This window comes from Nocardia sp. PE-7, assembly GCF_030486425.1.
Lineage (GTDB): Bacteria > Actinomycetota > Actinomycetes > Mycobacteriales > Mycobacteriaceae > Nocardia > Nocardia salmonicida_A.
In genome coordinates this window covers 2,522,053-2,577,916 of record NZ_CP129614.1, presented here as the reverse complement: position 1 = coordinate 2,577,916, position 55,864 = coordinate 2,522,053, and the positions used below count along the sequence as shown (strand labels likewise).

53 protein-coding genes and 2 pseudogenes (2 of these 55 running past the window's edge) are annotated in these 55,864 nt (G+C 68.4%); 25 read left to right on the top strand and 30 right to left on the bottom strand.

What is annotated here, in order from left to right; translation table 11 throughout:
- On the bottom strand, positions 1-1,715 hold the 5' portion of the coding sequence (locus tag QX204_RS12120) for a 2-isopropylmalate synthase (RefSeq protein WP_301906802.1). The gene continues 31 nt to the left of window position 1, outside the view; the window shows 1,715 of its 1,746 coding nt (coding positions 1-1,715); its start codon is at positions 1,713-1,715; the stop codon falls past the left edge of the window.
- A 180-nt stretch (positions 1,716-1,895) separates the two neighbouring features.
- Here QX204_RS12120 and QX204_RS12115 point away from each other — a divergent pair, with 180 nt between their 5' ends.
- Together QX204_RS12115 and QX204_RS12110 are read left to right on the top strand one after the other, a co-directional pair.
- Positions 1,896-2,567 carry a FadR/GntR family transcriptional regulator gene (locus QX204_RS12115; protein ID WP_301906801.1) on the top strand — a complete coding sequence of 224 codons (672 nt, stop codon included), beginning with the start codon at positions 1,896-1,898 and terminating at the stop codon, positions 2,565-2,567.
- Entirely contained in the window at positions 2,564-3,346 is a 783-nt protein-coding gene (locus tag QX204_RS12110; RefSeq protein WP_301906800.1) for an ABC transporter ATP-binding protein, read from the top strand. Before QX204_RS12115 ends, QX204_RS12110 begins: the two co-directional genes overlap by 4 nt.
- Here QX204_RS12110 and QX204_RS12105 read toward each other — a convergent pair.
- The 4 genes and pseudogenes from QX204_RS12105 to QX204_RS12095 all read right to left on the bottom strand — a co-directional run bounded on the left by QX204_RS12105 (position 3,313) and on the right by QX204_RS12095 (position 5,502).
- Entirely contained in the window at positions 3,313-4,248 is a 936-nt protein-coding gene (locus tag QX204_RS12105) for an ADP-ribosylglycohydrolase family protein (protein WP_301906799.1), read from the bottom strand. The two genes, QX204_RS12110 and QX204_RS12105, sit on opposite strands and share 34 nt — an antisense overlap.
- 56 nt (positions 4,249-4,304) lie before the next feature.
- Positions 4,305-4,514 (bottom strand): hypothetical protein, encoded by a 210-nt coding sequence (locus QX204_RS12100; RefSeq protein WP_301906798.1) that lies wholly within the window; start codon positions 4,512-4,514, stop codon positions 4,305-4,307.
- 19 nt (positions 4,515-4,533) lie between these two features.
- A pseudogene (locus tag QX204_RS34430) lies at positions 4,534-5,039 on the bottom strand (MepB family protein).
- Entirely contained in the window at positions 5,020-5,502 is a 483-nt protein-coding gene (locus QX204_RS12095; protein WP_301906797.1) for a hypothetical protein, read from the bottom strand. Before QX204_RS12095 ends, QX204_RS34430 begins: the two are co-directional and overlap by 20 nt.
- Positions 5,503-5,614: 112 nt before the next feature.
- Between QX204_RS12095 and QX204_RS12090 the strand changes: the two genes are divergently transcribed.
- Complete coding sequence (locus tag QX204_RS12090; protein ID WP_301906796.1) at positions 5,615-6,139, top strand: DinB family protein; 525 nt, start codon at positions 5,615-5,617, stop codon at positions 6,137-6,139.
- Position 6,140: 1 nt separating this feature from the next.
- On the opposite strand, the gene QX204_RS12085 is transcribed toward QX204_RS12090, so the two are convergent.
- Complete coding sequence (locus tag QX204_RS12085; protein WP_301906795.1) at positions 6,141-6,797, bottom strand: HAD family hydrolase; 657 nt, start codon at positions 6,795-6,797, stop codon at positions 6,141-6,143.
- Positions 6,798-6,954: 157 nt separating this feature from the next.
- On the opposite strand from QX204_RS12085, the gene QX204_RS12080 reads away from it, so the two are divergent.
- The 5 genes from QX204_RS12080 to QX204_RS12060 all read left to right on the top strand — a co-directional run bounded on the left by QX204_RS12080 (position 6,955) and on the right by QX204_RS12060 (position 11,134).
- Positions 6,955-7,629, top strand: a complete 675-nt coding sequence (locus tag QX204_RS12080; protein ID WP_301906794.1) for a PaaI family thioesterase — start codon at positions 6,955-6,957, stop codon at positions 7,627-7,629.
- Positions 7,630-7,818: 189 nt separating this feature from the next.
- The gene (locus tag QX204_RS12075; protein WP_301906793.1) at positions 7,819-8,595 is read left to right on the top strand and encodes a GntR family transcriptional regulator; all 777 of its coding nucleotides are present in this window, start codon (positions 7,819-7,821) and stop codon (positions 8,593-8,595) included.
- Positions 8,595-8,822: a 4Fe-4S dicluster domain-containing protein gene (locus tag QX204_RS12070; RefSeq protein WP_019046727.1), complete on the top strand. Its 228-nt coding sequence runs from the start codon at positions 8,595-8,597 to the stop codon at positions 8,820-8,822. The genes QX204_RS12075 and QX204_RS12070 overlap by 1 nt, the downstream gene beginning before the upstream one ends.
- Before the next feature lie 18 nt (positions 8,823-8,840).
- Positions 8,841-10,271, top strand: a complete 1,431-nt coding sequence (locus QX204_RS12065) for an ABC transporter substrate-binding protein (RefSeq protein ID WP_301906791.1) — start codon at positions 8,841-8,843, stop codon at positions 10,269-10,271.
- A complete protein-coding gene (locus tag QX204_RS12060; protein WP_301906790.1) occupies positions 10,268-11,134 on the top strand; it encodes an ABC transporter permease in 867 nt (288 codons plus the stop codon). The genes QX204_RS12065 and QX204_RS12060 overlap by 4 nt, the downstream gene beginning before the upstream one ends.
- Here the strand turns inward: QX204_RS12060 and QX204_RS12055 are convergent.
- Positions 11,131-12,375, bottom strand: a complete 1,245-nt coding sequence (locus QX204_RS12055) for an RNA-guided endonuclease InsQ/TnpB family protein (protein ID WP_301906788.1) — start codon at positions 12,373-12,375, stop codon at positions 11,131-11,133. The genes QX204_RS12060 and QX204_RS12055 overlap by 4 nt on opposite strands.
- On the opposite strand from QX204_RS12055, the pseudogene tnpA reads away from it, so the two are divergent.
- From tnpA to QX204_RS12035, 4 genes and pseudogenes are all read left to right on the top strand, one after another.
- Positions 12,340-12,618: pseudogene (tnpA, locus tag QX204_RS12050) on the top strand (IS200/IS605 family transposase); the annotation flags it as partial. The gene QX204_RS12055 and the pseudogene tnpA sit on opposite strands and share 36 nt — an antisense overlap.
- 57 nt (positions 12,619-12,675) lie before the next feature.
- Positions 12,676-13,419, top strand: a complete 744-nt coding sequence (locus tag QX204_RS12045) for an ABC transporter ATP-binding protein (RefSeq protein WP_301906787.1) — start codon at positions 12,676-12,678, stop codon at positions 13,417-13,419.
- A complete protein-coding gene (locus tag QX204_RS12040) occupies positions 13,416-16,154 on the top strand; it encodes a fumarate reductase/succinate dehydrogenase flavoprotein subunit (RefSeq protein WP_301906786.1) in 2,739 nt (912 codons plus the stop codon). The genes QX204_RS12045 and QX204_RS12040 overlap by 4 nt, the downstream gene beginning before the upstream one ends.
- A 245-nt stretch (positions 16,155-16,399) precedes the next feature.
- Positions 16,400-17,650, top strand: coding sequence for a serine hydrolase (locus tag QX204_RS12035; RefSeq protein ID WP_301906785.1), 1,251 nt, complete (start codon positions 16,400-16,402; stop codon positions 17,648-17,650).
- Between the two features lie 18 nt (positions 17,651-17,668).
- Here QX204_RS12035 and QX204_RS12030 read toward each other — a convergent pair whose 3' ends face one another.
- Genes QX204_RS12030 through QX204_RS12020 form a run of 3 tightly spaced genes read right to left on the bottom strand, consistent with a single transcriptional unit; the run spans position 17,669 to position 19,801 of the window.
- The gene (locus tag QX204_RS12030; protein WP_301906784.1) at positions 17,669-18,865 is read right to left on the bottom strand and encodes a GNAT family N-acetyltransferase; all 1,197 of its coding nucleotides are present in this window, start codon (positions 18,863-18,865) and stop codon (positions 17,669-17,671) included.
- Between the two features lie 33 nt (positions 18,866-18,898).
- On the bottom strand, positions 18,899-19,483 hold the full coding sequence (locus QX204_RS12025) for an NAD-dependent epimerase/dehydratase family protein (RefSeq protein WP_301906783.1): 585 nt from the start codon (positions 19,481-19,483) through the stop codon (positions 18,899-18,901).
- A 27-nt stretch (positions 19,484-19,510) separates the two neighbouring features.
- Entirely contained in the window at positions 19,511-19,801 is a 291-nt protein-coding gene (locus tag QX204_RS12020) for a hypothetical protein (RefSeq protein WP_174555379.1), read from the bottom strand.
- A 280-nt stretch (positions 19,802-20,081) separates the two neighbouring features.
- On the opposite strand from QX204_RS12020, the gene QX204_RS12015 reads away from it, so the two are divergent.
- Positions 20,082-20,228, top strand: coding sequence for a hypothetical protein (locus tag QX204_RS12015; protein ID WP_301906782.1), 147 nt, complete (start codon positions 20,082-20,084; stop codon positions 20,226-20,228).
- A gap of 71 nt (positions 20,229-20,299) precedes the next feature.
- On the opposite strand, the gene QX204_RS12010 is transcribed toward QX204_RS12015, so the two are convergent.
- The gene (locus QX204_RS12010) at positions 20,300-20,944 is read right to left on the bottom strand and encodes a response regulator (protein ID WP_301906781.1); all 645 of its coding nucleotides are present in this window, start codon (positions 20,942-20,944) and stop codon (positions 20,300-20,302) included.
- Positions 20,941-22,089 (bottom strand): sensor histidine kinase, encoded by a 1,149-nt coding sequence (locus tag QX204_RS12005; protein WP_301906780.1) that lies wholly within the window; start codon positions 22,087-22,089, stop codon positions 20,941-20,943. Before QX204_RS12005 ends, QX204_RS12010 begins: the two co-directional genes overlap by 4 nt.
- Before the next feature lie 108 nt (positions 22,090-22,197).
- Here QX204_RS12005 and QX204_RS12000 point away from each other — a divergent pair, with 108 nt between their 5' ends.
- Complete coding sequence (locus QX204_RS12000) at positions 22,198-22,746, top strand: hypothetical protein (protein WP_063003672.1); 549 nt, start codon at positions 22,198-22,200, stop codon at positions 22,744-22,746.
- Between the two features lie 58 nt (positions 22,747-22,804).
- Here the strand turns inward: QX204_RS12000 and QX204_RS11995 are convergent, their stop codons facing one another.
- Genes QX204_RS11995 through QX204_RS11960 form a run of 8 tightly spaced genes read right to left on the bottom strand, consistent with a single transcriptional unit; the run spans position 22,805 to position 30,381 of the window.
- Positions 22,805-23,749, bottom strand: coding sequence for an ABC transporter substrate-binding protein (locus QX204_RS11995; RefSeq protein WP_301906777.1), 945 nt, complete (start codon positions 23,747-23,749; stop codon positions 22,805-22,807).
- Positions 23,746-24,465, bottom strand: coding sequence for a class II aldolase/adducin family protein (locus QX204_RS11990; RefSeq protein ID WP_301906776.1), 720 nt, complete (start codon positions 24,463-24,465; stop codon positions 23,746-23,748). The genes QX204_RS11995 and QX204_RS11990 overlap by 4 nt, the downstream gene beginning before the upstream one ends.
- A 15-nt stretch (positions 24,466-24,480) precedes the next feature.
- Positions 24,481-25,650, bottom strand: coding sequence for an LLM class flavin-dependent oxidoreductase (locus tag QX204_RS11985; RefSeq protein WP_301906775.1), 1,170 nt, complete (start codon positions 25,648-25,650; stop codon positions 24,481-24,483).
- Complete coding sequence (locus QX204_RS11980) at positions 25,647-26,747, bottom strand: LLM class flavin-dependent oxidoreductase (RefSeq protein WP_301906774.1); 1,101 nt, start codon at positions 26,745-26,747, stop codon at positions 25,647-25,649. The genes QX204_RS11985 and QX204_RS11980 overlap by 4 nt, the downstream gene beginning before the upstream one ends.
- A complete protein-coding gene (locus tag QX204_RS11975) occupies positions 26,744-27,769 on the bottom strand; it encodes an ABC transporter substrate-binding protein (protein ID WP_301906773.1) in 1,026 nt (341 codons plus the stop codon). The genes QX204_RS11980 and QX204_RS11975 overlap by 4 nt, the downstream gene beginning before the upstream one ends.
- Positions 27,766-28,530 (bottom strand): ABC transporter ATP-binding protein, encoded by a 765-nt coding sequence (locus tag QX204_RS11970; RefSeq protein ID WP_301906772.1) that lies wholly within the window; start codon positions 28,528-28,530, stop codon positions 27,766-27,768. Before QX204_RS11970 ends, QX204_RS11975 begins: the two co-directional genes overlap by 4 nt.
- On the bottom strand, positions 28,527-29,342 hold the full coding sequence (locus QX204_RS11965; protein WP_301906771.1) for an ABC transporter permease: 816 nt from the start codon (positions 29,340-29,342) through the stop codon (positions 28,527-28,529). The genes QX204_RS11970 and QX204_RS11965 overlap by 4 nt, the downstream gene beginning before the upstream one ends.
- Before the next feature lies 1 nt (position 29,343).
- Positions 29,344-30,381 carry an NrtA/SsuA/CpmA family ABC transporter substrate-binding protein gene (locus QX204_RS11960; protein WP_301906770.1) on the bottom strand — a complete coding sequence of 346 codons (1,038 nt, stop codon included), beginning with the start codon at positions 30,379-30,381 and terminating at the stop codon, positions 29,344-29,346.
- Positions 30,382-30,593: 212 nt separating this feature from the next.
- On the opposite strand from QX204_RS11960, the gene QX204_RS11955 reads away from it, so the two are divergent.
- Complete coding sequence (locus QX204_RS11955) at positions 30,594-31,340, top strand: IclR family transcriptional regulator (RefSeq protein ID WP_301906769.1); 747 nt, start codon at positions 30,594-30,596, stop codon at positions 31,338-31,340.
- 112 nt (positions 31,341-31,452) lie between these two features.
- On the top strand, positions 31,453-32,880 hold the full coding sequence (locus QX204_RS11950; protein ID WP_301906768.1) for an MDR family MFS transporter: 1,428 nt from the start codon (positions 31,453-31,455) through the stop codon (positions 32,878-32,880).
- Positions 32,881-32,909: 29 nt separating this feature from the next.
- On the opposite strand, the gene QX204_RS11945 is transcribed toward QX204_RS11950, so the two are convergent.
- Entirely contained in the window at positions 32,910-33,611 is a 702-nt protein-coding gene (locus QX204_RS11945; protein WP_301906767.1) for a hypothetical protein, read from the bottom strand.
- A 21-nt stretch (positions 33,612-33,632) separates the two neighbouring features.
- Between QX204_RS11945 and QX204_RS11940 the strand changes: the two genes are divergently transcribed.
- Positions 33,633-34,439, top strand: a complete 807-nt coding sequence (locus tag QX204_RS11940; RefSeq protein WP_301906766.1) for a class I SAM-dependent methyltransferase — start codon at positions 33,633-33,635, stop codon at positions 34,437-34,439.
- Between the two features lie 5 nt (positions 34,440-34,444).
- On the opposite strand, the gene QX204_RS11935 is transcribed toward QX204_RS11940, so the two are convergent.
- Positions 34,445-35,449: a hypothetical protein gene (locus QX204_RS11935; protein WP_301906765.1), complete on the bottom strand. Its 1,005-nt coding sequence runs from the start codon at positions 35,447-35,449 to the stop codon at positions 34,445-34,447.
- 125 nt (positions 35,450-35,574) lie between these two features.
- Entirely contained in the window at positions 35,575-36,990 is a 1,416-nt protein-coding gene (locus tag QX204_RS11930; RefSeq protein ID WP_301906764.1) for an amino acid permease, read from the bottom strand.
- A 145-nt stretch (positions 36,991-37,135) separates the two neighbouring features.
- Between QX204_RS11930 and QX204_RS11925 the strand changes: the two genes are divergently transcribed.
- Positions 37,136-38,128 (top strand): LLM class flavin-dependent oxidoreductase, encoded by a 993-nt coding sequence (locus QX204_RS11925; RefSeq protein WP_301906763.1) that lies wholly within the window; start codon positions 37,136-37,138, stop codon positions 38,126-38,128.
- A gap of 13 nt (positions 38,129-38,141) precedes the next feature.
- Here the strand turns inward: QX204_RS11925 and QX204_RS11920 are convergent, their stop codons facing one another.
- Positions 38,142-38,969, bottom strand: a complete 828-nt coding sequence (locus QX204_RS11920; protein WP_301906762.1) for an NADPH-dependent oxidoreductase — start codon at positions 38,967-38,969, stop codon at positions 38,142-38,144.
- Positions 38,970-39,104: 135 nt separating this feature from the next.
- Between QX204_RS11920 and QX204_RS11915 the strand changes: the two genes are divergently transcribed.
- Positions 39,105-39,683: a pyridoxamine 5'-phosphate oxidase family protein gene (locus QX204_RS11915; RefSeq protein ID WP_301906760.1), complete on the top strand. Its 579-nt coding sequence runs from the start codon at positions 39,105-39,107 to the stop codon at positions 39,681-39,683.
- A 2-nt stretch (positions 39,684-39,685) separates the two neighbouring features.
- On the opposite strand, the gene QX204_RS11910 is transcribed toward QX204_RS11915, so the two are convergent.
- Entirely contained in the window at positions 39,686-40,714 is a 1,029-nt protein-coding gene (locus QX204_RS11910) for an SMP-30/gluconolactonase/LRE family protein (RefSeq protein WP_301906758.1), read from the bottom strand.
- Positions 40,715-40,836: 122 nt separating this feature from the next.
- On the opposite strand from QX204_RS11910, the gene QX204_RS11905 reads away from it, so the two are divergent.
- On the top strand, positions 40,837-41,583 hold the full coding sequence (locus QX204_RS11905; RefSeq protein ID WP_301906756.1) for a M50 family metallopeptidase: 747 nt from the start codon (positions 40,837-40,839) through the stop codon (positions 41,581-41,583).
- Here the strand turns inward: QX204_RS11905 and QX204_RS11900 are convergent.
- Both QX204_RS11900 and QX204_RS11895 read right to left on the bottom strand, forming a co-directional pair.
- The gene (locus QX204_RS11900) at positions 41,574-42,056 is read right to left on the bottom strand and encodes a gluconokinase (RefSeq protein WP_301907976.1); all 483 of its coding nucleotides are present in this window, start codon (positions 42,054-42,056) and stop codon (positions 41,574-41,576) included. The genes QX204_RS11905 and QX204_RS11900 overlap by 10 nt on opposite strands.
- Positions 42,057-42,170: 114 nt before the next feature.
- The gene (locus QX204_RS11895; RefSeq protein WP_301906754.1) at positions 42,171-44,168 is read right to left on the bottom strand and encodes a CocE/NonD family hydrolase; all 1,998 of its coding nucleotides are present in this window, start codon (positions 44,166-44,168) and stop codon (positions 42,171-42,173) included.
- A 289-nt stretch (positions 44,169-44,457) separates the two neighbouring features.
- On the opposite strand from QX204_RS11895, the gene QX204_RS11890 reads away from it, so the two are divergent.
- Positions 44,458-45,261, top strand: a complete 804-nt coding sequence (locus tag QX204_RS11890; RefSeq protein WP_301906752.1) for a VOC family protein — start codon at positions 44,458-44,460, stop codon at positions 45,259-45,261.
- 5 nt (positions 45,262-45,266) lie between these two features.
- On the opposite strand, the gene QX204_RS11885 is transcribed toward QX204_RS11890, so the two are convergent.
- Together QX204_RS11885 and QX204_RS11880 are read right to left on the bottom strand one after the other, a co-directional pair.
- On the bottom strand, positions 45,267-47,261 hold the full coding sequence (locus QX204_RS11885; RefSeq protein WP_301907975.1) for an alkyl/aryl-sulfatase: 1,995 nt from the start codon (positions 47,259-47,261) through the stop codon (positions 45,267-45,269).
- Positions 47,262-47,372: 111 nt separating this feature from the next.
- A complete protein-coding gene (locus QX204_RS11880; RefSeq protein ID WP_301906750.1) occupies positions 47,373-49,013 on the bottom strand; it encodes a PucR family transcriptional regulator in 1,641 nt (546 codons plus the stop codon).
- Between the two features lie 130 nt (positions 49,014-49,143).
- Between QX204_RS11880 and pruA the strand changes: the two genes are divergently transcribed.
- The 4 genes from pruA (at position 49,144) to QX204_RS11860 (ending at position 53,964) form a co-directional block, all read left to right on the top strand.
- On the top strand, positions 49,144-50,790 hold the full coding sequence (pruA, locus tag QX204_RS11875; RefSeq protein WP_301906748.1) for an L-glutamate gamma-semialdehyde dehydrogenase: 1,647 nt from the start codon (positions 49,144-49,146) through the stop codon (positions 50,788-50,790).
- Positions 50,790-51,755 carry a proline dehydrogenase family protein gene (locus QX204_RS11870; RefSeq protein ID WP_301906746.1) on the top strand — a complete coding sequence of 322 codons (966 nt, stop codon included), beginning with the start codon at positions 50,790-50,792 and terminating at the stop codon, positions 51,753-51,755. The genes pruA and QX204_RS11870 overlap by 1 nt, the downstream gene beginning before the upstream one ends.
- 127 nt (positions 51,756-51,882) lie before the next feature.
- Complete coding sequence (locus QX204_RS11865) at positions 51,883-53,310, top strand: amino acid permease (protein WP_301906744.1); 1,428 nt, start codon at positions 51,883-51,885, stop codon at positions 53,308-53,310.
- Between the two features lie 30 nt (positions 53,311-53,340).
- The gene (locus QX204_RS11860; protein WP_301906742.1) at positions 53,341-53,964 is read left to right on the top strand and encodes a TetR/AcrR family transcriptional regulator; all 624 of its coding nucleotides are present in this window, start codon (positions 53,341-53,343) and stop codon (positions 53,962-53,964) included.
- Here QX204_RS11860 and QX204_RS11855 read toward each other — a convergent pair.
- Positions 53,947-55,864 carry the 3' portion of an AMP-binding protein gene (locus QX204_RS11855; protein WP_301906741.1) on the bottom strand. It continues 146 nt past the right edge of the window, so only the last 1,918 of its 2,064 coding nucleotides appear in the window; the start codon falls outside the window, past its right edge — the gene reads right to left on this strand; it ends in the stop codon at positions 53,947-53,949. The genes QX204_RS11860 and QX204_RS11855 overlap by 18 nt on opposite strands.

The following is a 55,864-nucleotide window of genomic DNA, read 5'->3' as shown; positions in this document are numbered from 1 at the left end:
GCTTCCAGCGAGGCCGCCACGACCGAGGTGTCACGGCCGAATGCCCACCCGGTGCGGCCCCCCGCACGGTATTCGACGTAGCTCACGGCAGTGCTGTCGGCGCCTTCGTCCACCGAATGCTGGATCAGGCCGAGGATCTCGATGGGGTGGCCCGCCTCGGCGAGGGCGGCGGTCAGTGCCTCGACCGGGCCCACGCTGCGGTGTACCGAGCGCTGTTGGTCGCCGTGCGCGTCGAGGACGATCTCGGTGGTGCCGTCGGCGATCTCCCAGCGCACCAGCGCGATTCGATGTTCGGGGGCGGTGTAGGCCTGCTCGAACAGCGTGAACAGTTCCTTGGCGGTGATCTCCGCACCGGTCTCGTCGGCGTGTTCTTGGACCCGCTTCGCCAGGTCGATCTGCAGACGGCGCGGCAGGTCCAGCCGGTATTCGGTGTGCAGCAGGTAGGCGATGCCGCCCTTGCCGGACTGTGAGTTGACCCGGATCACGGCATCGTAGGAGCGGCCGAGGTCGGCGGGGTCGATCGGCAGATACGGCACCTGCCATTGGGATTCGCGTTCGCCGATGCCCTCGGCCGCTGCCCGCCGGCGATGCTCGGCCATGCCCTTGCCGATCGCGTCCTGGTGGGTGCCGGAGAACGCGGTGTGGACGAGATCGCCTACGTACGGATGTCGGTCGTGGACGGGCAGGCGGGTGCAGTGCTCGACGGTGCGGCGGATCTCGTCGATATCGGAGAAGTCGATCATCGGGTCCACGCCCTGGGCGTGCAGGTTCAGGGCCAGGGTGGCGATGTCGACGTTGCCGGTACGTTCACCGTTGCCGAAGACGCAGCCCTCCACGCGTTGCGCGCCGGCCAGCACGGCCAGTTCGGCGCAGGCGATGCCGGTCCCCCGGTCGTTGTGCGGGTGCACCGACAGGATCACGCCGTCGCGGCGAGCCAGGTTGCGGTGCATGTATTCGATCTGGTCGGCATAGATGTTCGGGGTCGCGACCTCCACTGTCGCAGGCAGATTCAGCGTCACCGGCCGCTGCGGGGTCGCCTGCCACAGCTCGGTGACGGCGTCGCAGATCTCGAGGGCGAAATCCGGTTCGGTCAGGTTGAACACTTCCGGCGAGAACTGGAACCGCACGTTCGCCAGCTCGCCCGCCAGTTCCAGGACGTCGCGAGCACCGGCGAGGATCAACTCGCGCAGTTGCGCGCGATCCTTGCCGAGGACCACCGCACGCCAGACCGGCGCGGTAGCGGTGTACAGGTGGATCACCACCTCGTTGGTGATACCGCGCACCGACTCGACCGTCCGTTCGATCAGGTCACGACGCGCCGGGGTGAACACGACGATGGCCACGTCCGGCGGGGCGATCGGGGTGTCGACCAGCAGTCGCACGAAATCGAAGTCGGTCTGCGAGGCGGACGGGTAGCCGACCTCGATCTCCTTGTAACCCATGGCGATCAGCAGCTCGAAGAACCGGCGCTTGCGAGCCGGGTCCATCGGTTCGGCCAGCGCCTGGTTGCCGTCACGCAGGTCGACGGGAACCCACAGGGGCGCGGTGGTCATTCTCGCGTCGGGCCAGTGACGTTGCCCGACAGGGACATCCACGCGTCGATGGATGTCGCGGTATCGGTACGACGGCATCGCCGAGTGGCGCTGCCGGTTCCACGCGGGCGCGCCGTCGGCGACAGCGCCCGAGGGGGTGGTCAGAGTGGGGAATTCGGTCATGACTTGCTCTGCTTCCTGGCCACGACGGGCCACGAGACGACGGCGACCGGCCATGACTGAGCCCCACGGCGGGGCGGCCGGTCGGTCAGGCCCCGCCGTGGCGGCCGAGAAGAAGCGCGGTGTTGGTCATGATGGGTACACTTCTACCACAACTCCTCAGACAAGTAGAGAGGTTTATCGGTGGTATCGCAGGTACGACGACAGCCGCTGGCCGCCCAAGCGGCTGAACTCCTGCTCGCGCGGATCCGCGCGGGGGAATGGCCGTTGGGCCATCGGTTACCGGGTGAGACGCTGCTCGCCGCCCAGTTGGGTGTGGGCCGCTCGACCCTGCGCGAGGCGATCCGGGAACTCGCGGGCAAAGGCGTGCTCGACAGCAGGCAGGGCTCCGGGGTGTTCGTCACCGCGCTCGACGTCTCCGAGGACTGGGATGTCGTGCTGCGTGGCGCCACCATCGCCACGGTGATCGAGGCGCGCATCGCGATCGAGGCCGAAGCCGCAGCCCTTGCCGCGCACCGGCGAACGCCCGCTGACCTGCGGGCCATCCGCCGTGCCCTGACGGGTCGCCGCGCCGAGGGCCAGAGCGTCGCCGCTCACGTCGATGCCGACATGGCCTACCATCGCGCGGTCATCGTCGCCGCGCACAACGACGTGCTCACCCAGTTGTTCGACAGCTTCCTCCCGCGCCTGCGCCTGGCCATGATCGACATGCTCGAGCTGCGCCCGGTTCGCTCCGAGCAGGCCGATCACTGCGCACACGAGCAGCTGACCCAGGCGATTGCCGACCGAAACCCTACTGCCGCAGCGGAATTCAGCCGCACCCACCTGTCCGCCTTGAAGGAGGCCTTCACATGACCGGCGCTCCCGTGATCGAACTCGACGCGGTGACCTTCCGTCGCGACGGCAAGAAGATCATCAACGGCATCTCGCTGACCGTGCGGGCCGGTGAGCACTGGGCGCTGCTCGGCCCCAACGGTGCGGGCAAGAGCACGCTGCTCGGCTTCTGCGGCGCGGTCACCTTCCCCACCACCGGGGCCGTGCGGGTGCTCGGCGAACAGTTCGGCCGGGTGGAGTTGGCTCGGCTGCGCCGCTCGATCGGCCACGTCAACCCGCGTCATCCTCTGCGCTACGCGCTCACGGTGAGCGAGGTCGTCCTCACCGGCGTCACCGGCACGATCGATACGCCGATGCGCTGGTCGCCGACCGCCGACGACCTCGCCCGTGCCGAGGCGATCATCGACACTCTCGGTTTATCCGGCAAGGCCGACGACGTCTGGCCCACGTTGTCGCAGGGCGAGCGCGGCCGCACGCTCATCGCCCGCGCCCTGATCAGCGACCCCCGGGTCCTGCTCCTGGACGAACCCTCCACCGGCCTCGACCTGGCCGCCCGCGAACAACTGCTCACCACGATCGACACCCTCGATCACACCCATCCCGAGGTCGCCTCGATCCTGGTGACCCATCACCTCGAGGAACTCCCGAGCACCACCACCCACGCCCTGCTCATCGCCGACGGCCACACCGTCGCCGCGGGCCCGGCCACCGAGGTCATCACCACCGACCATGTCTCGACCGCCTTCGCCCACCCGATCGAAGTCCGCTACGACGGCCGCTGGAGCGCTCGCGCTCGCTGAGAACCCAGCGCCCAGGCGGGCAGCGGTTCTCGCGCGGCGAGCCACTCCGCCGGAATTCCCCGGGTGCGACCCCGATTTCCGGTACCGGTATGGGCTGCCACGATGCCGCCGACGATCGCGGCCGTGGTGTCGACGTCGCCGCCCGCCTCGACACAGGCCAACACCGCCGCCGGATAGTCGTGAAGATGGGTGGCGGCCACCCACAGGGTGAAGGGCACGGTGTCGTGAGCGCTGACCCGTGCGCCGTTGCCCAGTTCATAAGCCGCCTCGGCTGCCGTTCGGCCGAGCAACTGCCGGGCTCGGCGCACACCTCGCGCGGTGCGCCCGTCGACGAGATACGGCTCGACGGCCGCCAGCAATTGATCAGGCGTACAGCCTTTTTCGCGAGAGTCGGCAGCGTATGCGGCCGCGACCGCCACCGCCATCGCACCCACGATCGCTTCCGGATGCCGATGGGTCAGCTCCGCCGACATCGCCGCCTGCGCCGCGGCCCGGTCCGGGTCTCCGGCGAAATGCGCACCGAGTGGCGCCACCCGCATCGCGGCGCCGTTTCCCCACGATCCCCGCCCGTCGAACACCGCAGCCGCCGCTTCGGCCCACGGACGCCCGTCTCGAATCTCGTGCAGCACAACGACTGTGCCGGGCCCGTAGCCGCGATACGGTTCGCAACGGTCGGCGAAAGCGGCCGCGAGAGCATCGCGATCCACCCTGCCGCGTTCTCGGATCTCGGCGTACACCGAACACGCCATCTCGGTGTCGTCGGTCCATTGCCAGGGTGCGGCCGGTGGTCGTCCGGCAAGAAGATCGGGGATCGAGCGCCCGGGGACGAAGAATTGCGCGCCCAGCGCATCCCCTACTGATAAGCCTTCGAGGCTGTCGAAAAAGGGATCGGAATTCAGCATGCTGGGCGCAATCATCGCCCACCGCCGGCAGGCGCCGCAAGACGACCTCCGAGTCGCTACACCAACTCGACCTCGTCGAATCCGACTGTCAGCTTGTGCCGCCGCTCCCGCAGGACATTGCCTTCCCGGTGGACGGTGCCCTCGCCGAATTCGATGCGTAGCTGTGCCCGCCGCACGTCGACCTCCCGCACGACACCGCAGATGCCGCTGAACGGGCCCGCCGGAAAATACACGACATCACCCGGGCCGTATTCGGTAATCCCCACGGCGCCACTGTAATTCACCTCAGCGCTTCTCGCCGCTGTGCTCCGAATCAGCGGGAAGGCATACCGGTTCGTACAGATTCCGCGCGGTCGGCGAATCAATCCTTTCGAGGTCGAGGAAGTAGTCACACTGCCACTTCTGTGACTGTCGTGCCTGTGCGTTCGCTGCCGGTGACCACGGTGGGTAGACCCGGAAGCCGCGCTTGCCGCCACGACCGGCGACCGACACGATCCCGTGTTCGACAAGTGCAGATCGACGCCGTCCTCGTCCGCGAAAGGTTCCGTCGAACCGTCCTTCGCACGCCGCCACACGGAAACGAACAACCCGACCTTCGTCGGGGTCTGCTTGCCCACCCGAAACCGGACCGAACCGCGACCAACACTCGATACGGCCGCGCCGTACTCGGCGTTGTCCACTTCGGGGACGGCGGCTGAAACAGGCAGTCCCAGAGCGCTGATCAGACTTCGCGCCTCGGCTACGTCTGGATGCACGACCGTCGCGGGCCCGCTATTCACCGAGGTCGACATCGAAGTCGGCGTCGAGGAGTTCGTCGGCGCGAGCCAGGGCCCGGTCCAGTTCGTCGGTGACCGAGTCCATCAGGGAGATGCCGTCGAGCATGTCGGAGAGTTCGGTGTGCAGAGCGTGGAGTTCGGCGATGGCGGGATCGACGGTGGTCCAGGCGACGGTGTCGGACCACCAGGTATCGCGTTGGACCCAGGACCAGACGATGTCGCGGACCAGGACCGCGTCGCAGGTGAACAGGTGGCGGTGGGTGGGCCCGGTGGTGTGTTCGAGTTCGTAGGTGCCATCGGGCAGGTAACGGGCCTGGATGTGGTCGGTGGGGGTCCGGGTGAGCAAGAGGAAGGGGTGTTCGGGCGCGGGATCGGTAGCGGTGAAACCCGGCCGGGCGGGGTCGACGGGGTGCGGCACATCGGAGCCGTCACCGACGTGGACTACGACTTCGGGCTGGTCGTCGCGTTGGTCACCCATCGGGCCAGTGTGCCGGATCAGCGAGGGCTCCGGGTGGGCGGACCGATGAATCGGTGACGCGACACTCGAAATCGAGCTGCACCGTGATAGGGCGGCGGGTAGCCTCGCCTCGATGACGTGGAAAGCACCCGAACTCCAGCCCACCAGAACCCTGGTCGGCGCTGACGAACGGGCGATGTTGCAGTCCTGGTTGGACTTTCACCGCCAGACGTTGCTCGGCAAATGCGGTGGACTCGATGGCGAACAGCTCGCGGTGCGGTCGGTGGAACCGTCGTCGCTGTCGCTGCTCGGGCTGGTCCGCCATCTCACCGACGTGGAGCGGGGATGGTTCCGACTGTCGGCGGCGGGCCAGGAAGTCGAGCCGGTCTACAGCACCGACGACGAGCCGGACGCCGATTTCGACGACCTCGCGTCCCTGCCCGCCGAGGAGGTATTCGCCGCCTTCCACGCCGAGGTCACCGCCTGTGACGCCGCCGTCGCCGACCTCTCCCTCGACCATGTGTTCCACGTTCCGTGGCGCAGCGACGACTACACCCTGCGGTGGGTGTACCTGCACATGATCGAGGAATACGCCCGCCACAACGGCCACGCCGACCTGTTGCGTGAGCGGATCGACGGCGTCACCGGCAGCTTCTGAGTCAGGCGGTTCCGGTCACGACGTCGGCGGTGAGCGCGTCGAGATCGCCGATGACCGCGTCGGCCAGGGCGAGCACATCGGGCCGCGGCGGGAACTCCGGGCGCGGCGCCGCGATCAGACGCATCCCGGCGCCATGCGCGGAGAGCAGACCGTTGGTCGAATCCTCCACGGCCGTACAGTCTTTCGGATCCACACCGAGCCGCTGCGCGACGGTCAGGTAGACATCGGGTGCGGGCTTGCCGCGGCCGACCTCCTCGGTGGACAGCACCGCGGTGAAAAAGTCGAGCAGGCCGGACTTCGCGAGCACCAGATCGATCACCGTGGCGGGCGAAGAGCTGGCCAGGCCGAGTTTCCAGCTTCCCGCGCACCGCTGGACCGCCTCGACCGCGCCGGGCAACAGCGGGACGTGATGGGCGTACTTGTCGGCCATGAGATCGATGACGTCGGCAGCCACCTTGTGGGCCGGTTCGGCCACACCGAGATCGTCGGCCAGATAAGACGACCACTCGACGGTGTTCATCCCCATCATCTTCTTTTGCGAATCCGGTTGCCACCGGCCACCTTTGAGGACCACATAATCGTGCCTGACCTGTTCCCAGATGGGTTCGGAATCGATCAGCACGCCATCCATGTCGAACACAACCGCCGCGATACCCATGCGCTCAGCCTTTCGCCGCTCACCCGGAGGGGGCACCACCGGTGGTGCGCCGACGCTCCGGTACCTAGGACCTACTCGGTGATCGGGACCCAGCCTAGTTGACCTGACACCGATCCCCGGCGCGAACATCCAGCTCGGCAGCGATAACGTGTTGCATATGGACGATACACAGGTCGGCAACTCGCTCCCGGACGAGAAGCATCACGAAGGTGGATTCCGGCCGGTCGCCGAGCTGATCCAGGCGCGGAAGAACCGCAGCGCCGACAACCCGGTGGGCGGGCCGCACTACGGCGAGCTGATCGAACAGGTCCGCGTGCTGATGGACCGCGCACGGCTGGTGAACCCGTCCGATGAGCTCGCCAAAGAGGCCATCGCGACGCTCGAGCAGCTCAATGCCCGCCTCGACGAGGCAGTGGTGGACGAGTGGTCCTCCCCCAGCTGGACCCGCACCGACCTGCCCGCGCGCGGCAACATCACCCTGCCGCCGTACACGGTGGTCAGCGGTGACAGCGACGGCGTCACCGCGAAGGTCATCTTCCGCAGCTTCCACCTCGGCGGCAACAACGCCGCCCACGGTGGGCACATCGCCCTCGCTTTCGACGACATCATCGGCATGACCGCCGCGCTGTCCACCAAGTCGGTGACCCGCACGGCCTCGCTCACCCTCGATTACCGCTCCATCACCCCGCTCAATCGCGAACTGACGGTGCGCGCGTGGACCGAGCGAGTCGAGGGCCGCAAGGTGTACCTACGGGCGACGATGCACGACGACGACCGGTTATGCGCCGAGGCCAAGGGGCTATTCATCGTGCTCAATCCCGGCCAGCCATGAGCCCCGCGCCGACATTGCGATCGACGTGATCGCAATGTCGGCCGCGCGCCCCGAGGTGGCGCAATAGCGATTTCGCCGCCGATACCCGCAGGTCGCGCGAACCGCTACCCGGCGTAGAAACATCCCCTGAATTCACACCGGAATCGCGACCGGCCGAGTGCCCCGAAATCGCCGCTATCGTCGCTGTTCATGCAGGTCAGCGAGAAAACAGGGGCTTCCGAGCCCACCCCGATTCGCGGTCAGCGCGCCGATCGGGCGCGCCGGGTCGCCGATATCCTGCGCCATCAGATCCTGGCGGGCGCGGTGGTGGGCACCGTGCCCGGCGAGCAGGAACTCGCCGCCGAGCACGGCACCTCCCGCAACACTGTGCGCGAAGCGCTGGCGCTGCTGCGTGACGAGGGGCTCATCGATCGCGCCCCGAAAGTCGGCACCCGGGTCGCCGCCCGCAAGTTCGACCACGGCCTCGACGCCCTGCTCGGCCTGCAGGAGACCCTCAAAGGGCACGGCACCGTCCGCAACGAGGTCCGTGCGGCCACCACGATCACCGCTCCCCCGGCCGTCGCGCGCCGGCTCGAGCTGGCGCCCGGCGACAAAGTCGTCTACATCGAACGCCTGCGGTTTCTCGCCGATCTGCCACTGAGCCTCGATCTCACCTACCTCGCGCCCGATATCGGCACCGAGCTGCTCACCCACGATCTCGAGACCACCGACGTGTTCGTGCTGCTCGAACAGATCACCGGCCAGTCGCTGGGCGCCGCCGATCTCGCACTGGAAGCCGTCGCGGCCGATCCGCACACCGCGACCACACTCGATACCCCGGCCGGCGCGCCGCTGCTCATGCTCGAACGACTCACCCACCTCGACGACGGTCGACCCGTCGATCTCGAATACATCCGCATGCGCGGTGACCGCATCACCATGCGCGGCAGCCTCACCCGCAGCACCCCCGAATGGAAGGTCCTGTAATGGCATTGGTCCCCCAGCGCGCCGACGTCCCGGTGACGATCGACGAATCGCTGTGCATCACCGGCTGCACCCTCTGCGTCGACATGTGTCCGCTCGATTCCCTTGCCATCCACGAGGATTCGGGCAAGGCCTACATGCACGTCGACGAGTGCTGGTACTGCGGGCCGTGCGCGGCGCGCTGCCCCACCGGCGCCGTCACCGTCAACATGCCCTATCTGCTCCGCTGAAAACCGGGAACTCCACGCATGAAGATCACTCGATTCGTCCCTGTCGCACTGGCTCTCGCGCTCACCGCGGCGGGCTGCTCGCTCGAAAGTACCGATGCCGCACCGGCGGGCACCGTCAAGGTCGTCATCGGCTACCAGTCCAAGACCATCAATACCGTCACCGCGGGCACCCTGCTCAGAGCGCAGGGCTATCTGGAGCAGCGGCTGCAGAAGATCACCGACGGTGGCGGCGCGAAGTACCAGGTGGAGTGGCAGGACTACGACACCGGCGCGCCGATCACCGCCCAGATGGTGGCCGAGAAGATCGACATCGGCTCCATGGGCGATTACCCGTTGCTGATCAACGGATCTCGCACGCAGGCCAACGAACGCGCACGTACCGAGCTGGTGTCGATCACCGGCTACAACCCCAAGGGCGCACTGAACATGGTGGTGGTGCCCAATGATTCACCCGCTCGTTCGCTGACCGATCTGGCCGGGCAGAAGATCTCGGCCAGCGTGGGTTCGGCGGGCCACGGCACCTTGGTGCAGGCGCTGAGCCGGGCCGGGATCGACCCGGCCAAGGGTGTGGAGGTGCTCAACCAGCAGCCGCAGGTCGGGGCGTCCGCACTGGAATCGCATCAGGTGGGCGCACTGTCGCAGTTCGTGGCGTGGCCGGGTCTGCTCGTGCAGCAGAACAAGGCCAAGCTGCTCTACGACGGCGCCGAACTGAATGTGCCGACTTTCCACGGCGTGGTGGCCCGCCGGACCTACGCGGCCGACCACCCGGAGGTATTGCAGGCCTTCCTCGCGGCACAGCTGGACGCGACCGCGTTCATCAACGAGAAGCCTTTCGAGGCAGCCGATCTCGTCGCCAAGGGGTCGGGCCTGCCGCAGGAGGTCGTCTATCTCTACAACGGCCCCGGCGGCACCAGTTTCGACACCACGCTCAAGGCGAACCTGATCGCGGCGTTCAAGGCCGACGTGAACTACCTGAAGTCGATCGGCGATTTCGCCGATCTCGATATCGACGCCTTCGTCCAGGACGCGCCGCTGCGCAAGGCATTCGCCGAGACCGGCCGCACCGACTACGACACCGCGCTGGCGTCGGGGGTCAACCCGAGCAAGGTGACCGGGACCGATCCGATCTGCGCTGTGGCGGTGAGCGATCCGGCACTGGCCGGCGAGGTCTGGGTCGACGGCGCCGACAAGCCCCAGCCCGCCGCGAACCCCGGCTGCTTGTTACGGGCGGTGCAGGCAGCCAAGGCGCAGGGCAAGACGATCCGCGCGGTGTATGTCCCCGATGCCGAACTGGGTACTCGCTGGTTCGCCGACAAGGCCATCTGGTTGCGTGAGGGCACGCAGTACCTGCCGTTCACCACACAGGCAGCGGCCGACCGCTATCGCGGCACCCATCCCGCCGCCGCGCCGGTCTCCTACGAGCAGGCCGTCACGGAAGTCCGCGGATGAGCACGGTTTCCGGGCTGTCCGTCCCGACCGTGACCGGTGTCGACGGCACCGATGCCGCCGCGCTGCACGCCGACAGCGCTCCCGCCAGGTCGGTGTGGGTCTCGCGGGTGATCCGAGTCGCCTCGGTGGCCGCGGCCGTCGGTCTGTGGCAGCTGCTCACCGCGGGCAATGTGCGCGCGGGGTTGCGGTTCGACACGCTGCCGACGGTGACCGAGATCGTCGCCGAGTTCGGTGAACATCTCGGGACCGGTCAGTACTACCTCGATGTGGCGCAGTCGCTGATCCGGATCGTCACCGGGTTCGGCCTGGCCGCGGTCGTGGGTGTACTGGCGGGCATCGGGCTCGGTCGGTCGCGACTGCTGGCCGATGTGTTCGGCTCGCTGGCCGAGCTGATCCGACCGATTCCGGCGATCGCGCTGGTACCGGTGGCGATCCTGCTGTTCCCCAGTGACGAATCCGGCATCGTGTTCATCACTTTCACCGCGTCGCTGTTCCCGGTGCTGGTGAGTACCAGGCATGCGACGCGGGCACTGCCGACCATCTGGGAAGACGCCATCCGCACGCTGGGCGCCTCGCGGCGGGAGGTGCTGACCCGGGTCGTCGTGCCCGGCATCCTGCCCGGTGTGTTCAGCGGGCTGTCGGTGGGCATGGGCGTGGCCTGGATCTGCTTGATCTCCGCGGAGATGATCTCCGGGCGCCTCGGCATCGGCTACCGCACCTGGCAGTCCTACACCATCGTCGACTACCCGGCCGTGTTCGTCGGGATGATCACCATCGGTGTACTCGGTTTCCTCACCTCCGGAATCGTCGAACTGGCAGGCCGTCGGGTGACCCGCTGGCTGCCGCGAGAGGTTGCCTCTTAACCCTTCCTCACGGATAAATCCGGGGAATTTCCAGTTCGGACCGCACCATCAACCGCCCCGAAAGGAGGCCAACAATGGCTTACGTCGTCAACACTGACACGGTCGAGTTCTACCGTGGCCGCCAGGATTACAGCGGCGGCGTTCCGGTCACGGTCTGCGGCGTGCCCACAGTCCCCGCAACAGAAGATCCGTACATCCAACGCAAGCCGCTGCTTGGCTCTCGCTCCACAGCTAGCGCAGGTCATCGTCGTGTAAGCGGGCGGAACCAACACCACCCTTCGCCCCGCCCGCGTAGCACGTTCGATCAACTCTCGTGTCGCGGCACCGATCGCAGCGTCCGCCGCTTTCCGCGCCATCGTGGAACGGGCAAGGAACTTCGGCTTGAAGTCCTCCACCGCGATGGTGTGATAGTCGGCGACGACACGGCGAGCCCATACCCGCGCGGTGTGAGTGTTCTGCCTGGCCGCCTTCTTGTGCAAGCGGGCGGCTTCACGCCGAGCCTGCCGGTAGCCGTTGCTCTGCGCCTGCCCCTTCGGCCGACGGCGGCGTGCCATCTTCCGCTGAGCACGCGCGAGTTCGGCGGCGCACCGCTTCCGATGCCCGAGATACGGCAGATCATGGTCGGGGTCGGTTGTGGTCGCGGTCGTGGTTATACCCCAGTCGATCCCGATACTGCCGGTCGCGACAGGAAGCGCGTCGACCGATCGGCGTACGACGAACGAGGCGTACCAGTGGCCGAGGCTGTCTCGGTAGACGCGGACCGAGGTTGGTGCGCAGGGCAGTTCCCGCGACCACACCACGGGGATGCTGACGCCTTTCGGCAGGGTCAAACGACCACCGCTGATACCGAACCCACGCGTCGTGTATTCCAGCGACGGCAGAGCCTTCTTGCGGGACTTCACGACCGGCAGGCCGCGGCCCTTCACCTTGAACGACTGGTCCAGCGCTCGAGAGTAGGTGCGCAGCGTCTGCTGTTGGGCGACCTGCGATCCCTCACGCAACCATGTGGTGCGGGCGCGCGCTTCGGTGAGCATCTTCGACAGGCGCGAGAAGTTGGGTTTACCGCCCTCACGCCGCTGATGGACGGCTTCGTTCCACAGGAATCGGCAACGATGCCATTCGGATTCGAGCGCGCGCGCCGCGTGCGCGCCGGGGCGCAGACGGTAGGTGTAGCGCACTACTTCATCCACACCGAAAGTTATACAGCCCCCATCATCGAGCTGGAAACCATGCCCGACCATGTGCAACTGCTCGTCTCGTGTGATCCGGAGTTCGGGATTCACCGGCGGGTCAAGCAGATCAAGGACCGATCCTCGCGAGTACTGCGCGCCGAGTTTCCCACCCTCATACTCACCGACCTGGCCCGCGCTTCGGCCGAGTCCCGCCTGCCCACCCTGTGGACCAATTCGTACTTCGTCGCCACTGTCGGCGGCGCAACCCTGGAGGCAGTGAAACGCTATGTCGAGAACCACAAAGATGCTTGAAAGGCACTCCCATTCCTCCCCACGGATAAATCCGGGGGTTTCCTTGGAGCTTTCCCGATGACCACGACCACCGCCGCGCCGACCGTCTCCGTCGGCATGCGTTTGAGCCTCGAGGCCGTTCGTATCAGCTACGGCCCCAAAACTGTTGTGCGCGACTTCGATCTGACCGTCGCGGCGGGCGAGATCCTGGTCCTGGTCGGCAAATCCGGCTGCGGCAAGTCGACGTTGCTACGCGCCATCGCCGGGCTGCGCAAGCCCGCCGCCGGGGTGATCCGCGCCGACGAGGACACCGTGACCGGCCCGTCGGCCGATCGCGCCCTGGTGTTCCAGGACGACGCGCTGCTTCCGTGGCGCACCGCGCGTGCCAATATCGATCTGGCGCTGCGCCTTCGGGGCGTGTCGCGCACCGAGCGGGCACAGCGTTCGCAACGCTGGCTCGACGAGGTCGGGCTCAGCGGCTACGCCGACTATCTCCCGCGCGATCTGTCCGGCGGGATGCGCCAGCGAGTCCAGCTGGCCCGCAGCCTGGCGGGCTCGCCGCGCGCGGTGCTCATGGACGAGCCCTTCGGCGCGCTCGACAGCCAGACCCGTGCGGAGATGCAGCGACTGCTCGTCGAGACCTGGCGCGCGCACCCGACCACGATCGTTTTCGTCACCCATGATCTCGACGAAGCCCTGCTGCTCGGCGATCGGATCGCCGTCCTCGGCGCTGGTTCGCTGCGCGCGGTCGTCGAGGTACCCGACCCGCGCGAACCGGTGGACCGGAGCGCCCTACGGGCCCGAATCCTGGAGTCTCTGTGAACATTCCCGAACTGTCCGACCGTATCCGTCTCGACTGCGATGTGCTCGTCATCGGTGGTGGCACCGCGGGCACCATGGCCGCGCTCACCGCCGCCGAGTCCGGCGCGAACGTGCTGCTGCTCGAGAAGGCACACGTGCGCCATTCCGGGGCGCTGGCCATGGGCATGGACGGGGTGAACAACGCCGTCATCCCGGGTAAGGCCGAGCCGGAGGACTACGTCGCCGAGATCACCCGCGCCAATGACGGCATCGTCGACCAGCGCACCGTGTACCAAACGGCCACACGAGGTTTCGCCATGGTGCAGCGGCTCGAGCGGTACGGGGTGAAGTTCGAGAAGGACGAGTACGGCGAGTACGCGGTGCGCCGGGTGCACCGGTCGGGGTCGTATGTGCTGCCGATGCCCGAGGGCAAGGACGTGAAGAAGGCGCTCTATCGCGTCCTGCGCCAACGGAAGATGCGCGAGAAGATCCGCATCGAGAACCGGCTGATGCCGGTGCGGGTGCTCACCGCCGACGGCCGTGCCGTGGGTGCGGCCGCGTTGAACACGCGCACCGGCGAATTCGTCGAGGTGGCCGCGAAAGCGGTGATTCTGGCGACGGGCCCGTGTGGTCGGCTCGGTCTGCCCGCGTCGGGCTATCTGTACGGCACCTACGAGAACCCCACCAACGCCGGTGACGGCTATTCGATGGCCTACCACGCCGGTGCCGAACTCTCCGGTATCGAGTGCTTCCAGATCAACCCGTTGATCAAGGACTACAACGGTCCGGCCTGCGCGTATGTGGCCAACCCCTTCGGTGGCTATCAGGTCAACGCCGAAGGTGAGCGTTTCGTCGACTCCGACTACTGGTCGGGTCAGATGATGGCCGAGGTCAAGCAGGAGATCGAATCCGCGCGCGGGCCCATCTATCTCAAGGTCTCGCACCTGCCGGACGAGACGCTGTCGACGCTCGAATCGATCCTGCACACCACCGAGCGCCCCACCCGAGGAACCTTCCACGCCAATCGCGGGCACGATTACCGCACCCACGATATCGAGATGCACATCTCCGAGATCGGTTTGTGCGGTGGACATTCCGCGTCCGGGGTGTGGGTGGACGAGAACGCGCGGACCACGGTGCCCGGCCTGTACGCGGCGGGCGATCTGGCGTGCGTGCCCCACAACTACATGATCGGCGCGTTCGTCTACGGCGATCTGGCCGGTGCGCACGCGGCGTCGACGCTGGACCGGCTCGACGCACCGGCCGACCTGCCCGAGGACCAGCTCGCCGAGGCACACGAACTGATCTACCGGCCGCTGCGTCAGCCCGAGGGTCCGCCGCAGCCACAGGTCGAATACAAGCTGCGCCGGTTCGTCAACGACTATGTGGCGCCCCCGAAAACGGCCGCCAAGCTCTCGATCGCCGTGGAGACCTTTGAGCGGATGCGCGCCGAGGTCGACGGCATCGGCGCGCAGACCCCGCACGAACTGATGCGTGCGGTGGAGGTGCAGTTCATCCGGGATTGCGCCGAAATGGCTTCGCGCAGTTCGCTCACGCGCACCGAGTCGCGGTGGGGTCTCTATCACGATCGCGCCGATCTGCCCGAGCGTGACGACGAGTCGTGGAACTTCCATCTGAACCTGCGCAAGACGGTCGACGGGGCGATGGAATTCGTCAAGCGCTCGGTGGCGCCGTATCTGGTGCCGGTGCCCGGTCTCGACGATGTGCCCTCGGCCGAGTCGATCGTCGAGGTGATCGCCCAGCCCGAACTGGTCGGGACGCGGGCGCCACAGCGCGAGGCCCCCGTGCGCGACGAGGTCGCGCCGGTCTCGCCGTCCTCGCCGCGGCTGGTCACACTGCTCGCGCTGGATTCCCCTGCGGTCGAGGATGTTTCGAGCTATCTGACCGATCCCGATCCGGTCGTGCGCGTGGCGGCGCTGTCGGTGCTCACCGAGAACACCCCCGACGGATTCGCCGAGGAATTGGTGCGGGCACTCGGCGATGAGGCGGCCTCGGTGCGCCGCGCGGCCACCGAGAGTCTGCGGGAACTGGTCGAGGTGCTCGCGGGGGCCGGTGCCCTGGGCGAGCATCTCGGCTCCCCCGATCCCCTGGTTCGCGCGACCGTTGTCGATCTGTTGCGCGCGCTGCGGGCCGGGTCGGCACCGGATTACCGTGCGGCGCTGGGCGATACCGACCATCGGGTGAGGATCGAGGCGGTGCGCGCCCTGGTTTCGCTCGACGATGCCGACGCGGTGTCCTCGATCGCGGGCGATGTCAACCGTGAGGTGCGCATCGCGGTCGCGCACGGGCTCGCCTCGATCGGTGACGGCGGAATCGAGGTGATCCGCGTGCTCGCCGGCGATCCCGATCCGCTGGTCCGCGCTGCCGCGCTCACCGCGTACGCCGCGCTGGGCACCGCTGACGAGGACGTCGCCGAACTCGGTGCGGCACTGCGACATTCCGCCTGGCAGGTGCGTGTCGGTGCGGCGCGCGGGCTGGCGGGTTCGACCCCGGAGGCGGGCGTGGCGCCGTTGGGCGAGGCGCTCACCGACCGTCACCTCGATGTGCGCAAGGCGGCGGTCTTGGCCCTGTCCACCTGGCCGAGCAGTGCCGCCGCCCTCGACGCGCTCGAGTCGGCGATCACCGATCCCGACGCCGACGTCCGCGCCTATGCCCGCCGCGCGGTGACCGCCGCGGGTCGCAGCCCGGTCGACGCTGTTCGTGCCGATGCGGCACTGGCCGAGGCCAAGGCGTGATCAGCGACTCGTCGCGGCGTTGCCGCAGCGCGGAGGCGGCGCGATCGTCGCGGCCGCGGGCGGGCGGTGCCGGATCCGGACCGCCGCGCCCGAACGCCGACGAGCGCTGCGAGGCCAGGGCGCGCGCGAGCGTCGATCCCGGTCGTCGCAGCCCGGGGTTCGCGGACCCGTCGACGACGCTGTGTCACCGATCAGCGGGAAGCACGCTCAGGATTATCACAGCTCGCCGTCGGTAGGCTGGCCCGATGAGCGCACTACCAGCCACGTTGGTGAGGGTTACCGAGGATCTGGACGCGGTGACCACGGTCGGCCACGAGGACGATCCGGCCGATGCCGGGTCGTCGCGTGCCGACGTCGAGGCGATCTGGGCGTCGGTGCGCACGTGGTACGGGATGGGTACGACACCGGCCATCCAGGTGTGTCTGCGACGCAACGGTGCGATCGTGCTCAACCGGACGATCGGTCACGGGTGGGGCAATGCCCCGAGCGACGGTCCCGACGCCGAACTGATCCCGGCGACACCGCAGACACCGTTCTGCGGGTTCTCCACCGCGAAGGGCGTCGCCGCCACAGTGATGTTCATGCTCATCGAGCAGGGCGCGTTCGGGCTCGAAGACGCTGTGGCGGAATACATTCCCGAGTTCGCGGCACACCGCAAGGGCGTGATCACCATCGGCGATGTGCTCTCGCATTCGGCGGGCATTCCGTTCATCACCGCCCCGCACAGCGGAACCGCCGCTGTCCTCGACGAGGAACTCGCCCTCGCCGCCCTCACCGATCTGGTGCCGAGCTGGCCGCCCGGACGTTTCCGCGTCTACCACGCGTTGACCAGCGGACTGATCCAACGACTGCTCGTCCAACGAGCCACCGGCAAGCGGATGCGCGAGCACCTCGCCGACCAGGTGCTCACACCGTTCGGCTTCCGCTGGAACAACTTCGGCGTCGATCCCACCGATGTCGGCAAGGTCGTCCCCAGTGTGAAGACCGGTCCGCCGCAGCCGCGGTTGGCCCGATTCCTGGCGAACAAGGCACTCGGCGGCCACATGGACAAGGCTTCGAAGGCGACCAACGACGCCTTCCTCACCGCCGAACTCCCCTCGGGCAACCTGGTCACCACCGCCTACGAACTGTCGCGGTTCTACGAAATCCTCGCGCGCGGTGGAGAATTGGACGGAACAAGGATCATCGCGCCCGCCACGCTGCGCGCGGCGATCGCCCCCGCCGATCGCATGCCCGGCCTGGCCGGTCGGGTCAGCCGCGCGGGATTCGAGCTCGGTGCCCGCCGGTCGAAATTCGGCCGCGATACCGGTTCCCATTTCGGGCGGAGCGGGCTCACCACTCAATACGGCTGGGCCGATCCCGACCGTGGCCTCTCCGGCGCCATCCTGACCAGCGGCAAGGCGGCCACCGACCTCGAACGGCCGTGGCGACTGGTCACCCAGATCTCCGACACCCTGCGCCCGCTGGCGCCCGCCGATCGGCTCTTCCACCCCTGATCCGACCGATCGCGTCGGTCAGAAGAACGTTCCGCTGAAGGGCAGTGTCGGCGTGGCGAACAGGTTGTCGGCGGCGTCGACGGCGCCCGCGCGGTGCTCGACGACACGACCGGCGAAGGCGAGCCGGCGCCAGGTCGACCCGCCGAGGTAGATCGCGCCGAGCGTGGCGACGTCGACGCTGATATCGGCCGGGTCGTCGACCCTGGTGATCTCGTCCGCACCGATCCGGTACCGGCCGGTGTTGGCGGTGCGGATCGGATCGTCGACCTCGATGATCACCGGCGGTCCGTCGTGGTAGGTGCGACGAGCCAGCGCGGTGGGGACATCGACGAGTCGCAGCCAGGTTTCGTCGTGGACCGCGGCGACCTCGACCGCGCGTTCGTCGGTGAACAGGTGCCGCAGCGGCGCGTCCACCGGCGCGAACGCGAAGGTCACCTTGTCGACGAGATCGACCGCGAGCAGGTGCCGGATCAGACCCAGGTAGGCCTGCGGGGTGCTCGCCACGAGATCGTCGACGACGATCGTGCGTTCGCGGCTGGTGAACCAGTTCGCGGTGTCGACCGGGTGGTAGCGCGCGAACCCGTCCTCGGCGCCGATCGGGCCGTGCGTCACCGTGTACACCGGTTCGGCCGCGGTGCGTTCCTTGAGCTTCCACCAGTAATCGGGACGATCGATCGCGCCGGTCCACGAGATCGGGGCACTCGCGTAGATCTGCGCGAACAGCTTCCAGGCGTCGGCCGGTTCGACGAACCGGACCGGGCCGGACGGCGGCACCGTGTCGCGCAGGCGGGCTCGACCGAGGCGAAGATCCAGGCGTGCGAAGGAACTCGCCACGCCGTAGCCGAAACGCTCGTAGATCGAGCCCTCGGACGCACGCAGGGTGGCCACCACTTCGCCCCGCTCGGCGATGTCGTCGAGCTGTCGGCGCAGCAGGGCGGTGAGCACTCCCCGCCGGGTGTGCGTCGGCAGCACACCGACATGCGTCACCGCGGCATGGGCAACGCGCGCGCCGCCGGGCACTACCAGCCAGCTGGTGTAGGACTCCGCGGTGCCGACCAGCCGACCGTCGAGGCGCACACCGAGCGTGCGGCCCGGTTCGGACAGGTGATCGCGGTCCGGCGGCAGCGGCGGCAGTCCCACCATGGCCGCGCGGAACACCGCACCCGCCGCGTGCAGATCGTCGTCGCTGTGGAGGGTGTCTACGTCAACAGCCATCCCCTCACTGTTCCCTATCCGGGGGCAGTGCCTCTACTCGGGATCGACGACGACAACGATGCCGGACCGCGCTTCGAGCAGGTCGAGTGTGCGCGCGGCGGCGGTGTCGACGTGGACGCGGGGAGGTGCCGGTGGGGTCGACTCGTAGTACGTTCCCGGACCGTAGAACTGGCCGTATCGCAGCACTACGCCGCCCACGGCGAGCACAGCGGATTCGTGGGTCGCGATCGCCTCGCCGCGACCCGCCGGCGGCGACCAGGCGATGCTTTGGGCGAGAAAGCGTTTCGCCCCGGCGGCCGTGGCGGCCGCGATCAGGTTCGCGGTGCCCTCGGTGCGGATACGGGAGTTCGCCTCGCCGGCGGTGGCCAGTCGCGACACGTCGTCGGGGAGGTCGGTGAGCTGGTGCATGACGAGGTCGGGGGCGAAGTCGACCACCGCGGTGGTGAGGCCGTCGGCGTCGTAGACGTCGTGGACCACCGCGTCGGCTCCGGCCGCACGGACGGCTGCCGCTTTACTCGGGGAACGGGTCAGGCCGGCCACCTCGTGACCGGCGCCGACCAGTAGCGGCAGCAACCGTGATCCGATGACGCCCGTGGCGCCCGCGAGAAAGATACGCACGTCCCCGACCGTAGCGGGGACGGGTTCTCAGGCCCCGATGACCGCGTTCATTATGGTGCCCGCGCTGGTGGCGACCGCGCCGCCCGCCATGGCGCTGGCGATCATCTTCGGCGATTGCAGGCCTCCGCCGTTCCACTTCTCCCAGGCGAAGCGGCCGCCGCCATAGGTGATGGCCGTGACGCCGGACAACAGGATCATCCAGGTGAAATACCGGCCCAGCTGCATCACCTTGTCGGCCATCGGCGGTGCCTCCGGCGTGGGATTGCCCACCTGGGCGACAACGATGCCATAGGTGTCGTGCACTGCGGCCAGGATCATGCTCACGATCGGTGCTCCTTCGTCGGTTGTTCGTGGTGAAGCCGATGTCGAGAACTCGTGACGCGGTAGAACCCAGATATGTTGAACATTCAACCTCATGGGCGGATCGGTGACGTGGGCGACACTCCGCGTAAACAATGACCGCAGTCACAGCCGCAGAACCGTGCCCGCGTCGCGCCGTGCCCCTAGTATCGAACGTGCGGGGCTCGTTCAGATTCGGCGCGACGAGGCGCTGACCACCACCTTCATCGCACGCCTACCGTACCGCGAGGAGGGCACGATGGCTTTCCTGATTTCTTTGTTCATCACATTTGTCTTGGTGACCGCAGCAGTGGTGGCGGCTTCCTACGCCACCGTTTCCCTGACCTATTGGTTTGAATCACGCCGGATCAGTCCGGAACAGTCCGACCCGCACCCTGCACGCTGAGCCCCGTTCCGACTCGATGTCCCGGTATCCCACGCGGTACCGGGACATCGTCGGTTTCGCCCCGTTCGAAATCAGAGCAGATCGAGACCGGACTGCGATGCGATCACCGCGGCCTGCACGCGCGATTGCACGCCGAGCTTGCTCAGCACCCGGGAGACGTGCGTCTTCACCGTGGCCTCGCCGATGCGCAGACGTGTGCCGATCTGGATGTTGGACAGACCGGCGCCGAGGCCGGCGAGCACCTGCCGTTCGCGGTCGGTGAGCGCGGACAGGTCCGGCGGGGGCGGGGTGTCGGCCACGCGGGGCAGCGCGGCAATCACCGCGCGCGTCACCTTCGGGTCGAGGACCGCGTCCCCCTCGGCCACCGCCAGCACGGCACTGACCAGGTCGTCGCCGCCGACGGACTTGAGCAGGAACCCGCTCGCACCGGCCGACAGCGCGCCGAGGACGTATTCGTCGATGGCGAAGGTGGTGAGTACCAGCACTTTCGCGCTGGTCTCGGCGACGACGGCGGCGGTGGCCTCCAGCCCGTCGACGCGCGGCATACGCACATCCATCAGCACCACATCGGGGCTCAACGCGCGGGCCTGCCGCACCGCGGCGGCGCCGTCGGCCGCTTCCCCGATCACCCGTACTCGACCGGAGACCTCGAGCAGCATTTTCAGGCCCGCCCGGATGGTGGCGTGATCGTCGGCCACCAGCACGGTCACTGTCACTTGTCCCCCAGAGGAATTCGCGCCGATACGCGCCAGGTGCCGTCGTGTGGGCCCGCGGTGATCGTGCCGTCGACCGATTCCGCGCGAAACATCATGTTGCGCAATCCGTTTCCCTGACCCTGAGCCGCTCCCGGTGGGATCGAGTTCGTCGCGGTCATCACCAATCTTGTCGCATCGCGGCGCAATTCGATGTCGAGGGGTGCGCCGGGCGCGTGTTTGGTCGCATTGGCCAGGGTCTCGCCCAGGATCCGGGTGACCACGGCTTCGACCGCGATGGGCAGTTCGAGGTCGGCGGGCCGTCGCAAGGTCACCGCACCGCCCGCGGCCTCGGCCGCGTCGATCAGGCGGTCCAGGGAGGAGAGCCGCGTGGTCACCGCGGTGTCGTCGGGTGCGGTCAACAGTTCGATGGTGGTTCGCATCTCTTCGAGTGCGGCCAGACTGCCCGAACGGATGGTCTGCAGGACCGCGATATTGCCGGGATCCTTCTGCGCCACTTCGGCCAGGATCGCCACGGCGGAGACGTGGCCCGCCACCGCGTCGTGCAGGTCTCGGGCCAACCGCCTGCGCTCCTCGCCGATCGCGGCGGACCGTTCGGCGTCGAGAGCGGTGAGCTCGGCGCGGGCAGCGTCGCGTTCGGCGTCGACGGTGCGGCGCGAGGCTCGCACCGCACGCGCGTATCCCAGCGGCGACCAGGTGAGCGCGACCCCGATCAGACCGGTGTACAGCGCCGCCCTGACGCCGACCACCGTCAGCGCCAGCAGCGATCCGCCCAGGGTGACCGTCAGCGAGAACCAGCCGACCACCGCGCCCAGCCGGTCCGATCCGGTGCTGACGGCCAGGAAGATCACATCGGTCAGCGCGATCCACAGCGGCAGCGAGGGACCGTAGACGAAGTCACCGGCCAGCAGGACGATCATCAGACCGAAGGCGAGGGCGGGCCTGCGTTGCGCGGTCAGCTGGATCGCGAACGCCGCGCACAACAGCACCAATTTCGCGGGCGGGGGGTACAGGTCGCGGTCCACCACGACCGCCCAGCCCCCGGCGGCCCACAGCAGCAGCCCCACCAGAAACACCCCGACCGCAGCGGCGGTCGCGCTGTCGAAGACGTCCGCGAGCCGGCTCAGGAGCGTGCGCGGTGGTGGCATGCCCCATTTCAGCACACCGCCCGCACGCGACGGGTCCCCCGAAAGGCGGACCGGACAACGGCCCGAAGCGGGACGACGGTGGCCCGGCGTGGCGGGCACAGTGAGGAGATGGACGAACTGAACAACCCCGTATTGCTGACGATCGCCGCGTGCGAAGTCGGTTTCTGGGTGCTGGTGGTGGGCGGTTTGCTGCTGCGCTATGTGATCCGGCTGCCGCGCGCGAGCACGGTGACGCTGGCGCTGGTGCCGGTGCTGGATGTGGTGCTGGTGGTCGCGGTGGCGATCGACCTGCATCGTGGTGGCGAGGTGACCTTCGCCCATCGGGTCGCCGGGATCTATCTCGGCTGCACGGTGATGTTCGGTGGGCGGATGATCCGTTGGGCCGATGAGCGATTCGCCCACCGATTCGCCGGGGGGCCGGTTCCGGTGAAGGTCCCGAAGTACGGGCCCGAGCGCACCCGCAAGGAGTGGGCCGATTTCTCCCGGTGGCTCGGTGCGGCCGCCATCGCCGGCGCACTCACTGTGGTGTTGAGCTACACGGTCGCCGATGCCGAGCAGCGCGAGCAGTTGATGGGGGTCTTCGGCAGCCTCGGTGTGATCACCGTGATCTGGCTGATCACCGGGCCGGTATGGGTCACCGGGTCTCGCGGCAGCTGAGGCCGGCGGGACTCCGGGTGATCGAGCCGATCACCCCGGAGTCCCGGTGCTCGATCGCTCAGGCGGTGGCGGCAGCCTGTTCGGTGACGACCTCGCCGATCCAGGGCAGCACCGCGGACCGGACGTCGACCGTGCGCGGGAGCAGCCCGTTCGCCGCGAGGAGGTCGGCGGCGCGCTGCTGCTCGTCGAGGAAGTCCTCGCTCACCGGGTGTACGCCGAACGGACGGCCGCGCAGCGCTGCTTCCCAGGCGTCGAGGTCGGCGGGGACGCCGCGTGACTCGGCGTCGTCGACGAAATACCGCGCCGCTTCGCGGGGGTTCGCGGCGATCCAGGCATCGGACTCCTGCAGTGCGGCCAGTACCGCTTCCACCGCGGCACGGTTGCCTTCGGCCAGGTCGCGGCGGGTGAACCACAGCGACGGGTGGCTGAACACCGAGGCGGTGTCGACCAGCGTGGTGAGTTCGGTGGCGGCCTCCACTTCCCGCAGGCCGGGGTAGGTGCCGACCCAGGCGTCGAGTTCACCGGCCAGCAGCGCGGCGCCGCCACCGCGCACATCGACGTCGACCGGTTCGACGTCGGCCCAGGTGAGACCGGCCTGATCGAGGGCGAACAGCAACAGGGTGGTCTGCCACGAGCCGTGTGCGATGCCGACCCGCTTGCCTTTCAGATCCGCGGCGGAGGTGATGCCGCTCGCCGCGGTCGCGACCAGCCTGCCGTTCTCCACTCGGGGACCCGAGATACCCAGATAGACGATGTCGCGCTGGTTGGCGAGCGCGGTGATCGGCGGGGTGAAGCCGGTGCCGATGATGTCGTAGCCGCCCTCGGTGAACAGCCAGTCCGAATGTTCGCTCGGCAGCGCGGTTTCGGGATCCACGCGCTCAGGCTGCGGCAGAGCGCGCAGGTCGACCCATTCGACCTCGGGCAGAGATCGTTCCAGGATCCCGCGGTGGCGCAGGACGAACAGCGAGTTGTTGTGCGGGAAATAGCCGACCCGGATGCTCATCGCGCGTCTCCGATCAGGCCGAGGCGACGGGCTTCGTCGGCCAGGCCGCTGCGCTGCCACTGCACGGCGAGGTTCGAGGGATCGAATTCGACCGAGCCGCCCAGGGTTTCGGCGATCGCCTGGTACTGCGCGCCCTCTTCGAGCAGCACGACGAACTTCGCCAGCTCCAGCAGACCGGCGCGACCGATCACATTGGCGCCGCCGTTGGCCTCGAAGATCGCGACCAGGTGCGGGTCGACCTCGAGGCGGCCGAGGATGAAGTCGCCCGCGCCGATCGTGCGGTCGATGTGCGGCGGGATCTCGCGCGAGAGGGTGAGTCGCTGCGAGGCGGCGTAGCGGATCGGCAGGGTGCGGTGGGTCTGCGCCCAGCCGCCGAGCCACGGGGTGTGGATGTGGACGACGGAGGTGATCTCGGGGTGCGCGCGGAACACCTTCGCGTAGCCGGTGACGAACCCGGCGGATCCCCTGCCGGACAGCACTTCTCCGTCGAAGGTGGCGACGACGGGTTCGACGGTGCGGTCGTCGGCCCACGGGCCGGGCTCGTTGAGCGCGACGGCGATCTCCTCGCCGGGTACCCGCTCGACGAAGTTGACGGTGCCATTGCCGGTGACGGTTCCGGTTTCCCGGAAAACCCGGAACGCGGTGTCGGCGTCGCGGGTGACCGCATCGACGAAGGCCGTGACAGCCTCCGGCAGACGGGTTTCGGTGGTGGTCATCGAAGGACTCCTGCGTTATCGGGCCGTCGCGAGGACGGTCTCGGTGGACGGGGTGGTGAGCCGGGAACGGCCGAGCAGTGGGAGGACTTCCTCGCCGACCCGGTAGGCCTCTTCCAGGTGCGGGTTGCCCGCGAGAATGAAGGCGTCGACGCCGAGGTCGATCAGTTCGTCGAGCCGCTGGGCGACCTGTTCGTAGCTGCCGACCAGGCCGAAGGCCGGGCCACCGCGAATCAGGCTGAATCCGGCCCACACATTGGGCTGGACTTCCAGATCGCGGTAGCCGGTGATGGTTTCGGGCACCCAGCCCGCGATGCGCGCGGCGCCGACCGAGTCGCCTTGCGCCGCGCGGTTGGCGGCGTCGCGGTCGACGAAGGCCCAGCCCTTCTCGATCTCACCCCAGGCCGCTTCCTCGGTGTGGCGGGCCACGATGTCGATGCGGACCGCGAACTTCGGTGTGCGGCCGGTGGTTTCGGCGTTGCGGCGCACACCGTCGAATTTGGCACGCAGGTCGGCGTAGGGCTCGAGCCAGGACAGGTAGTAGTCGGCATGGCGCCCCGCCGCGGCGACGGCGGCACCCGAGGAGCCGGAGAAGTACACCTCGGGGAAGGGCTGTCCGGCCAGGCCGGGCGGCAGGGCGGCGCCCTCGGTGCTGAAGAAGCGGCCGTCGTGATCGAAGGGTTCGCCGTCCCATACCCCACGCAGCACGTCGAGGAATTCGCTCGTGCGCGCATAGCGGTCGTCATGGGAAACCTTGTCGCCCCACCACAATTGGGCCGGACCGCCGCCACCGCTGATGATGTTGTAGACGAGTCGCCCGCCGGTGGCGCGCTGCAGGCTCGCCGACATCCTGGCCGCCTGCACCGGGTGCAGGAAGCCTGGCTGGAAGGCGACCATGAAGCGGTAGGTGGTGGTTTCGGCGGCGAGCGCGGCGGCCACCGCCCACGGGTCGTCGGTGACCGGGAACGACGGCAGCAGCCCGCCGAGGAAACCCGCCGATTCCGAGGCTTTCGCGACCGCGACGACGTGGTCGAGATAGCTGTACTGATCGAGTGCGCCGTCGCGGATGGCCGGTGCGATGTTACCCGGTCCGTAGCCGCTCGCATTGCCCCGGTTGTAGCGGCGCGGGGTGCGCAGGGAAGCGTGGTCGCCTTCCATGCCGATGCGCCAATAGACGTCGATGGTCATGCGGTGAGCTCCTGCGCGGTGGTGAGAGTGCGGCCTGCGGGGTCGGCGAGGAACAGCAGATGCTCGCCCGCGCGATGGATTTCCTCGATATTCGGGTGTCCGGCGAGCACGAAGGCCTCCACGCCGACGCGCTCATAGTCCGAGAGTTGTTGTGCCACCTGCTCGTAACTGCCGACCAGGCCGATGGGCTGGTCGTAGCCGAGGGCGTCGAAGCCCGCCCAGCGGCCGTCGCCGAGCGCGTGTTCGGCCGCGGTGCCGGAGCGGCCCGATTCGGCCCACTGCCGGTGGACCCTGGCCCAGGCTTCGTCCTCGGTCTCCCTGGCGATGATCGGCAGCTCCAGACCGACCCGTACCCGGCGTCCCGCGGCGGTGGCGCGCTCACCCAATTCGGTGACGGCACCGGCGATTCCGTCCGGGCTCTCCGCGAACAGGTGCAGGTCACCGTGCGCGGCCGACAGTGCCAGCGCGGCCGGTGAGCTGCCGCTCAGGTGCACGCTCGGGAACGGCAGACCGGACAGGATTCCGCGGAATCCGCCGTCGATCACGTCGTAGTAGCGGCCGGAGTAGTCGAAGCCGGTACCCGCGAATCCCGCTGCGACGACCTCGTTCTCGTTCCAGACGCCGCGTGCGACGGTGAGGAACTCCGCGGCGCGGTCGTAACGCTCGTCGCCGGTGACGCGGTCGCCGCGCGAGCGGGCCTCGGCTTCGTCGGTGTCGACGGCCAGTCGCCAGTTCAGTCGGCCTGCCGAGTGTCGCTGCAGGGTCGCCGACACCTTGGCCGCGTACACCGGCGTGCCGAAGGCCGGCTGGAATTCGACAGTGACCTGGGTGTAGCGGGTGGCGCGCAAGGCCGCGGCCGCCACGATCCAGGATTCCTCGCCGAGCGGGTCGTAGGGCGCGAGGACACCGTCGAAGCCGTTGAGCTCGGCGGCATCGACGATCTGGGCGAGATCGTCGAACGGACCGAACCGGCCGGGCCGGACATCGGTGGCCTCGGTAGGCGCCGTCGGCGGGCCGAAGCCACCGCGACGGCGCAGTTCGGGCTTCGCACGGCGGCCGTCGCCGCGGCTGGGCAGCCGCCAGGAGAACTCGGTCATGCGGGCACCCGCTCGGCGGCGATGAGTTCCTGTGCGCGAGCCAACGGCTCAGGGGCGACCCAGGCGTCGAGATCGAAGTCCGCGGCCAGGAAACCGTGGGTGTAGAGGAACTGCTTCTGCACGCCGAGCAGTTCGACGCGTTCGGCGGTGAGCGAGGGATGCAGGCCGCGATGGAATTCGTCGCCGTAGGCCGCGGCGACTCCCGCAGGCCCGGACAGTGTTTCGCGTTGCAGCACCGCGCGCACACCGTCGAGATCACCGGCGGCCCAGTCGGCGGCGCGCAGGCTCTGTGCGAGGAAGCCGACGACGACCTCGGGCCGGGATTCGAGCAGGTCGGCGTGCACGGTGATCGGACGCGGTGTCCCGTTGTTGACCCGCAGGTGCTTGGTGGCCGAGGAGTCGAGGTCGACCGCGACGCGCAGCCCGTTCTCCTTCGCCACTTCCTGGGCGCGGGCGCCCTTGACGTAGATGGCGTCGACCTTGCCGTCGAGGAGTTCGTCCACGCCCCACGTCGTCGAGCGCCGCGCGCTCTGGATCGCGGTGCGCACCTGCGGGTCCCGCTCGACATCGAGCTCGACGACCCGGACATCGGCCAGGGTCAGCCCCGCGGGGCGCAGCGCGTTGGCGAAGCCGTGCAACGCCATCGCGCGCGGGAAACTGCGCGCCTGGTCCTGGGCCCACGCGGGGACGCCGACGCGCAGACCGGCCAGGCCCGCCGCGTCGGTGACCGCCGAATCGGGGCCGACCAGGATCGCCTGGGACTCGTCGATCCAGGTGAGCCCGATCAGGCGGGTGGGCGAACCCTGCGCGCGAGCGGCCAGGGCGGGCACATTACCGCCCTCCCGGATCAGGCCGGACAGGTCGTGGGAGAAGTGGTGGCCCGCGAGCTCGGGACCGGCGTCCTGCAGGACACCGAATTCGAGGCCCGCGCTCGCGGCGGTCTCGCCGAGCCAGCCGAGGCTGTGCGCGAGACCGCTCGCGGTCGGCACGGGGCAGCGGGTGTACCACAGGGTTTCGGTCATGACAGGCTCCTTGTATGTGGTCCGACGCCGAGCTGGGCGAGGAATTGCGTGCGGTAGCCGAGGGTTTCGGGTGCCGCGTGATCGCGCGGGTGGGGTAGGTCGATGACCTCGTCGACGGCGAAACGGCCGTGGTCGAGGATGATCACGCGATCGGCGAGGCGGATCGCCTCGTCGACGTCGTGGGTGACCATGAGGACGGCGGGCCGGTGCCGGGCGACGAGATCGCCGACCAAGTCCTGCATCTGGAGCCGGGTGAGCGCGTCCAAGGCCGCGAACGGTTCGTCGAGCAACAGCAGTTCCGGTTCCCGCACCAGTGCTCTGGCGAGTGCGGCGCGCTGGGCTTCGCCACCGGACAGCGTGGCGGGCCACTGGCCCGCTTTGCCGTCGAGGTGGACCTCGTTCAGTGCGCGCAGACCGGCTTCGCGTTGCTGCTTGCCGCGCCGCAGGCCGACGATGACGTTGGCCAGCACCCGCTTGGACGGGATCAGCCGGGGCTCCTGATAGACCGTCGTGCGTCGGGAAGGGACCAATACCTCACCGGCATCAGGGGTTTCGAGTCCGGTGAGCAGACGCAGCAGGGTGGTCTTGCCGGTGCCGCTCGGGCCGAGCAGTACCACGAACTCGCCACGCCGGATGGTCAGGTCGACTCCGTCGAGAACTGTCTTCTCGCCGAACGCCTTGCGCAGACCGGTGATCGATACCGCGACCGGGGCCGGTGCTTCGGTCTCGACCTGGACCGGCGCGGCTGTTGTCGTCGTCATCGGATCGCCACCTGCTTCCGCCATGGCATCGCGTAGCGTTCCGCGAGCCGCACGAGTGCGTCGAACACCAGGCCGAGCAGCGCGTAGAGCACGACGCACAGCACCATGTAGTCGGTGCGGTTGTATTCCTGAGCGAGAGTCACCAGGTAGCCGACGCCCTGCTGGGTGCCGACCTGCTCGGCGGCGATGAGCGCGGTGATGCTGATCGACAGGCACACCCGCAGCGCCATCAGAATCCCGGGCAGCGCGGCGGGCACGATCACCTCGACCACCAGCCGGGTGCCGGTGAGCCCGAAACTGCGGGCCGCCTCAACCATCTTGCGGTCGACATTGCGCACGCCGAGATAGGTGTAGGCGTACATCGGCGCGGTCGTCGCGACCGCGATGAGCAGGATCTTGTACAGCTCGTCGATGCCGAACCAGGCGATGAACAGCGGGACCAACGCCAGGAACGGCACCGCCCGCACGATCTGCATGGTCGAATCGACCAGTTCCTCACCGAGGCTGGACAGGCCCGACAGCAGGCCGAGCACCAGCCCGACACCGACGCCGATCGCCACACCGGCGGCCGCGCGCCCGAACGAGGCGAGCGCGAACTCCACCAGCTGGCCGCTGTCGAACAGTTCGACGAACGCCGACCAGACCGCGCCGGGGCCCGCGATCACCCGCGGCGAGATCGCGCCGCTCGCCGAACCCACCCACCAGACCAGCACGATCGCGGCGGGGAGAACAGCACGAAGGCCGAGCGACAACCATCTGGGCCGTTGCCGGGCGACGCGCGCCCGGGGCGGGGCCAGTGCGAGGCTGCTCACCTCACTTGCCCTTCAGTGCGGCGAGCTGCTCCGGGGTGAGCTTGGATTTCAGGTCGTAGAAGATGTCGTCGGCGGTGATCCGGCGGGAGATGACGCCGTTGTCGGCGAAGGTGTTCACCACGTCGGCCAGGTCGGTGGCATCGGATTCGGCGGGCAGGCGGGGCACGGTGACCTCGCCGCCGACCCGGACCGCGTCGGCGAGCCGGTCACCGGTCAGCGCGCGCGGGCCGGTCTTCTCGAAGACATTCTCGAAGTCGGCGGGCGTGGCCTTCTGCTTGGCGGTGAGTCCCTGCAGGACTTCCAGGTACTTCGCGGCGATATCGGGGCGCTTGTCGAGGACCTCGGTGCGGAACACCACCACGGTGTTGTCCTTGGAGCCGACGGACTTCTCGGTGGCGATCTCCTTGGCGCCCGAGGCCTTGGCCTCCTGGTAGGGCACCAGGAACGATGCCCAGGCGTCGACCTTGCCGGTCGCGAAGGCCGACGCGGCGTCCTTCTGCTGCAGGGGCACCCGGGTCACCTTGTCGGCCGGGATGCCTGCCTGGGCCAGCGCTTTGAGCGTGATGTACTCGCCCTTGCCCGCGGGATTCACCGCGATCCGCTTACCGACCAGACCCGCCACGGTGGTCACGCCCGACTCCGGGGTCACCACGATGCCGCTCTGATCCTGACCCGCCGGGTCGGCCACGGCGACGATCTTCACGCCGACGTCCTTGGACAGCGCACCGACGACAGGACTGAACGCGGCGCCGGAGACATCGAGTTCGCTCGTGTTGAACAGCTTCAACATGGAACTGAAACCCGGTGTGGTGCTGACCCATTCGATCTTGGCGCCCAGCGGGGCGAGTGCGGCGTCGAAGGTGCCGTCGCGCTTGCCGACCGCGAGTGGGCCGCTGTTGCCCGGATCGGTGACCTTGAGAACGAACGAGGCTTGCGCTCCCTGTTCCGGCGTGGAGTCGGAGCCACACGCCGCGACGAGGGCTACGACGGGGACGATCGCGAGGGCGATCCGCGAGAAGGCCGGCAGCCTGCGGGACATCGGGGCTCCTGTTCGGGACTGGGGGTTGATGCCTTCGCAGCGTAGGAGCGGGTGTGGTCTCGAACGAGGTATGCCTTTCCACGGATCGGAAAGCTTGACAGCGGTGGACTTGTCGTTCTATGGCAGGTGACGCGGTTTCTCGGGCACCGACTTTCCACATAACGGAAAATCGGGAGGTCATCGGCTCGAACACCTGTGTTACCGTCGGCTCTGTGGAGACCTCCAGCGTGCAGACCGTGACCAGGGCCCTCTCGGTACTCGACTGCTTCCGCGGTGGCGAGGAGCGTGGGGTCTCGGAAGTCGCCCGCGCCCAGGGCCTGGCGGTCAGCACCACCCATCGCCTGCTCGGCGCGCTCGTGCAGGCCGGGTTCTTGGAGAAGGACGCCGAGTCCAGTCGCTACCGCATGGGTGGGGCGCTGGCCGAATACGGTCAGATCGCCTATCGCCAGCACCGCATCTACCTCGCCGAGCCCTACCTCGAGCAACTGGCCGCCACCACCGGAGCGACCGGTTCGGTGGCCACCCGCCACGGCATCCACGCCGTCCTGCTCGGGACCAGCCGGTGGCGCGAGAGCGACGGGCACAAACTCCAGGGCGTACGACTTCCGTTGCACGCCAGCGCCCTCGGCAAAGCGCTGCTGGCCTGGTCGGAAGCCGACGACGACGAATTGCGTGCGCTGCCCTACGAAGAGGGCACCGAGCGTTCGGTGTCGAGCCCGGAGGAACTGCGCGCGGAACTGATCACGACGCGCGAGCGCGGCTACGCGTTCAACGATCGCGAACTGGATCCAGGATTCCGCACCATCGGCCTGCCGATCCTGGATTCTCAGGGCCGCTGCCGCTTCGCGCTCGGCATGCGCGGACCCGCGACGCTGATGATCGACGAGCGGGTGCCGTTCTTCGTCCAACTGGCCAAGGTCACCGCGGCCGATATCGCCGCGCGGTTCGCCGCCGACTGAACACCTCCCCCGACACCGATCGCGTCACACCCTCGGAAAATGCCGCGCGGAAACGGTCGCGCCCCCGATACCGTGAATCCGAGTGGTTAGTCGATGCAACGAAAGGACCTCGGTGGCTACCGATACCGCGAGCCCGGCTGTCGGTCTGCGATCCGAACGAGGTCCGATCCTGGCCTCGCTCATGCTCTCCACCGGGCTGGTGGCCCTCGACTCCACCATCATCGCGACAGCGGTGCTCACCATCACCGATACTCTCGGCGGGTTCGCGATGTTCCCGTGGTTGTTCTCGATCTACCTGCTCGCGCAGGCGGTGACGGTGCCGATCTACGGCAAGCTCGCCGACATGGTCGGGCGCAAGCCGGTGATCCTGTTCGGGATCGCGGCGTTCGCGGTGGGGTCGCTGCTGTGCGGACTGGCCACGAGCATGGTGGCCCTCATCGCCTTCCGGGCGATCCAGGGCATTGGGGCCGGCGCGATCCAGCCGATGACGATGGTGATCGCCGGTGATCTGTACACCCTGACCGAACGCGCCAAGATCCAGGGTTACCTGGCCGGGGTGTGGGCGAGTTCGGCCGTGCTCGGTCCGCTGCTGGGCGGAATGTTCGCCGACCATCTGAGCTGGCGGTGGATCTTTCTGATCAATCTTCCGCTGTGCGGGGTCGCGGCCTGGATGTTGGTGCGCCACTTCACCGAGTCGGCGGTGCGCCGCACCCAGCGCATCGACTATCTCGGCGCGATCCTGCTCACCGTCGGCGCGGGGGCCATGATCCTCGCCCTGCTCGAAGGGGGCCAGGCCTGGGAGTGGACCTCACCGGTCTCGCTCACCCTGTTCGTGGGGAGCGTGGCAGTGCTGGCGCTGTTCGCGGTCGTCGAGCTGCGGACCGCGAATCCGATTCTGCCGCTGTGGATCTTCACCCGGCGCGTGGTGATCGCGAGCAGCACCGTCTCCCTGCTGGTCGGCGCCGTCATCCTCGGATTGACCTCGTACGTACCGACTTTCGCCCAGGGCGTGCTCGGGACCACCGCGCTGGTGGCCGGACTGGCCGTGGGCGGTCTCACGCTCGGCTGGCCGCTCGCCGCGACCCTGTCCGGACGGCTGTACCTGCGCTGGGGGTTCCGCATCAGCGGCATCGTCGGCAGCACGATCGCCGCGCTCGGCTGTGCGACCACCCTGCTCGTCGGCGCGCAGTCGAGCCCCTGGCAGATCGCGGCCTCGTGCTTTCTGATCGGCTGCGGCATGGGTCTGGTCGCCTCGCCTACCCTCATCGCCGCCCAGGCCAGCGCCGAATGGCACGAACGCGGTGTGGTCACCTCCGCCAACATGTTCGCCCGCTCCCTCGGCAGCGCCTTGGGCGTCGCGGTGTTCGGCGCCATCGTCAACGCCGGCATCCACGACCCCGACCGCCCCACACCCGGTGAACTCGCCCACGGCATCCACCTGGTCTTCGTCGCGATGCTCGTTATGGCTGTCGTCATGCTGATCGCGGCCGCGACCATGCCGGGTCGCGGTCACGGTGCAGCGGCGGTCAGTGTGCCGTGATCCACTGCTCGATGTCGGCGCGAGTCACCTCAGCCGAGGAGCTCGGGCTGGTGGGCCGGCGCGTCGGCGGTGTCCCTTCTGACGAACTCGTGGCGCCTGGCTCTGAGCGTGACGAGGTGGCCGTCGAGATCGGCGTCGACCCCGGGTTCGATTCCGAGATCCTCCCGGATCGCGCGACGTAGCAGGCGGACACCGAAGCCCAGCGAGTCGTCCACGAAGCGATAGAGGGCCGCCACCGACACGGCGTCGTTCTCGTCGAGCTCGAGCGATGCGCGATGGCCGACGTCGAGGCACCGATTCACCTCGGACGCGAAATCGAGCGCACGGTCCGACAGCACCATCTGCGCACGGGAATAGGTGTCGCGCAGCGCCTCCCGCGCTGCCTCGAACTTGGCGTGATCAGGGGTGCGCCCGCCGCACTTCTCGTCGAGGTAGTGCCGGATGGCCGCTCGACAGGAATGCGCCGTGGTGTTGAGGCCCGCGTAGACCGTCCGCTTCTCGTCGGTGGCCTCTTTTCGGGTGAGTTCCCGCAACTCCTCCGCCCGATTGTCGCGCTGCACCTTCGCATCGATTCGCTTGCTCCGAATCGCGAAAGCCTGGGTTACGATGCCGCCCCCGAGCGTGCCGACGACCGTGATCGAGGCAACTGCCACATTGGTCCAATCCATGGTGACCATTCTCGCTGCACCCCAATAAAATTCACCACCCGCGCGATCGTTCCGCAGCACCACGGCGGTCGGTAGCTTCCTACCATGGTGGGATTCGGAAATTCTGAGGACAGGACCGCGGACGAGGTCCAGCGCCGGAAGCGACGGGCGGGATCGTTCGGCGCCCAGGCCGCCGTCTACGCCCAGTATCGGCCGGACTATCCGGCGGCGGGGATTCGGTGGGCGCTGGAGACGGTGGCGGAACGGGCAGGGGTTGTCGTTCTAGATCTGGGGGCGGGGACCGGCAAGCTCACCGGCGGTTTGCTCGCCGCGGGGGTCGAGGTGATCGCGGTGGAGCCCGATGAGGGGATGCGGGCCGAACTCGTTCGTCTCCATCCCGGGGTGACGGCGCTTTCCGGTGCGGCGGAAGAGATTCCACTGGCCGACGGGTCGGTGGACGCGGTGCTCGCCGGGCAGGCGTTCCACTGGTTCGATCAAGCGCGGGCTTTTCCCGAAATCGCGCGGGTGCTGCGTGCGGACGGGGTGTTCGCCGCGTTCTGGAACAACGACGACGACAAGGTCGAGTGGGTTGCGGGGCTGGGGGATGCCTCTCGCTCGTCGGCATCGTTTCCGCCGTCGTCGTCCGAGGACGGGCTGCCCGCGCATCCACTGTTCGGCCCGTTCGAGTACGCCGAGTTCGCACACAGCCAGCGGCGGACCGCCGAATCGTTGACCGCGTCCATCGGCACCTATTCACACACCGTGGTCATCTCCGCGCAAGAACGAGCCGAAGTGCTCGGCCGAATTCTCGACTACCTGCGCGCGACGCCGGAAACCGCCGAGGGCGAGTTCGATTTTCCCCTGCGTACCGAGGTGATCCGCGCGGTCCGGCGCGCGGATACACCCCGGTGAGCCCATTACGCCGAGCGCTCCTCCGCTCTGCGCACCACATCGACGACCTCGTCGGAGTCGAATTCGACGACTCGCCGGACGCGTGAGTTGGCGACCGGCGCCAAGTCCACGACGATCGACGCGCCCGCGGCGGATTGACTGATAGCGGTGATGCGGTCCTGTAGGAAGCCGCCGTCGGGGACCGGGACGCGGATGATGTCGCCGACCGTGAGGGCTTCGGCGCGGATTCGGCCGCCGGTGGCGGTGGGATCGTGTGTGCCGCACCGGGTATGGCCGACTGCCGCGCCCAGGCCACGTTCGGCGATGGTCCACCAGACGGGTGAGTCGGGTTCGTCCGGGCCGATTCGGTTGTGCCAGGACAGGATTCGGTCGCGTTCGGCTTCGGCGTCGGCGCGGGTCTCGTGCAGCGACAGCTGTCGCCGGACCGGGGCGTTGCGGGGCCGGGTGGTACCCGCGGCGCCGTCGACGACCAGGATCCAGCGGGCTCCGACGGCTTCGTCACGGCGGGCGGTGACCCGTTTGGCCAGCGCGAGGCCTGGGGTGGCGCCGAGACGGTCGGCGGCTTCCTCGATGCTGTCGACCAGACCCAGCGAACGCAACAGCTCGGCGACCGAGAGTTCGGAGGTGGCCAGTTCCTGAGCGAGCGCGGGCATGGGAGTGCGTCTGCGCCAGCCGATGCGGGCGCAGTGCTCGTGGCGGGTGAACCACAGGCCGCCGCGGGAGCGGCGGTGATGGTCGACCACCACCGCCCACCAGTCCCATTCCGGCTCGGCGACAAGGCGTGTGCGGATCCAGCGTTCTCGTTCGGCGGTCGGTACCCGTTCCTCCGGCGGCACGAAATTGCGCAGTGCGCTGCGCACCGCCGATTCGGTGCGCCCGACCGTGATCGCCGTGCGGGCCAGATCGGCGCCCGCGCGCAGATCGTCGGCCAGTACCCGGTATTCCGATTCCCGCCAGGTGGTTCCGTGCTGGCGTGGCGGCCGCAGATCGCCGCTGTTCTCGTCACTCATCGTGTGCCCCCGTTCTCGCACCGCCCGGCCACGCTCGCGTCCGGGCTGGTTGTGTGACACTTCGACGATACCGGGGGGGTATGACAGAAAACGCCTCTCTGCCAGCGGCTTTCCAGCAAACGGAGCTATTCGGCGTGCACGGCGTCGCGACGGCCGAAGGCGTAATAGCCCGCACACACCAGTGCCGCCCACACCGCGCCGACGATCAGCGCCGTACGGCCACCGTCGGTCCACAGCAACAGCACCACGACCAACCCGAGGAAACCCAGTGCGGCCCACGTGGTGACGGGCGCACCGGGCAGTCGATAGTCACTGCCGGGCAGCTCGCCGGCGCGAACCTGGGCGCGATACTTGATGTGGCACACCAGGATCACACCCCACACGACGATGATCCCGACGGTGCTCACCGAGGTGATGTAGGCGAAGGCCTTGTCCGGCGAGACGAGGTTCACCACCACGCCGATCACCATCGCGCCCGCCGACGCGCAGATGCCGGTGAACGGCACCGACTGCTTGCTCAGCGTCGCGAACCGCGCGGGCGCTTCGTCGCGCAGCGCGAGGCTGCGCAACATCCGGCCGGTGGAGTAGATGCCGGAATTGCACGACGACAGCGCCGCGGTGAGCAGCACGAAATTGATGATGCCCGCGGCGGCGGGGATGCCGATCTGTTCGAAGACCTCGACGAACGGGCTGCGGCCCGCGTGGAAACTGCGCCAGCTCGCCACCGACATGATCACCACGAGCGCGCCGACGTAGAACAGGCCGATCCGGAACGGCAGGGTGTTGATCGCCTTGCGCAGGGTGGTCTTCGGATCACGCGCCTCCCCTGCCGTCACACCGACCAACTCGACACCGACGTAGGCGAACACCACGATCTGCAGCACCAGCAGGGTCTGGCCGAAGCCGTGCGGGAACATTCCGCCATCGGCCCACAGATTGGTCACCGTCGGGTCGGCGGCATGACCGAAGCCGAACACGAGCACGCCGATGCCGATCAGGATCATCGCCAAAATCGCGGTGACCTTGATGGCCGAGAACCAGAACTCCCCCTCACCGAAGAACCGCACCGAGATCAGGTTGGCGGTGAACAGCACCGCGAGCACGACCAGCGCGGTCACCCACTGCGGAATGTCGAACCAGTACTGCACGTAGTGGCCCGCCACGGTGATCTCGGCCATGCAGGTGGACACCCAGACCGCCCAATACGACCAGCCGGTCGCGAACCCGGCGAACCGGCCGAGGAACTCGTGGGCGTACTCGGCGAAGCTGCCCGAGACCGGGCGGTAGGTGAGCAACTCACCGAGCGCGCGCATGATGACGAAGATCGCCAGACCGGCGGCGAGATAGGCCAGGATCAGCGATGGGCCCGCCTGTTCGATCGCCGCGCCGGAGCCGTAGAACAGGCCGGTGCCGATCGCCCCGCCGATGGCGATCATCTGGATGGTGCGCGGGTTCAGGCCGCGTTCGTATCCCTCCGATTCGGCCGTAGGGGCGGACGCCACGGGGGCATCGGTGGAGAGGCCGGAGCCATCGGCTGACATGGAGCAGTCCTTCCTTAGCGTCGATCAGTCGTGCACGCTACCGCCCCGCTACCGTGGCCGGTGTCACCACCACCGGTGCGCGGAAATACCGGCGGCCCGGCGCGGGTTGGCTCCGATAGGGGCAATACACAACTCGAGGAGGCTCATGAGCGCCGTCACGCTGTCGGTTCTGGATCTGGCACCGGTGCAGTCCGATGCGACGGCGGGTGCGGCGTTGCATGCCACTACGCGCTTCGCACAGCACGCCGAGGAGCAGGGCTTTCGCCGATTCTGGGTGGCCGAGCACCACAACATGCCCGGCATCGCGAGCGCGGCGCCCGCTGTGGTACTGGCCCATCTGGCCGCGTCCACCTCGCGGATCAGGGTCGGCTCGGGTGGGGTGATGCTGCCCAACCATCCGCCCCTGGTGGTCGCCGAGCAGTTCGGCACGCTCGAGTCGCTGCATCCCGGACGGATCGATCTCGGGATCGGACGGGCACCTGGCACCGATCCGGTGACCGCGCGTGCCCTGCGCCGCAGTGCCGAAGGACTCGGCGGTGACGAGTTTCCCCAGGAACTCACGGCGCTGATCGGATTCTTCCGTGGCGCCGATCCCCGGGGGATCGTGGCCAGCCCCGGCCTCGGCGCCGAACCGGAGGTGTGGCTGCTCGGTTCGAGTGGTTACAGCGCGCAGGTGGCCGCGGTACTGGGGCTGCCGTTCGCGTTCGCCCATCACATCGCGCCGGACAACACCGTGGCCGCGCTGACGCTCTACCGTGACAATTTCCGGCCCTCGCAGACCCTGAGCGAGCCGTACACGATCGTGGCGGTCTCGGCGATCTGTGCCGACACCGACGCCGAGGCCGACCGCCTCGCCGCACCCCGCGATCTCGCCTTCGCCAATTTGCGCTCGGGGCGCCCGCAGGCACTGGCCACGCCGGAGCAGGCCGCGGGCTTCCCCGGCAACGACGCCGAACGCCACTTCGCCGCCCAGCGCAGGGCCGCGCAGTTGCAGGGTTCGCCGGAGACGGTGCGGGCCCAGGCGGCGCAACTGCTCGACGCCACCTCCCCGGACGAGCTGATGCTCAACACCCTCGTCTACGACCTCGACGCCCGCATCCGCTCGCTCGACCTGACGAAGAAAGCGATCGACGGCTGAGTGGTCCGCGCGCTCAGCGCAGTCGGAATCCCCTGAGTACCAAGGATTCCCGCAGGCGGTGGCGGCCGTTGAGCGAGGCCGCCGAGGCCAGACGGGCCAGGGTGCGCTCGGTCCACGAGAACGGCAGACCTTGATCGGTGTAGAGAGCGCCGATCCGCTGTTCGTACTCGGCGACCGGCTCGCGCTGGGCGGGCAGGTCGTAGGTCTCCTGATGCAGCACCGCCGCCTGCGGTAGGCGCGGCTTGACCCTGGTGCCCTCCGTCGGGTCCGGGTGGCCGACGACCAGACCGAAGACCGCGAAGACGTGATCGGGCAGATTCAGTTCGGCCGCAACCGCTTCCGGGTCGTTGCGCAGCGCGCCGATGTAGACCGTGCCCAAGCCGAGGGATTCGGCGGCGACCACCGCGTTCTGCGCGGCCAGCGCGGCGTCGACGAAGCCGACGTAGCTGGATTCGAGATAGTCCGCGCCTTCCAGCGGTGCGCCGTGATCGTCGGCGAGCTGACGCAGCCGGGCGAAGTCGGCGGTCCACACCAGCAGCACCGGCGCCTGCTCGATATGTACCTGACCACCCGCTATCGCAGCGAGCCTGGCCCGGCGCGCCGGGTCACGCACCTCGATGACGCTCCACACCTGCAGGTTCGACGAGGTCGGAGCCGATTGCGCGGCCGAGACCAGCAGCCGAATCGTCTCCGGCGACACGGCATCCGGAAGGTAGCGGCGCACCGACTTGTGGGCGTGCACTACCTCGAGCACCGGATTCCAGTGGGCGGGGATCTCGGTGGCCGGGTCCGCGTAGCGCTGCTGCACGGGATGGACGGGGCTTGGAGCGGTCTGCGTCATGGAAGATATCGTCGGATACGGTGCGGGTCGCCGTCTGCGGTAACCCTCAGCGTGAACCGAACGGTCCTCCCGGTGGGGGCCGTCGATAAGGTGGATGTGGGGAGCCTGCCGACTGGCGGGACGAGAGAGTGCGTCATGGGCAAGGTGTTCGATCGGATCGACGACAAGTTGCGGGCATTCATCACCGATCAGCCGATGTTCTTCATCGGCACCGCGCCGTCGGCGGGCGGCCACGTCAATGTCTCTCCCAAGGGTTATCGCGACACCTTCGCCGTGATCGACGACCACACCGTCGCCTACCTCGATCTGTTCGGCAGCGGTTCGGAAACGATCGCCCATCTGCGCGACAACGGCCGGATCACCGTGATGTTCTGCTCGTTCACCCGCACCACCCGCATCCTGCGACTGTTCGGCACCGGACGCGTCGTTCGTCCCGACTCCCACGAATTCGACACGCTCCGTGAAAATTTCGGCACCGGACACCCCGGTGTCCGCGCGGTGGTGACGATCGCGGTGGAGCGCATCGCCGACTCGTGCGGCTGGTCGGTGCCCAAACTCGACCTCGTCGAGGAGCGCCTAGTCCTCGACGAGGCCCACACCCGCCGTACCGACGCCGACTTCGCCCGTCGCATCGCGGGTGACAACTCCACCAGTATCGACGGGCTGCCCGCGCTCGAACCGGACCATCCGCTGCCGTCCACCGTTCGCCGCTGAGGTCAGCTCACCGGTACCGAGGTCACCGCGATTGCGGATTCGGACAGGCTGCCCAGGTAGAGGGCGCCGTCGTGTTCGGCCACCGCGGTGACCAATGCGTAGTCGGTGCCGTCACGCTGCAGGTCGTGCACGATGGTGCCGTCGAAGTCCACCGCGAGCACCCAGACCGACCGGACGGGCGCGGGCGTCAGACGATCCGGCAGCGCGTCGACGATGCGGCGCAGGATGCCGGGGAGCGGGAAGAGCATGTCCAGCAACGGGTTACGTGGCGAGACGATGCCGACCCAGACCAGCCCGTCGCTGCCGAGCAGCATGTTGTCGGGTGAGCCGGGCAGGTTCTCGGCGAGGTAGTCGGTGGTACCGGCGCGCGGACCTGTCAGCCAGTATCGCGTGATCCGATAGGCGCCGGTCTCGGCAACCAGCACACAGGATCGGTCCGGGGCGAGCACCAGACCGTTGGCGAACTGGAGACCGTCGATGAGGACCTCGAGGCGTCCGTCCGGATCGCGACGGACCAGCTGTCCGCTCCCGGAATGTTCCAGGATGTCGGTCATCCACTCCTCGAACGGCCACCGCCGCGACGAGATCGTGAAGTAGATCGTGCCGTCGTCGTCGCGAATCACATTGCTGGGGAACATGATCGGGGCGCCGTCGATCTCACCGACGACGACTTCTGGTTCCGCGCCCGCCTCGGCCAGGCGCAGGATGCCTCGACCCGCTACGCAGATCAGCAGGGAGCCGTCCGCGTCGACGTGCATGCCCAGCGGCCTGCCACCGGCGTCGGCGATCCGCTCGACCGCGCCGCCCGCCGGATCGACGCGCCAGATCGCACCGTCGTCGGTTCCGGAGACGAGCCGACCGTCGGGCAGCACCACGACGTCCTCCGGGCCACTTCCCGGCAGCGGCAACAGTCGGACCGGCGGCATCGGCGGATCGCTGTGGGTCCGGCGCGCACGAGCGGTGGGGCGCGGCGGTGTCCAGCGGTGAGGGCGCATCTGCATGCCCATTGCTACCACGGCGAGAGGCGCCACGGGACCGATGGGACAGGGGCAGCTCGGTCGGAAGTGCCACTCGCGCAGCGAATGTCCGCGTCGCCGATCGAGTAGAGCGCAGCAGCCTGCGCGGCGAGCCCTCGGACGGCTAAAGTGCGGCGGTGAACACCGGATCCGCCAGCTCGCTGCTCGATCATCTCATCGCACCTCAGCCAGCTCCCGCGTGGTGGCTGGTGCTCGCCTCCGCCGCGGTGGCGCTGGTGCTGGTCGCGTACCGGCCACTATGGCGGCTGACCCGCAACGCGGTGACGGTGGCGCACGAGGGCGGCCACGCGTTGGTCGCGCTGCTCACCGGGCGCAGGCTGCACGCGATCACGCTGCACACCGATACCTCGGGACTGACCGTGTCCAGCGGCAAACCGAGTGGTCCCGGCATGATTCTCACCGCGGCGGCCGGGTATCCCGCGCCCGCGCTGCTCGGGCTCGGCTACGCGGCGCTGCTCGGGACGGGCCGGGTCACGGTGATGCTGTGGGCGACACTGGTGATGCTGGCCGCGGTGCTGATCAAGGTGCGCAATATGTACGGGCTGCTCACCGTGCTGCTGCTCGGTGCGCTGGTGTTCGGGGTGTCCTGGTTCGGCAGCGATCTGCTCCAGGCCGGGTTCGCGTATCTGGCGGCGTGGTTCCTGCTGGCCGCCGGGGTGCGGCCGGTGTTCGAGCTGCAAGCGAGTCGCCGGAGTCAGCCGGGGCGTACCGATTCCGACGCCGACCAACTCGCCCGGCTGACGCACCTGCCCGCCGTGCTGTGGGTGATGTTCTTCAGCGCCGTCTGCCTGGCGGCGCTGGTCTTCGGCGCGATGCTGATGCTGGCGCCGGTCGAGGAGCTACATCCGCTGCTTCAGCGGTGATCGGCGATCCAGGCGTCGACGGCCTCGGAGACGAGCGCGCTTGGCGGTTGTAGCGCATTGAGGGTGATGCCCGCTTCGTCGGATTGCAGTGGTTCGAGGGTGTCGAGCTGGGAATCCAGCAGGATCGTCGGCATGAAATGGCCGAGTCGGCCGGTCATCCGGCGCAGCAGTTCCTCGCGGGTGGCCGCCAGGTGCACGAAGTAGGTCTGCGGCGCCTTCGCGCGCAGGCGGTCACGGTAGGCCCGTCGCAACGCCGAACAGCTCGCCACTCCACCGGTTTCCTGGTGGTCGACGAGCCAGTCCGCGACGGTGTCGAGCCAGGGCAGCCGGTCCTCGTCGGTGAGCGGGACGCCCGCGGCCATCTTCTCGATATTGGCCTGCGGATGGAAGTCGTCGCCCTCGGCGTACGGGACTTCGAGCCGGTCGGCGGTCAGCGCGCCGACCGTCGTCTTCCCGCATCCCGACACCCCCATCACCACGATGACAGGTTCGACCACAGCGACCTCCTCGTCGAATGAACTCCGCACGGCGTGCCTGCGCATCCCGCTCGATCGAGGGTAGCCGGGGGCTGTGACTCCCCGAGTCGATCAGGGTATCGGGCGGTCGGTGGGCAGGTTGACGAAGCTCGGCGACGCGGGGTCGAGCAGAACATGCTGGGGCTCGAGGCCGCTGGCGTTCAACATCGGCCGGAACGGCAATGCCTTGGGCGCGTTGCCCGCGAAGACGTCGATGCGCAAGCGGTGTCCCGGCGCCAGTACCGCCTGGGTCGGGATGACGGCGACATCGATATCGGTGGGTGCGCCGGGTACCACCGGAAGCAGCCGGTCGACGGTGAGCGGGTTGAAGGGCGCGGTGAAGTCGCCGTTGATCGAGCGTGCGCTGCGGCGCTCGTCGACGGCCCGCATCGAGGAGGTGAGCTGGCCGGTGGTGAGCACGGTCGAGGTGCCGTCGGGCGCGACGTCGTTGACGGTGACGTTCCAGAATCCGTCGGTGGCGTCGTGGATCGTGTTGAGTCGCACGTTGATCGGGCCCGAGATGACCGTCTGTTCGGTCAGCGGGGCGCTGGTGAAGGTGAGGCCGTTGCGTTCGGCGATGCGGGAGTCCTTCGCGCAGGCATCGAACGCGGCGGTCATACCCGCCGAGCCCTGCGCCGCGTCACGCGAGCAGATCTGATTCAAACCCGGTGCGACGGTAAGGGTTTCGGATTCGGTTGGCCCGGTGGCGCTGAGCGATCCGTCGTGCAGGCTGTCCTCGGTGCTGCCGCTCGGCGCGGCGGAGAGGTAGACGCGGCGATGCGTCACGCCCGGCTGTGGGAACTCCCGCAGCGTAATCCAGCTCCCGCCCTGCTGTTTCACCGTGACGGGCCCGAATCCCTCGACGCCGCTGTCGATGTCTTTGAGCCATCTGTCGAACCAGGCCCGCTGCAGCACGTCCAGGCGCGGCGGTGCGCCGGGAACACCGGTGCCCGCACCGGGATTGGCGTGATAGGTGTCGCCGACGATCAGCTGCTTGCGCCCGGCCTGTAGCGGGATCTGCTCGTAGAGCTTGGTCGCGCTGTTGGCGAAGATGTCGTGCCAGCCGCCGTAGACGAAGGTCGGCACCGTGACGTTCTCGGGGTGGCCCATGATCGCCTCGCGGAAGGCCGAGGTGTCGTCGAGCGCGCCGTCGAGCGCGGGCGGCATATTCGACAGCGACGGGGTGAGCAGCGATTGGGCGAGCAGGTCGAAATTGGTGGTCGGGTCGGCGATGCGGTCGTTGAACCAGGTCCAGTCGAAGGTGCCGTCGACCATAGAGGCCATATCGGGGACGAGTTTGAGCTGGTTGACCGAGTTCAGCCACATCGGCAGGAAGGTGGTGCCCACGCCGCCGCCGGGAGCGACCACGTCACGCATGAGATCGCTGCCGGGTTCGACCGGGAAGATCGCCCGCAGCGCGGGCGGTGCGTTCTCGGCGGCCCGCAGCTGGTTGATGCCGGAGTAGGAACCGCCGCTCATCCCGATGCGGCCGTTCGACCACGGCTGGGTGGCCGCCCAGTCGATCACCTCGCGGGTGTCGAGCTGTTCGCGCGCGCCGAGGGTGTCCCATTTACCTTGGGACAGACCGGTTCCGCGCACATCGGCCACGACGACGGTGTACCCGGCGCGGACGAGTTTGCGGTCGACGCCGAGCATGGTCTGGATCATGCCGCCGTCCAGCGCCTGCATGAGGTCACCGAAACCGCTGATCGGGGTGGTGGACAGGTTCAATCTGCGCACGATGTCGACGGCGGTGGACTGCAGGCCCGGCATCGCGGCGGCCGATTCGATCAGGCCCGTCATCAGTTTCGAGTACGGGGTGAGGCTGAGCACGGTCGGCAGCGGCTTCTGCTCGATCACGCCCGCGGCGTCGGCGGGGCGGTAGACGTCGGCCTTGAGCACCACACCGTCGCTCATCGTGATCTGGACGCCGCGCTCCACCCGGACCTCGGGGTAGGCGCCCGGCCCGTCGTGCAGGGCGGTCCAGTCGGCGCCGGGCGCGTGCGGGGGCTGCGCGCCCGCGGGACCACCGCCGCAGCCGAGCACGACGACCACCGCGAGGATCGTCACCAGTATCCGGCCGCACCCGCGTTTGGAACCTCTACCCACCATGTATCGCTCCCGACCGGTTCGTCTCCGCCGTTGACCGAGCCACCGCACGATCGGCGCAGAAACCGTAACAGCGGTAACGACTTCGCCGGGCGAGCGTCGGCCCGCTCGGACTGTCGCTGTGAATACGCGTTGTTCCAGTTCAGCGCGGTTGCCGGGTTCCGCTTCCTGTCGGTTGCCGGTGGTTGACTCGACTCGTGCCGGTGCGATCGGGACCGGCCTCATCCATCACCGAGGAGGACGTTCGACAATGCCGACACGCGACGAAGCTTGGCCGCAGGGAACTCCCTGCTGGATCGACTGTCAGGTGGACGACACCACCGCCGCCCGCGATTTCTACAGCACACTGTTCGGCTGGGAGATCCAGGACGGCCCCGCCGAAGCCGGCGGCTATCTCATGGCCACCCTCGACGGGCGACCGGCCGCGGGCATCGGCCCGAAACAGCAGGGCATGGAAGCGATGCCGTCGGTGTGGACCACCTACTTCGCCGCGCGGCGTGCCGACGAGATCGCCGAACGCGTGAGCACGTCCGGCGGGCAGGTGCTCATGCCACCGTTCGACGTGCTCGACGTGGGACGCATGTTCGTCGCCGCCGACCCGGCGGGCGGCGTGTTCGGCGTGTGGGAAGCCAAGGCGCACACCGGTTGCGGCGTGTACAACCAGAACGGCGCCTATTGCTGGAACGAACTGCACACCCCTGCCTACGATCAGGCACACCAGTTCTACAACGAGGTGTTCGGCTGGCAGTACACCGAGATCGGCGACGGGACGAACTTCACCTACTCCACCTTCGCGCTGCCCGGCGACAGCCACGAAGTCGGCGGCATGATGGACGCCTCGGCGCTGAGCACCCCGCCCTACTGGCTCACCTGGATCCAGGTCGACGACACCGACGGCCTTCTGGCCAGGGCCACCGAGCTGGGTGCCTCGGTGATCATGGGCGCCGAGGACGGTCCCTTCGGCCGGACGGGCGTCCTGGCCGCACCGCAGGGCGAGGTCTTCGCTGTGATCGATACGGCCAGGGCGGTCGGTGAGGTGCCGACCGGGTCCTGACAGCGTTACGGGGTGACGATGGCGAAGTTCGGGTCCGGCTTGTCGATCAGGCCGGGCAGCTTCGCCAGGGCGGTGGCGTCGCCGTCGATGGCGATGTCACCGCTGGCGACACCCTTGCGCAGGTCGGCGCCGCCGACCAGGGTGGCGATCAGGATGCGGCGGGTGAGGGTGATCGTCGCGTCGGGCGCGGGCAGCGCGTCATCGGGGAATCGGTCGTGGTGCACGAGGACGCCGTTGCGCAGTTCCACGCGGTGGACGCGGTTGTCCTCGTCGCTGATCCGCCAGTCCGTGGTCATTCGGACATCCCAGGCCTTCGGACCGTCGATCCGCAACGACACCGCGTCGAAGACCTGCTCCACGCTCAGCGCGGCGGCCATCGCGGCGGAGTTGGCGGTGGTCGGCGTGCCGAAGGAACCGTGGCGCAGTTCGTGGGCGCCGCTGAGATAGAAGTTGCGCCAGGTGGCGTTCTCCGCACCGTAGGCGAGCTGTTCGAAGGCGCTGGCCTGCAAGTCCTTTGCCGTCTGATTGGCGGGGTCGGCGAAGATCACGTAGTTCACCAGTTGCACGACCCAGCGGAAATCGGCGGCGTCGTAGGCCTTCTGCGCGGTTCGCAGTGCCGCGTCGGCTCCGCCCATCGCCTCGACGTGGCGTCGGGCGTTGTCCACCGGCGGGTGTTCCCACAGGTGCGCGGGGTTGCCGTCGAACCAGCCCATGTACCGCTGATAGACCGCCTTGACGTTGTGGCTCACCGAGCCGTAGTACCCGTGCGTCGACCACGACGCGGTCAACGCGGGCGGCATCTGCAGCATTTCGGCGATCTCCGCGCCGACGTAGCCCTGATTCAGCAGTCGCAGCGTCTGATCGTTGAGGTAGCCGTACATGTCGCGCTGCGACGACAGGAACTCCACGATCCGATCTGTTCCCCACACAGGCCAGTGGTGCGAGGAGAACACCAGATCCGACCGACGACCGTAGCGGTTGATCGAATCGGTGAGATATTTCGACCAGACATGCGGGTCGCGGACCAGCGCACCGCGCAGGGTGACGATGTTGTGCATGGTGTGGGTGGCGTTCTCGGCCATGCACAGGACGCGCCGGTCGGGGAAGTAGAAGTTCATCTCCGAGGGCGCTTCGGTGCCCGGCGTCAGCTGGAAGACCATCCGCACGCCGTCGACCCTTTCCTCCTGATCGGTGCGGGTGACGTGCACGGTGGGTGGGATCAGGCTGACCGTGCCGACCGACGTGGTCTGTCCCAGACCGGATCCCACCTGGCCTTTCGGACCGCGCGGCAAGGCGGCGCCGTACATGTAGGCGGCACGACGGGCCATCGCCGTGCCCGTATAGATGTTCTCGGCGACGGCGTGCTCCATGAATCCCGAGGGTGCGATCACCGGGCAACGCCCGGCCGCGACATCTTGCGGGGTGATGACGCCGTAGCTGCCACCGAAGTGGTCGACGTGGGAGTGCGAGTAGATCAGGCCGGTGACCGGCCGGTCGCCGCGATGTTTGCGATAGAGCGCGAGTCCGGCGGCCGCGGTCTCCGCGGAGACCAGCGGATCGATGACGACCACGCCGGTATCGCCTTCGATCAGCGTCATGTTCGACAGGTCGAGACCGCGGATCTGATAGAAGCCCGGCGCGATCTCGTAGAGGCCCTGCTTGACGGTGAGCTGGGACTGCCGCCACAGGCTCGGGTTCACCGACTGCGGGCAGGAGCCGGCGAGGAAGTCGTAGGAGTCGTTGTCCCACACCACTTTCCCCGCCTGGTCGGTCACCTTGCCCGGTTCGAGGGAGGCGATCCAGCCACGGTCGGCATCGACGAAGTCGGTGGTATCGCCGAAGGGCAGCGTGCCGGTCAGCGCACGGTTGGCATCCAGGATGGCCTCGGTCGGCTCGGTCTGGGTGCTCGACGCGGTGACTCCGCTCGGTTGGTCACCACGTCCGGTGACGGTGGCGCCGACCGCGACCGCGGCGGCCGCACCGACTCCGACACCCAGCATCCCGCGCCGCGACAGCTCGCCGCGACTCCTGTGTGCACTGTTCACCACTACTCCTTCGTTCCACAACCGTCCGACCCGGACAACTATTGCAGACTAACTGCAATATCTGTGCTACTTCTGAGCAATCGCGATCGTCGGCAGTGCGGCGAGCTGGATATCGAGCAGAAGCCGGTCCTCGGGATCGGCCAGGTCGACGCCGAGCACCGCCTCCACCCGCCGCAGTCGATAGCGCAGCGTGTTCGGATGCACGCGCAACGCGGCCGCGGCGGCGCGTACCTCACCGTGCGCGCGCAGATACTCCTGCACCGATACCCGCAGGTCAGCGGCATGAGCACGGTCGTAGGCATCCAGGGTCGCCAGCCGCGGATCGTGCAGGCGCGGGTGCTCGCGGATCAGCGCCATGATCTCGGCCAGCAGCACCGCGGTCCTGGCGTCGGCCAGCGTGGCGACCCGGCTGCCCGATGAATCGGCGACCGGACTGTCCAGCACCCGGTCGACCTCGGCGCGCGCGCCCGCGACCGCGGTGAGCCCGGCGACCGGTGCGGCGATCGCGGCCCGCACCACCAGTTCGCGCGTCTGCTCGAGCTGAGCGACCAGCTCGCGCACCCACGAGCCGACGCTGCGCTCGGAGTGGTAGGCGGGCAGCAGGACATAGACGCGCTCGCCGATCGACTCGGTGACCGAATCATCACGGAAAGCACTGGCGTGCAACCGGATCAGGCCACTCGAAGCGGCCGGGCCCGCGGTGGGACCCACCGGCGCGAAGCCGATCACCGCGGCGGGACCGGTCGTCGGCAGGCTGAGCGCGGCGGCCACCGAGGGCACGTCGACGCCGTCGCCGTGCGCGCCGAACAATCTGCGAACGAGCAATGCCTCGGTCGACGGGGCGTCCAACCGGCGCGCGATGATCCTGGCCGCCACCGCCGACGCGCCGCGCAGCACCTGCGCCGCGTCGGGCCGTAGCGGTCCCGCACCCTGCTGCAACCAGATGGTCCCGAGCATTCTGGACCGCGTGCCCTCGGTGCCACGCCGGATACCGACGACGAGTCTGCGGCGGATATCGAGCTCGGGATGTTCCGGCACGTCGACGACCTCGTCGCCCCGACGCACCCGGTCGAACACGCCCCACTCCCGCAGGATCCGCAGGTAGTCACTCGGGCCTTCCCTGCCGAGGATGGATCGGATGCGCAACTGGTCGGCCGACGCGTCGGAGGCCGAGTAGGCCAGCACATGGGACTGCGGGTCTTCGATCGAGACCATGCCGCCGGTTTCCTTGGCCAGCACCTGGGCCAGCCCGAACAGGTCGGTGTCGGGGGCGAGCAGGTCGTGCTCGTCGGATGCGGCGCGCTGACCGGGTGAGCGGGCCAGCGTCCGGCGGATCAGGGAGAACACCTGGTCCCAGCGCGCCTGTCGGTGCACGTGTACCAGCGCGATACCCGCGGTATGGGCGGCGGCGCGTACCGCGGGCGAGTCGTTGGCGCTCTTGGTCATCAACACTCGTGGCCGCTGTGTGGGGTCGCGCGCACCGATCTCGCGCAACCAGCGCTCGGTCGCGGCGGCATCGACGCCGACGAGCAGGTACACCTCGGGCAGCGCGCCGTCGCCGTCGAGGTGTTCGGGCAGGTCGGCGGGCTCGGCCAACGCGACCGTTCGTACCGCGACCTCGTGACCGGCGGGCGCGTCCACGAGCGTGGCGACGGTGTGGTCGAGGGCGGCGAGCAACTCGCGCAGCGTGGTGGCCCCGTCGGACATGGCGTACCTCCATTGGTCGATCGGACAAACCTTCGCCCGGATCTTCATCCGATCAGATGATTATGACCGCTGCCGATCGGTGTTGACTACGTCACATCCCGCTCTTCCTCACGACGCAGGAGCCGCACTCATGGACGCCATCGCGACCACCCCGCCGCCGGTCAACGAGCCGGTCGGCACTTTCGCTCCGGGCAGCCCGGAACGGGCTCGCCTCCAGACCGCGCTCGCCGAGTTGTCCGCCTCCCCCACCGAGATCGCCCACGTGATCGGCGGCCGCCATCTACCCGGCGACGGCCCCGCCTTCGACGTGGTTCCACCACACCGCCACGGCGCCGTCCTCGGCACGCTGCGCGACGCGAGCACCACCGAAACCGCCGCCGCGGTCGAGGCCGCCTGTGCCGCGGCGCCCGCCTGGCAGGCGATGCCGTTCGACGACCGAGCCGCGATCTTCCTGCGCGCGGCCGATCTGCTTTCCGGGCCGTGGCGCGAGAAGATCGCGGCCGCGACGATGCTCGGGCAATCCAAGTCCGCCTATCAGGCCGAGATCGACGCCCCGTGCGAGCTGATCGACTTCTGGCGATTCAACGTGTCGTTCGCGCGCGAGATCCTCGCCGGGCAACCGGTCTCCTCGCCGGGTGTGTGGAATCGGATGCAGTACCGCTCGCTCGAGGGGTTCGTCTACGCGGTGACGCCGTTCAACTTCACCGCGATCGCGGGCAACCTGCCCACCGCCCCCGCGCTGATGGGCAACACCGTGGTGTGGAAGCCGGCCAGGAGCCAGGCCGTGGCGGCCTACCTGACGATGTGCCTGCTCGAAGCCGCCGGGCTGCCGCCCGGGGTGATCAATCTGGTCAACGGTCCCGGTCCGGTGATCTCCGATGTCGTGCTGGCCGACCCACGGCTGGCCGGCGTGCATTTCACCGGGTCCACGGCCACGTTCCAGCACCTGTGGCGCGAGGTGGCCCAGCGCTTGGACGGCTACCGCACCTATCCTCGGTTGGTCGGAGAAACCGGCGGCAAGGACTTCGTGCTCGCGCACCCGTCGGCTGATCCGGCGGTGCTCACCACCGCGCTCATACGCGGCGCGTTCGACTATCAGGGCCAGAAATGTTCGGCCGCCTCCCGGGCGTTCATCCCGCGTTCGGTGTGGGCGGCGATGTCGGAGGACCTGATCGAACGGACGTCGGAGCTGCGCTACGGCGATGTCGCCGACTTCACCAATTTCGGTGGGGCGCTGATCGATCGACGCGCCTTCGACCGCAATACCGCCGCACTCGAGCGCGCCAAGGCCACACCGGGTCTGACCGTGGTGGCGGGCGGACACAGCGACGACAGCGTCGGCTGGTTCGTCGACCCGACCATCGTGGTCGGTGACGATCCGGGCGACGAGATGTTCCACACCGAGTACTTCGGCCCGATCCTGGCGGTGCACGTCTACGACGACCGCACCCCGACCGCGTTCGCCGACGCGATGGACCTCGTCGACAGCGGCAGCCCCTACGGCCTCACCGGCTCGGTCATCGCCCGAGATCGCACCGCGATCACCGAGGCGACCCAGCGACTCACCTTCGCCGCGGGCAATTTCTACATCAACGACAAACCGTCCGGGGCGGTCGTCGGCCAGCAGCCCTTCGGCGGCGGGCGTGCGTCCGGCACCAACGACAAGGCCGGTTCCCCACAGAACCTGCTGCGCTGGACCTCCGCGCGCACGATCAAGGAAACCTTCGTCGCGCCGACCGAGCACCGCTACCCCCACCAGGCACCGGAGGTCGACTGATGTCGGTGCTCCTGCGTTCGACCATGCTCGCCGCCGCGCGCTCACCTCGACTGGAACGCACCGTCACCCGGCTGCCGGTCAGCCGGGCGGTGGTGGCCCGCTTCGTCGCGGGCACCACGACCGAGCAGGTGGTGCGTGCCACCGAAACCCTCTTGCGTTCGGGGCGTTTCGTCAGCATCGACTATCTCGGTGAGGACACCACCGACCTGGCAGGCGCCGAGGCGACCCTCGCGCAGTACCGGACCCTGATCGCCGCGCTCGGCGCCCTCCCCCAGTCCGAGGTGGCGACGGGAGCTGTTCGGCCACTGGAGGTTTCGGTGAAACTGTCCGCGCTGGGACAGGCCGTGCCGAGCGACGGTCACGCCATCGCGCGCGAGCACGCCCGCCAGATCTGTGCCGCCGCCGAGGCCGCGGGGATCTGGGTGACCGTCGACGCCGAAGACCACACCACCACCGATTCGACGCTGTCGATCGTGCGCGAACTCCGCGCCGACTACCCGTGGCTGGGCACGGTGCTGCAGGCGTATCTGCGCCGCACCGAGGACGACTGCCGCGCGATGGCGGGGCCGGGGTCGCGCATCAGGCTGTGCAAGGGCGCCTACGACGAACCGAAGTCGGTCGCCTTCCGTGACAAGGCCGAAGTCGACGCGTCGTATCTGCGGTGCCTCGGCGTGCTCACCGCGGGCGCGGGCTATCCGATGATCGCCTCGCACGACCCGGCGGTGATCACCGCGGCCGCGGACGGGGTGCGGGCGGCGCAGCGCAAGACCGAGGAGTACGAGTACCAGATGCTGTTCGGCATCCGGCCCGACGAACAGCAGCGACTCGCCGCCGCGGGCAACCACGTTCGGGTCTATGTCCCCTACGGTGACCAGTGGTACGGGTATTTCATGCGCAGGCTGGCCGAAAGGCCCGCCAACCTCGGGTTCTTCCTCCGCGCACTGGTCGGCTCGCGGGGAAGATGACCGGCTCGGTCGAACAATCATTGCCGCTGAACATTATTCACTCTCGGTGACCGCGCCGTGCGCGTGGCGGTGTACTCGCAGGAGCCCACCGTGACGCGGCGGTGTGCGCCGATGGAAGGAAACGCGAATGTCTTTCGCAGAGCTGCGCACCCAGATGTTGCGTCGCAAACCACTGATAGAGGTCGACGACGAGATCCCCAGTGACGAGCGGCTCGCCAAATCACTCGGGCTCTGGCAGCTCACCGCGATCGGCGTCGGCGGCATCATCGGTGCGGGCATCTTCACCCTGGCGGGCTCGGTCGCGCACTCGGTCACCGGTCCGGCGGTGCTGATCTCGTTTCTGATCGCCGGTGTGGCCAGTGCCGCGGCAGCGCTGTGCTACGCCGAATTCGCCGGCATGGTCCCGAAAGCCGGGTCGGCCTACACCTACGGCTACGTCTCGCTCGGTGAGCTCGCCGGCTGGTTCATCGGCTGGGACCTGCTGCTCGAGTACATCGCGGTGGCGGCGGTGGTCGCGATCGGTGTGTCGGGGTACTTCGGGTTCCTGCTCGATCAGATCGGACTGACCCTGCCGGAGTGGATGCTCGGCGCGCCCGATACCGGCGACGGCCGGGTGATCGACCTGTTCGCGGTGCTGTTCTGTCTGGGCACCGCGTGGGTGCTCTCGCGCGGTATCGCCAGCGTCGGCCGGTTCGAGACGATCGCGGTCGGCATCAAGGTCGCCCTGGTCGCGCTCATCGTGGCGCTCGGGGTGTTCCACATCGACAGCGCCAACTACGACCCGTATTTCCCGTTCGGCACCGGCGCGGTGTGGACGGGCGCGGCGACGGTGTTCTTCGCGGTCTTCGGTTACGACGCGATGAGTACCGCGGCCGAGGAGTCCATCGACGGGCGCAAGCACCTGCCCAAGGCCATCATCTACTCCCTCGCCATCGCGATGGTGCTCTACGTGCTGGCCACGCTGGTGCTCACCGGTATGCAGAAGTACACCGAGATCAGCCCGACCAGTGGTTTCTCCACCGCGTTCGAATCGGTCGGGATGCCGGGCGTCGCCAATATCATCGCGGTCGGCGCGATCGTGGGCATCGTCACCGTCGTGCTCACCTTCATGCTCGGCGTCACCCGGGTCTGGTTCGCGATGAGCCGCGACGGGCTGCTGCCCCTCTGGTTCGCCAAGACCCACCCCACCCGCAAGGTGCCGACCAGGGTCACCTGGATCGTCGGCTTCGGTGCCGCGATACTGGCCGGCGTGCTGCCGATCAACACCGTCGCCGAGCTCACCAATATCGGCATCCTGATGGCCTTCATCGTGGTGTGCGTCTCGGTGATCGTGTTGCGGCGCACCAGGCCCGACGCCCCGCGCTCGTTCCGGCTGCCGTTGATGCCGGTGATCCCGCTGGTCGGGATCGGTTTCTCGGCCTACCTGATCTGGTCGCTGCCGTGGGAGACCTGGGTGCGGTTCGCCGGGTGGCTCGTGGTCGGTCTGATCGTGTACTTCGCCTATTCGCGCAAGCATTCGGTGATGAACCGGACCGCACCGGAACCTAGCGACTAGGTCCTCGGCCGACTGTGCTGTGATGGGTCGATGAGATCGGAGCGGGACGCCGCCGCGGCGGGCGCGAGACCGGTGCGCGCGCCACGGCGGCGGGATCCGGCGAAAACCCGCGAAGCCATCATCGACGGGCTGCTCGCCGCTGTCACCGCAGGCGATTTCGCGCCGACAGCGCGCACGATCGCCGCCAGGGCGGGCACCTCCGAACGCAGTGTGTTCGTGCACTTTCCCGATCGAGAAGCGTTGCTCGTGGCCGCGACCGAACGCCAGTCCGAGATGGTCGAGGCATGCCTGATGACCCCTGATCCGTCGCCCGCGCTGGCCGAGCGGATCACGAGCGCGGTCCGGCAGAGCGCCGCGATCTTCGAGCTACAGCGGGTGCCCCGGCTGCCCGGTCTGCAGGAATCCCGATCGATCGACGCGATCGACGCGCGAATGCGACGCACCGACGAACGGATCCGCGCCGTCCTCGGCGCGCTGTTCGCCCCCGAACTGATCCGACCCGACGGTGAGTCCGACGACGGGCTCCTCGATCTGGTCGACGGCGCCCTCGGCTGGCCGATGCGCCACCATCTGCAGGACCGGCGCGGACTGACGGCCGAGCAGGCCTCGGCGACGATCGAGCGTGCGGTCGGGTCGCTACTCGCTCAGCGCTGACCCCGGCACGAGCACCCGCTTGAGGATCTTGCCGGTCTCACCACGCGGCAGGGCGGTCAAGAACGTGACGTCGCGCGGGACCGAGAATCGGCTGAGGCGGTTACGGATATAGCTCCGCACCATGTCCGAATCCAGGCCTGCCCCTTCGCGTTTCACCACGAACGCGGCCAGCCGCTGGCCGAACTCCCGGTCCGGGACGCCGACGACGGCGACCTCGCTGATCTGCGGCAGATGGGCGAGTGCCTCCTCGACCGGGCGCGGGAAGACGTTCTCACCACCGGAGATGATCATCTCGTCGTCGCGGCCCGCGACGAACAACCGCCCCGCGGCGTCGAGGTAGCCGAGGTCGCCGGTATCGAGCATGCCGTCGGCCTCCTCCGGCGGCGCGGAGTTCACATAGCCGTCGAAGAGCATGTGGTTGGCGACGAAGATGTGCCCGGTGGAGCCGACCGGCACCGGACGCAGATCGGGACCGAGCACCGCGACCCGGGTGCCCAGCGGCGGGCGGCCCGCGGTGGTGGGCGATACCCGCAGGTCGTCGGGGGTGGCGACGCTGGCCCACGACACCTCGGTGGAGCCGTACACGTTGTAGAGCACGTCGCCGTAGCTGTCGAGGAATCGCAGCACGGTGGCCCCGGCCAACGGCGCGCCACAGCTGACCACGAATCGCAGACTCGACAGATCCAAGCCCGCGCGCACTTCCTCGGGCACCTCGAGCAGTCGTTCGACCATGGTCGGCACCACGATCAACGTGGTGATCCGGTGTTCGGCCACCGCGCGCAGGCACTGCATCGCGTCGAAACCGTCCGAGAGCACCACGGTGGCGCGCAGGGCGGTGCTGAGCTGCAATCCGGCCAGACCCCAGGTGTGGAACAGGGGCGCGGGAATGAGCATCACCTCCTCCACGCGCAGCGGAATCCGGGAGAGCAGTGCGGCGATGGTGCCGAACCCCTTGGCGTGCGGGCGCCGCGCGCCCTTCGGCGAACCGCTGGTGCCGGAGGTGAGCACGATCAGCCTGCCGGGATGGGCCGGCACCGGGAAGTCGGTGTGCGCCTGGCCGATCAGGTCGTCGATGGTCGTGCGGTCAGGATCGGGCGGACAGTCGTCGGTGGTGTAGCGGGGTACCTCGCCGTGCAGGTAGCGGATCAGTGTTTCCAGCGCACCGTCGACGAAGACCGAGCTGAGCCGGTGCCGCTGCACGATCTCCTCGATCCGCCGCCCCGACAACCCCGCGTTGAGCAGCGCCACGTCGACGCCGAGTTTGCCTGCCGCGACCATGGTTTCGACCATGCCCGCGTGATTGCGGGCCAACAGGCCGATGGCGTCGCCCTTGCGCAGACCGATCGAGTACATCGCCGCGGCCAGCGCGGTGGATCTGGCGTCGACCTCGGCGAAGGTGCGACGCCCGCCGCCGTCGATCAGCGCGACCCGATCCGGGGCGTAGGCCGTCCCCGCCGCGTAGCCGCCGGCCAGGTTGAAGCCCCACTTCGACAGGGACCGAAGCTGCTTCATGATCGACACCGGCTCGGGCCGCATCAGCCCGGTGGCCGCGATACTGCGCGCCACCCCGGCGTTTCGCCGCACCATCGAGCGTTCGGCATTGACCACCACCGACGAACGGGTGCCCGCGATCGAGTCGGCGGTGCGGCGCAGGCCCGCCCTCACCCAGTCGGTGACCAGCGAATTGCCGCCCTGCTCGAGCAGGGGATGAATACGCGCCACCGCGAAAAGGGTGATATCCAGCCGCGTGCGCTGCTGGTCGCCACGCAAACGAACCGCGGCGAAGCTGCCGAGCTCGGGGCTGCGCAGTTCGAAACTCTCGTACCAGCGGCCGATGACGAGGATGAACTCGTGCGTGCGGATACCGCCGCTCGCCGACCCGATCCGCACCTGCCAGTGG

What these genes read in the sequence shown, in the direction of transcription:
- QX204_RS12110 (WP_301906800.1), top strand. Translation starts at nt 2,564, where the DNA reads ATGACCGGCGCTCCCGTGATCGAACTCGACGCGGTGACCTTCCGTCGC.
- QX204_RS12105 (WP_301906799.1), bottom strand. Translation starts at nt 4,248, where the DNA reads ATGCTGAATTCCGATCCCTTTTTCGACAGCCTCGAAGGCTTATCAGTA.
- QX204_RS12095 (WP_301906797.1), bottom strand. Translation starts at nt 5,502, where the DNA reads ATGGGTGACCAACGCGACGACCAGCCCGAAGTCGTAGTCCACGTCGGT.
- QX204_RS12090 (WP_301906796.1), top strand. Translation starts at nt 5,615, where the DNA reads ATGACGTGGAAAGCACCCGAACTCCAGCCCACCAGAACCCTGGTCGGC.
- QX204_RS12085 (WP_301906795.1), bottom strand. Translation starts at nt 6,797, where the DNA reads ATGGGTATCGCGGCGGTTGTGTTCGACATGGATGGCGTGCTGATCGAT.
- QX204_RS12080 (WP_301906794.1), top strand. Translation starts at nt 6,955, where the DNA reads ATGGACGATACACAGGTCGGCAACTCGCTCCCGGACGAGAAGCATCAC.
- QX204_RS12075 (WP_301906793.1), top strand. Translation starts at nt 7,819, where the DNA reads ATGCAGGTCAGCGAGAAAACAGGGGCTTCCGAGCCCACCCCGATTCGC.
- QX204_RS12070 (WP_019046727.1), top strand. Translation starts at nt 8,595, where the DNA reads ATGGCATTGGTCCCCCAGCGCGCCGACGTCCCGGTGACGATCGACGAA.
- QX204_RS12065 (WP_301906791.1), top strand. Translation starts at nt 8,841, where the DNA reads ATGAAGATCACTCGATTCGTCCCTGTCGCACTGGCTCTCGCGCTCACC.
- QX204_RS12060 (WP_301906790.1), top strand. Translation starts at nt 10,268, where the DNA reads ATGAGCACGGTTTCCGGGCTGTCCGTCCCGACCGTGACCGGTGTCGAC.
- QX204_RS12055 (WP_301906788.1), bottom strand. Translation starts at nt 12,375, where the DNA reads ATGGTCGGGCATGGTTTCCAGCTCGATGATGGGGGCTGTATAACTTTC.
- QX204_RS12045 (WP_301906787.1), top strand. Translation starts at nt 12,676, where the DNA reads ATGACCACGACCACCGCCGCGCCGACCGTCTCCGTCGGCATGCGTTTG.
- QX204_RS12035 (WP_301906785.1), top strand. Translation starts at nt 16,400, where the DNA reads ATGAGCGCACTACCAGCCACGTTGGTGAGGGTTACCGAGGATCTGGAC.
- QX204_RS12030 (WP_301906784.1), bottom strand. Translation starts at nt 18,865, where the DNA reads ATGGCTGTTGACGTAGACACCCTCCACAGCGACGACGATCTGCACGCG.
- QX204_RS12020 (WP_174555379.1), bottom strand. Translation starts at nt 19,801, where the DNA reads ATGATCCTGGCCGCAGTGCACGACACCTATGGCATCGTTGTCGCCCAG.
- QX204_RS12015 (WP_301906782.1), top strand. Translation starts at nt 20,082, where the DNA reads ATGGCTTTCCTGATTTCTTTGTTCATCACATTTGTCTTGGTGACCGCA.
- QX204_RS12005 (WP_301906780.1), bottom strand. Translation starts at nt 22,089, where the DNA reads ATGCCACCACCGCGCACGCTCCTGAGCCGGCTCGCGGACGTCTTCGAC.
- QX204_RS12000 (WP_063003672.1), top strand. Translation starts at nt 22,198, where the DNA reads ATGGACGAACTGAACAACCCCGTATTGCTGACGATCGCCGCGTGCGAA.
- QX204_RS11995 (WP_301906777.1), bottom strand. Translation starts at nt 23,749, where the DNA reads ATGAGCATCCGGGTCGGCTATTTCCCGCACAACAACTCGCTGTTCGTC.
- QX204_RS11990 (WP_301906776.1), bottom strand. Translation starts at nt 24,465, where the DNA reads ATGACCACCACCGAAACCCGTCTGCCGGAGGCTGTCACGGCCTTCGTC.
- QX204_RS11985 (WP_301906775.1), bottom strand. Translation starts at nt 25,650, where the DNA reads ATGACCATCGACGTCTATTGGCGCATCGGCATGGAAGGCGACCACGCT.
- QX204_RS11980 (WP_301906774.1), bottom strand. Translation starts at nt 26,747, where the DNA reads ATGACCGAGTTCTCCTGGCGGCTGCCCAGCCGCGGCGACGGCCGCCGT.
- QX204_RS11975 (WP_301906773.1), bottom strand. Translation starts at nt 27,769, where the DNA reads ATGACCGAAACCCTGTGGTACACCCGCTGCCCCGTGCCGACCGCGAGC.
- QX204_RS11970 (WP_301906772.1), bottom strand. Translation starts at nt 28,530, where the DNA reads ATGACGACGACAACAGCCGCGCCGGTCCAGGTCGAGACCGAAGCACCG.
- QX204_RS11960 (WP_301906770.1), bottom strand. Translation starts at nt 30,381, where the DNA reads ATGTCCCGCAGGCTGCCGGCCTTCTCGCGGATCGCCCTCGCGATCGTC.
- QX204_RS11940 (WP_301906766.1), top strand. Translation starts at nt 33,633, where the DNA reads ATGGTGGGATTCGGAAATTCTGAGGACAGGACCGCGGACGAGGTCCAG.
- QX204_RS11935 (WP_301906765.1), bottom strand. Translation starts at nt 35,449, where the DNA reads ATGAGTGACGAGAACAGCGGCGATCTGCGGCCGCCACGCCAGCACGGA.
- QX204_RS11930 (WP_301906764.1), bottom strand. Translation starts at nt 36,990, where the DNA reads ATGTCAGCCGATGGCTCCGGCCTCTCCACCGATGCCCCCGTGGCGTCC.
- QX204_RS11925 (WP_301906763.1), top strand. Translation starts at nt 37,136, where the DNA reads ATGAGCGCCGTCACGCTGTCGGTTCTGGATCTGGCACCGGTGCAGTCC.
- QX204_RS11920 (WP_301906762.1), bottom strand. Translation starts at nt 38,969, where the DNA reads ATGACGCAGACCGCTCCAAGCCCCGTCCATCCCGTGCAGCAGCGCTAC.
- QX204_RS11915 (WP_301906760.1), top strand. Translation starts at nt 39,105, where the DNA reads ATGGGCAAGGTGTTCGATCGGATCGACGACAAGTTGCGGGCATTCATC.
- QX204_RS11900 (WP_301907976.1), bottom strand. Translation starts at nt 42,056, where the DNA reads ATGGGGGTGTCGGGATGCGGGAAGACGACGGTCGGCGCGCTGACCGCC.
- QX204_RS11890 (WP_301906752.1), top strand. Translation starts at nt 44,458, where the DNA reads ATGCCGACACGCGACGAAGCTTGGCCGCAGGGAACTCCCTGCTGGATC.
- QX204_RS11885 (WP_301907975.1), bottom strand. Translation starts at nt 47,261, where the DNA reads ATGCTGGGTGTCGGAGTCGGTGCGGCCGCCGCGGTCGCGGTCGGCGCC.
- QX204_RS11880 (WP_301906750.1), bottom strand. Translation starts at nt 49,013, where the DNA reads ATGTCCGACGGGGCCACCACGCTGCGCGAGTTGCTCGCCGCCCTCGAC.
- pruA (WP_301906748.1), top strand. Translation starts at nt 49,144, where the DNA reads ATGGACGCCATCGCGACCACCCCGCCGCCGGTCAACGAGCCGGTCGGC.
- QX204_RS11870 (WP_301906746.1), top strand. Translation starts at nt 50,790, where the DNA reads ATGTCGGTGCTCCTGCGTTCGACCATGCTCGCCGCCGCGCGCTCACCT.
- QX204_RS11865 (WP_301906744.1), top strand. Translation starts at nt 51,883, where the DNA reads ATGTCTTTCGCAGAGCTGCGCACCCAGATGTTGCGTCGCAAACCACTG.
- QX204_RS11860 (WP_301906742.1), top strand. Translation starts at nt 53,341, where the DNA reads ATGAGATCGGAGCGGGACGCCGCCGCGGCGGGCGCGAGACCGGTGCGC.